Annotated in this window: 57 protein-coding genes, 3 tRNA genes and 1 other RNA gene (1 of these 61 cut by a window edge); 28 read left to right on the top strand and 33 right to left on the bottom strand. The window is 38.9% G+C overall.

The window, feature by feature from the left end; translation table 11 throughout:
- From HMPREF3263_RS07800 to cydC, 7 genes are all read left to right on the top strand, one after another.
- Positions 1-40: the 3' end of a uracil-DNA glycosylase family protein gene (locus HMPREF3263_RS07800; protein WP_049371557.1), read on the top strand. Its footprint begins 542 nt before the window's first position; the window shows 40 of its 582 coding nt (coding positions 543-582); its start codon lies off the left edge, out of view; its stop codon occupies positions 38-40.
- A 147-nt stretch (positions 41-187) separates the two neighbouring features.
- Complete coding sequence (locus tag HMPREF3263_RS07795) at positions 188-1,585, top strand: DASS family sodium-coupled anion symporter (protein ID WP_070853157.1); 1,398 nt, start codon at positions 188-190, stop codon at positions 1,583-1,585.
- Positions 1,586-1,724: 139 nt separating this feature from the next.
- Positions 1,725-3,035, top strand: coding sequence for a nucleobase:cation symporter-2 family protein (locus HMPREF3263_RS07790; RefSeq protein WP_070853156.1), 1,311 nt, complete (start codon positions 1,725-1,727; stop codon positions 3,033-3,035).
- 119 nt (positions 3,036-3,154) lie between these two features.
- Positions 3,155-4,012, top strand: a complete 858-nt coding sequence (locus tag HMPREF3263_RS07785; protein ID WP_070853155.1) for a co-chaperone YbbN — start codon at positions 3,155-3,157, stop codon at positions 4,010-4,012.
- A gap of 90 nt (positions 4,013-4,102) precedes the next feature.
- Complete coding sequence (gene trxB, locus HMPREF3263_RS07780; RefSeq protein WP_070853154.1) at positions 4,103-5,056, top strand: thioredoxin-disulfide reductase; 954 nt, start codon at positions 4,103-4,105, stop codon at positions 5,054-5,056.
- 145 nt (positions 5,057-5,201) lie between these two features.
- The gene (gene cydD, locus HMPREF3263_RS07775; RefSeq protein ID WP_070853153.1) at positions 5,202-6,962 is read left to right on the top strand and encodes a heme ABC transporter permease/ATP-binding protein CydD; all 1,761 of its coding nucleotides are present in this window, start codon (positions 5,202-5,204) and stop codon (positions 6,960-6,962) included.
- Entirely contained in the window at positions 6,962-8,692 is a 1,731-nt protein-coding gene (cydC, locus tag HMPREF3263_RS07770) for a heme ABC transporter ATP-binding protein/permease CydC (protein WP_005697700.1), read from the top strand. The genes cydD and cydC overlap by 1 nt, the downstream gene beginning before the upstream one ends.
- 26 nt (positions 8,693-8,718) lie before the next feature.
- On the opposite strand, the gene ffs is transcribed toward cydC, so the two are convergent.
- Positions 8,719-8,817, bottom strand: an RNA gene (ffs, locus tag HMPREF3263_RS07765) — signal recognition particle sRNA small type.
- A gap of 127 nt (positions 8,818-8,944) precedes the next feature.
- On the opposite strand from ffs, the gene nrdG reads away from it, so the two are divergent.
- On the top strand, positions 8,945-9,412 hold the full coding sequence (nrdG, locus tag HMPREF3263_RS07760) for an anaerobic ribonucleoside-triphosphate reductase-activating protein (RefSeq protein WP_005696501.1): 468 nt from the start codon (positions 8,945-8,947) through the stop codon (positions 9,410-9,412).
- On the opposite strand, the gene HMPREF3263_RS07755 is transcribed toward nrdG, so the two are convergent.
- The gene (locus HMPREF3263_RS07755) at positions 9,409-10,197 is read right to left on the bottom strand and encodes a TatD family hydrolase (protein ID WP_005697749.1); all 789 of its coding nucleotides are present in this window, start codon (positions 10,195-10,197) and stop codon (positions 9,409-9,411) included. The genes nrdG and HMPREF3263_RS07755 overlap by 4 nt on opposite strands.
- Positions 10,198-10,254: 57 nt before the next feature.
- Entirely contained in the window at positions 10,255-10,764 is a 510-nt protein-coding gene (locus HMPREF3263_RS07750; RefSeq protein WP_005699853.1) for a peptidylprolyl isomerase, read from the bottom strand.
- A 107-nt stretch (positions 10,765-10,871) separates the two neighbouring features.
- On the opposite strand from HMPREF3263_RS07750, the gene cysS reads away from it, so the two are divergent.
- Positions 10,872-12,251 carry a cysteine--tRNA ligase gene (cysS, locus tag HMPREF3263_RS07745; RefSeq protein WP_070853152.1) on the top strand — a complete coding sequence of 460 codons (1,380 nt, stop codon included), beginning with the start codon at positions 10,872-10,874 and terminating at the stop codon, positions 12,249-12,251.
- A gap of 62 nt (positions 12,252-12,313) precedes the next feature.
- Here the strand turns inward: cysS and HMPREF3263_RS07740 are convergent, their stop codons facing one another.
- Entirely contained in the window at positions 12,314-12,655 is a 342-nt protein-coding gene (locus HMPREF3263_RS07740; protein WP_049370109.1) for a hypothetical protein, read from the bottom strand.
- A 112-nt stretch (positions 12,656-12,767) separates the two neighbouring features.
- Between HMPREF3263_RS07740 and HMPREF3263_RS07735 the strand changes: the two genes are divergently transcribed.
- Together HMPREF3263_RS07735 and HMPREF3263_RS07730 are read left to right on the top strand one after the other, a co-directional pair.
- Positions 12,768-13,316, top strand: coding sequence for a sigma-70 family RNA polymerase sigma factor (locus HMPREF3263_RS07735; RefSeq protein WP_070853151.1), 549 nt, complete (start codon positions 12,768-12,770; stop codon positions 13,314-13,316).
- 11 nt (positions 13,317-13,327) lie between these two features.
- Positions 13,328-13,495: a zf-HC2 domain-containing protein gene (locus HMPREF3263_RS07730; protein WP_005696517.1), complete on the top strand. Its 168-nt coding sequence runs from the start codon at positions 13,328-13,330 to the stop codon at positions 13,493-13,495.
- A gap of 32 nt (positions 13,496-13,527) precedes the next feature.
- Here HMPREF3263_RS07730 and HMPREF3263_RS07725 read toward each other — a convergent pair whose 3' ends face one another.
- On the bottom strand, positions 13,528-14,088 hold the full coding sequence (locus tag HMPREF3263_RS07725) for a YtfJ family protein (RefSeq protein WP_070853150.1): 561 nt from the start codon (positions 14,086-14,088) through the stop codon (positions 13,528-13,530).
- A gap of 111 nt (positions 14,089-14,199) precedes the next feature.
- Here HMPREF3263_RS07725 and HMPREF3263_RS07720 point away from each other — a divergent pair, with 111 nt between their 5' ends.
- Entirely contained in the window at positions 14,200-14,526 is a 327-nt protein-coding gene (locus HMPREF3263_RS07720) for a zinc ribbon domain-containing protein YjdM (protein WP_070853149.1), read from the top strand.
- Between the two features lie 68 nt (positions 14,527-14,594).
- On the opposite strand, the gene pheA is transcribed toward HMPREF3263_RS07720, so the two are convergent.
- From pheA to HMPREF3263_RS07625, 19 genes are all read right to left on the bottom strand, one after another.
- Complete coding sequence (gene pheA, locus HMPREF3263_RS07715; RefSeq protein WP_070853148.1) at positions 14,595-15,752, bottom strand: prephenate dehydratase; 1,158 nt, start codon at positions 15,750-15,752, stop codon at positions 14,595-14,597.
- A gap of 8 nt (positions 15,753-15,760) precedes the next feature.
- Positions 15,761-17,401, bottom strand: coding sequence for a bifunctional UDP-sugar hydrolase/5'-nucleotidase UshA (gene ushA / locus HMPREF3263_RS07710; protein WP_005697704.1), 1,641 nt, complete (start codon positions 17,399-17,401; stop codon positions 15,761-15,763).
- A gap of 120 nt (positions 17,402-17,521) precedes the next feature.
- Positions 17,522-18,439, bottom strand: coding sequence for a UDP-3-O-acyl-N-acetylglucosamine deacetylase (lpxC, locus tag HMPREF3263_RS07705; protein WP_005697737.1), 918 nt, complete (start codon positions 18,437-18,439; stop codon positions 17,522-17,524).
- A gap of 41 nt (positions 18,440-18,480) precedes the next feature.
- Complete coding sequence (gene ftsZ / locus HMPREF3263_RS07700) at positions 18,481-19,788, bottom strand: cell division protein FtsZ (protein WP_005696524.1); 1,308 nt, start codon at positions 19,786-19,788, stop codon at positions 18,481-18,483.
- Between the two features lie 86 nt (positions 19,789-19,874).
- Entirely contained in the window at positions 19,875-21,149 is a 1,275-nt protein-coding gene (gene ftsA, locus HMPREF3263_RS07695) for a cell division protein FtsA (RefSeq protein ID WP_005697680.1), read from the bottom strand.
- A gap of 28 nt (positions 21,150-21,177) precedes the next feature.
- Entirely contained in the window at positions 21,178-21,963 is a 786-nt protein-coding gene (locus HMPREF3263_RS07690; protein WP_005699865.1) for a cell division protein FtsQ/DivIB, read from the bottom strand.
- Entirely contained in the window at positions 21,963-22,883 is a 921-nt protein-coding gene (locus HMPREF3263_RS07685; protein ID WP_005697694.1) for a D-alanine--D-alanine ligase, read from the bottom strand. The genes HMPREF3263_RS07690 and HMPREF3263_RS07685 overlap by 1 nt, the downstream gene beginning before the upstream one ends.
- A 58-nt stretch (positions 22,884-22,941) precedes the next feature.
- Positions 22,942-24,369: a UDP-N-acetylmuramate--L-alanine ligase gene (gene murC, locus HMPREF3263_RS07680; RefSeq protein ID WP_005697729.1), complete on the bottom strand. Its 1,428-nt coding sequence runs from the start codon at positions 24,367-24,369 to the stop codon at positions 22,942-22,944.
- A 73-nt stretch (positions 24,370-24,442) separates the two neighbouring features.
- Positions 24,443-25,495, bottom strand: coding sequence for an undecaprenyldiphospho-muramoylpentapeptide beta-N-acetylglucosaminyltransferase (murG, locus tag HMPREF3263_RS07675; protein WP_005697734.1), 1,053 nt, complete (start codon positions 25,493-25,495; stop codon positions 24,443-24,445).
- Positions 25,496-25,503: 8 nt separating this feature from the next.
- Positions 25,504-26,688 carry a putative lipid II flippase FtsW gene (gene ftsW / locus HMPREF3263_RS07670; protein WP_005697709.1) on the bottom strand — a complete coding sequence of 395 codons (1,185 nt, stop codon included), beginning with the start codon at positions 26,686-26,688 and terminating at the stop codon, positions 25,504-25,506.
- 14 nt (positions 26,689-26,702) lie between these two features.
- Positions 26,703-28,016 carry a UDP-N-acetylmuramoyl-L-alanine--D-glutamate ligase gene (murD, locus tag HMPREF3263_RS07665; RefSeq protein ID WP_005697695.1) on the bottom strand — a complete coding sequence of 438 codons (1,314 nt, stop codon included), beginning with the start codon at positions 28,014-28,016 and terminating at the stop codon, positions 26,703-26,705.
- Between the two features lie 62 nt (positions 28,017-28,078).
- Entirely contained in the window at positions 28,079-29,161 is a 1,083-nt protein-coding gene (mraY, locus tag HMPREF3263_RS07660) for a phospho-N-acetylmuramoyl-pentapeptide-transferase (RefSeq protein ID WP_005697715.1), read from the bottom strand.
- Positions 29,155-30,525: a UDP-N-acetylmuramoyl-tripeptide--D-alanyl-D-alanine ligase gene (murF, locus tag HMPREF3263_RS07655; protein WP_005697744.1), complete on the bottom strand. Its 1,371-nt coding sequence runs from the start codon at positions 30,523-30,525 to the stop codon at positions 29,155-29,157. The genes mraY and murF overlap by 7 nt, the downstream gene beginning before the upstream one ends.
- An 8-nt stretch (positions 30,526-30,533) precedes the next feature.
- Entirely contained in the window at positions 30,534-32,003 is a 1,470-nt protein-coding gene (gene murE / locus HMPREF3263_RS07650) for a UDP-N-acetylmuramoyl-L-alanyl-D-glutamate--2,6-diaminopimelate ligase (RefSeq protein WP_005697684.1), read from the bottom strand.
- 14 nt (positions 32,004-32,017) lie between these two features.
- A complete protein-coding gene (locus tag HMPREF3263_RS07645) occupies positions 32,018-33,838 on the bottom strand; it encodes a penicillin-binding transpeptidase domain-containing protein (protein ID WP_070853147.1) in 1,821 nt (606 codons plus the stop codon).
- A gap of 14 nt (positions 33,839-33,852) precedes the next feature.
- A complete protein-coding gene (gene ftsL, locus HMPREF3263_RS07640; protein ID WP_005696538.1) occupies positions 33,853-34,173 on the bottom strand; it encodes a cell division protein FtsL in 321 nt (106 codons plus the stop codon).
- A gap of 1 nt (position 34,174) precedes the next feature.
- Complete coding sequence (gene rsmH / locus HMPREF3263_RS07635; protein ID WP_070853146.1) at positions 34,175-35,143, bottom strand: 16S rRNA (cytosine(1402)-N(4))-methyltransferase RsmH; 969 nt, start codon at positions 35,141-35,143, stop codon at positions 34,175-34,177.
- Positions 35,144-35,228: 85 nt separating this feature from the next.
- Entirely contained in the window at positions 35,229-35,687 is a 459-nt protein-coding gene (gene mraZ / locus HMPREF3263_RS07630) for a division/cell wall cluster transcriptional repressor MraZ (RefSeq protein WP_005696540.1), read from the bottom strand.
- 208 nt (positions 35,688-35,895) lie between these two features.
- Complete coding sequence (locus HMPREF3263_RS07625) at positions 35,896-37,470, bottom strand: carbon starvation CstA family protein (protein WP_005697738.1); 1,575 nt, start codon at positions 37,468-37,470, stop codon at positions 35,896-35,898.
- 202 nt (positions 37,471-37,672) lie between these two features.
- Here HMPREF3263_RS07625 and HMPREF3263_RS07620 point away from each other — a divergent pair, with 202 nt between their 5' ends.
- Positions 37,673-37,906 carry a zinc-ribbon domain-containing protein gene (locus tag HMPREF3263_RS07620; protein WP_005697703.1) on the top strand — a complete coding sequence of 78 codons (234 nt, stop codon included), beginning with the start codon at positions 37,673-37,675 and terminating at the stop codon, positions 37,904-37,906.
- Positions 37,907-37,976: 70 nt separating this feature from the next.
- Here the strand turns inward: HMPREF3263_RS07620 and HMPREF3263_RS07615 are convergent, their stop codons facing one another.
- From HMPREF3263_RS07615 to lpcA, 6 genes are all read right to left on the bottom strand, one after another.
- The gene (locus tag HMPREF3263_RS07615; protein ID WP_005697728.1) at positions 37,977-38,672 is read right to left on the bottom strand and encodes an SIR2 family NAD-dependent protein deacylase; all 696 of its coding nucleotides are present in this window, start codon (positions 38,670-38,672) and stop codon (positions 37,977-37,979) included.
- Positions 38,673-38,788: 116 nt separating this feature from the next.
- Positions 38,789-39,472, bottom strand: a complete 684-nt coding sequence (gene artM, locus HMPREF3263_RS07610) for an arginine ABC transporter permease ArtM (protein ID WP_070853145.1) — start codon at positions 39,470-39,472, stop codon at positions 38,789-38,791.
- A complete protein-coding gene (gene artQ, locus HMPREF3263_RS07605) occupies positions 39,472-40,143 on the bottom strand; it encodes an arginine ABC transporter permease ArtQ (protein WP_005697690.1) in 672 nt (223 codons plus the stop codon). Before artQ ends, artM begins: the two co-directional genes overlap by 1 nt.
- Before the next feature lie 3 nt (positions 40,144-40,146).
- Positions 40,147-40,866 carry an arginine ABC transporter substrate-binding protein gene (locus tag HMPREF3263_RS07600; protein WP_070853144.1) on the bottom strand — a complete coding sequence of 240 codons (720 nt, stop codon included), beginning with the start codon at positions 40,864-40,866 and terminating at the stop codon, positions 40,147-40,149.
- A gap of 11 nt (positions 40,867-40,877) precedes the next feature.
- Positions 40,878-41,615 (bottom strand): arginine ABC transporter ATP-binding protein ArtP, encoded by a 738-nt coding sequence (artP, locus tag HMPREF3263_RS07595; protein WP_005696556.1) that lies wholly within the window; start codon positions 41,613-41,615, stop codon positions 40,878-40,880.
- Positions 41,616-41,765: 150 nt separating this feature from the next.
- Positions 41,766-42,350 (bottom strand): D-sedoheptulose 7-phosphate isomerase, encoded by a 585-nt coding sequence (lpcA, locus tag HMPREF3263_RS07590; RefSeq protein WP_005697721.1) that lies wholly within the window; start codon positions 42,348-42,350, stop codon positions 41,766-41,768.
- Between the two features lie 199 nt (positions 42,351-42,549).
- On the opposite strand from lpcA, the gene HMPREF3263_RS07585 reads away from it, so the two are divergent.
- On the top strand, positions 42,550-43,359 hold the full coding sequence (locus tag HMPREF3263_RS07585; RefSeq protein ID WP_070853143.1) for a DNA ligase: 810 nt from the start codon (positions 42,550-42,552) through the stop codon (positions 43,357-43,359).
- A gap of 54 nt (positions 43,360-43,413) precedes the next feature.
- On the opposite strand, the gene trxA is transcribed toward HMPREF3263_RS07585, so the two are convergent.
- Entirely contained in the window at positions 43,414-43,737 is a 324-nt protein-coding gene (gene trxA / locus HMPREF3263_RS07580; RefSeq protein ID WP_049364449.1) for a thioredoxin TrxA, read from the bottom strand.
- A gap of 117 nt (positions 43,738-43,854) precedes the next feature.
- Positions 43,855-44,964, bottom strand: a complete 1,110-nt coding sequence (locus HMPREF3263_RS07575; protein WP_070853142.1) for a methionine biosynthesis PLP-dependent protein — start codon at positions 44,962-44,964, stop codon at positions 43,855-43,857.
- 254 nt (positions 44,965-45,218) lie between these two features.
- Here HMPREF3263_RS07575 and HMPREF3263_RS07570 point away from each other — a divergent pair.
- The 13 genes from HMPREF3263_RS07570 (at position 45,219) to HMPREF3263_RS07510 (ending at position 54,093) form a co-directional block, all read left to right on the top strand.
- Positions 45,219-45,294, top strand: a tRNA-Gly gene (locus HMPREF3263_RS07570).
- Positions 45,295-45,301: 7 nt separating this feature from the next.
- Positions 45,302-45,375, top strand: a tRNA-Cys gene (locus HMPREF3263_RS07565).
- 28 nt (positions 45,376-45,403) lie between these two features.
- A tRNA-Leu gene (locus HMPREF3263_RS07560) sits at positions 45,404-45,490 on the top strand.
- A 75-nt stretch (positions 45,491-45,565) separates the two neighbouring features.
- A complete protein-coding gene (locus HMPREF3263_RS07555) occupies positions 45,566-46,402 on the top strand; it encodes a ParA family protein (protein ID WP_011271825.1) in 837 nt (278 codons plus the stop codon).
- A gap of 1 nt (position 46,403) precedes the next feature.
- Positions 46,404-47,759 carry a replicative DNA helicase gene (gene dnaB / locus HMPREF3263_RS07550; protein ID WP_011271826.1) on the top strand — a complete coding sequence of 452 codons (1,356 nt, stop codon included), beginning with the start codon at positions 46,404-46,406 and terminating at the stop codon, positions 47,757-47,759.
- Positions 47,752-49,452: a ParB family protein gene (locus HMPREF3263_RS07545; protein ID WP_011271827.1), complete on the top strand. Its 1,701-nt coding sequence runs from the start codon at positions 47,752-47,754 to the stop codon at positions 49,450-49,452. Before dnaB ends, HMPREF3263_RS07545 begins: the two co-directional genes overlap by 8 nt.
- Positions 49,452-50,003, top strand: a complete 552-nt coding sequence (locus HMPREF3263_RS07540) for a DUF2857 domain-containing protein (RefSeq protein WP_005653590.1) — start codon at positions 49,452-49,454, stop codon at positions 50,001-50,003. Before HMPREF3263_RS07545 ends, HMPREF3263_RS07540 begins: the two co-directional genes overlap by 1 nt.
- 149 nt (positions 50,004-50,152) lie before the next feature.
- Positions 50,153-51,376, top strand: coding sequence for an STY4528 family pathogenicity island replication protein (locus HMPREF3263_RS07535; protein ID WP_011271828.1), 1,224 nt, complete (start codon positions 50,153-50,155; stop codon positions 51,374-51,376).
- Between the two features lie 16 nt (positions 51,377-51,392).
- Positions 51,393-51,620: a hypothetical protein gene (locus HMPREF3263_RS10810; protein WP_044509389.1), complete on the top strand. Its 228-nt coding sequence runs from the start codon at positions 51,393-51,395 to the stop codon at positions 51,618-51,620.
- Positions 51,621-51,636: 16 nt separating this feature from the next.
- Positions 51,637-52,392 (top strand): PFL_4669 family integrating conjugative element protein, encoded by a 756-nt coding sequence (locus tag HMPREF3263_RS07525; protein WP_005667775.1) that lies wholly within the window; start codon positions 51,637-51,639, stop codon positions 52,390-52,392.
- A 14-nt stretch (positions 52,393-52,406) separates the two neighbouring features.
- Complete coding sequence (locus HMPREF3263_RS07520; protein WP_005653583.1) at positions 52,407-52,880, top strand: DUF3158 family protein; 474 nt, start codon at positions 52,407-52,409, stop codon at positions 52,878-52,880.
- A 245-nt stretch (positions 52,881-53,125) separates the two neighbouring features.
- Positions 53,126-53,548, top strand: a complete 423-nt coding sequence (locus HMPREF3263_RS07515) for a single-stranded DNA-binding protein (protein ID WP_005687556.1) — start codon at positions 53,126-53,128, stop codon at positions 53,546-53,548.
- A 26-nt stretch (positions 53,549-53,574) separates the two neighbouring features.
- Positions 53,575-54,093, top strand: a complete 519-nt coding sequence (locus HMPREF3263_RS07510; protein ID WP_005687559.1) for a membrane lipoprotein lipid attachment site-containing protein — start codon at positions 53,575-53,577, stop codon at positions 54,091-54,093.
- Positions 54,094-54,308: 215 nt separating this feature from the next.
- On the opposite strand, the gene HMPREF3263_RS07505 is transcribed toward HMPREF3263_RS07510, so the two are convergent.
- Complete coding sequence (locus HMPREF3263_RS07505) at positions 54,309-54,866, bottom strand: plasmid fertility inhibition factor family protein (protein WP_011271830.1); 558 nt, start codon at positions 54,864-54,866, stop codon at positions 54,309-54,311.
- A gap of 90 nt (positions 54,867-54,956) precedes the next feature.
- Between HMPREF3263_RS07505 and HMPREF3263_RS07500 the strand changes: the two genes are divergently transcribed.
- Positions 54,957-57,002: a DNA topoisomerase III gene (locus HMPREF3263_RS07500; RefSeq protein ID WP_014326561.1), complete on the top strand. Its 2,046-nt coding sequence runs from the start codon at positions 54,957-54,959 to the stop codon at positions 57,000-57,002.
- The last annotated feature ends 669 nt before the right edge of the window (positions 57,003-57,671 follow it).

The following is a 57,671-nucleotide window of genomic DNA, read 5'->3' as shown; positions in this document are numbered from 1 at the left end:
AACATTACAAAAGCAAGTGAAAGCGATTTTATCTCGTTAAACAAATATCTCATGCACAAAGTGCGGTCAAAAATATCTGATTTTAGCCGCACTTTGCTTTGATACTAATCAATTTTTAGTATGCATTATTTTCTGATTAATTACTCTTATGCTACAATCGGCGGCCATAAAAAATATAAGGAAAAATATGCAATCAATACCCGTCACCAATTCTCAACGAAAAGCCTGGAATAAACAGACTGTTATATTCCTCTTTGATGTTGCACTTTTTTTTATTTTACTGAATACACTTCCTTTTGAACCTGCGGCAAATAAAGGATTATCTTTACTCGCATTTGTAGCCATTTTATGGCTTACCGAAGCCGTCAGTGTAACAATCACTGCATTGTTCGTACCCATTTTATCTGTCTTATTAGGGTTAGCTAATAGTCGTGAAGCTCTCGTTGCCTTTGCGGATCCGACCATTTTCTTATTCTTTGGTGGTTTTGCCCTTGCTACTGCATTAAATGTGCAAAAAATTGACAAAATGATTTCGAATAAAATCATGCAATTAGCGAAAGGTCGTCTCTTTGTTGCGGTGCTTTACCTCTTCTTAGCAACGGCATTTTTATCCATGTGGATGAGTAATACCGCTACTGCGGCGATGATGATCCCGCTTTCAATGACCATTTTAAGTCAGTTAGACCGTAATAAAGATCATAATACTTATGTATTCGTGTTATTAGGGATTGCCTATAGTGCCACCATTGGAGGAATGGGAACACTCGTAGGAAGCCCACCTAATGCCATAGCCGCCTCTCAACTTCATTTAGGTTTTGCTGACTGGTTAATGTATGGCACGCCAGTGATGTTAATTTTATTCCCGCTTATTATTGGTTGGTTATATCTTGTATTTAAACCCAAATTAGGCCTTCATTTTGCTGCTGAATTTGAAAAAATTCACATGACCAAACAACGTGTTTTAACGTTGATTATTTTTATCACCGTAGCGATTCTTTGGATTTTTGGTGGGTACCTCAACCCAATTATTTCTCAATCATTGGGTTTACCAAAACCAATTGGCAGTTTTGACAGTATGGTTGCACTCTCCGCTGCGATTGTCATTTGTGTAACCGGGATCGCAAGTTGGAAAGAAGTACAAGAAAATACAGAATGGGGTGTACTGTTCCTTTTTGGTGGCGGTTTAACCTTAAGCTCAGTATTGACTCAATCTGGCGCAAGCAAAATCATGGCAGATGGTATTGTCTTCATCATTGAAGGCGGCCACTACTATGTGATGGCATTAATTGTTGCCGCCTTTATTGTCTGCTTGACTGAATTTACATCAAACACAGCAAGCGCTGCCTTACTCGTCCCAATCTTTATTTCTATCGCACAAGCCCTGAATATACCACCGCTTGGTTTTGCGATGATTATCGGTTTAGGTGCATCTTGTGCCTTTATGATGCCGGTCGGTACCCCGCCAAATGCGATTGTGTACTCAACAGGTTTTGTTAAACAATCAGAAATGATCCGCGTGGGTAAATTTATTGATTTAACCTGTATGGTCATTATTGCAACCATTGCTTATCTGTTCTGGATGTAGTCTTTAAATCAAACAAGTGCGGTTAAAAATAACGTAATTTTTATTAACCACACTTTTTTTATTTTCTTTACGCAAACGTTTGCGGCGAATAAAAATTAACGTATAATTCGCACAATTTTTTTCTACTTAAGGGAACCTAATGAATAACAATCTACTTTATACCGTGGAAGACAAACCACCTTTCGGATTAAGTTTACTCCTTGCGGCACAACATTTACTTGCCGCACTTGGGGGAATTATTGCCGTACCATTGGTCATTGGTAACGTCTTAAAATTACCTACTGAAGATACCATTACGCTAGTGAATGCTGCACTGCTAATTTCTGGTGTAGTGACCGTTATCCAATGTAAAGGCCTGGGTCCTGTTGGTATTCGTTTGCCAAGTGTGATGGGAACCAGTTTTACTTTTGTTGCTGCTGCACTTTCCATTGGTTTTAGCGAATATGGCATCGCCGGTATTTTAGGTTCTTCTCTCATTGGTTCCTTAGTGATGATTATCGGCAGTTTCTTCATGCCCTATATTCGCAAATTGTTCCCACCACTTGTAACAGGGACTGTTGTCATGATGATCGGCTTAAGCCTCATTCCAGTTGCTGTTGACTGGTTTGCTGGTGGTCAACGTGGTGATGCAAATTATGCGACGCCAGAAAATTTAATGATGGCGAGCTTTGTATTAGTCATCGTTGTTGCTCTCGTGCAATGGGGTAAAGGCATTTTCTCTGCAGCCGCGATCGTTATTGGCATGATGACAGGTTATCTTGTTTGTTTGGCGATGGGCTGGGTGAGCTTTGAAGGAGTAAAACAAGCGCAAACTTTTGCGATTCCACAACCACTACACTTTGGCTTAGCTTTCCCAATTTCAGGCATTATTGGCATGTCCATTGCGTACTTAGTCACAATCGTTGAATCAAGTGGTAACTTCTTAGCATTAGGTAATGCTACCAAAACCGAAATCACTGGCAAACATTTACGCGGTGGCGTTTTAGCCGATGGTTTAGGATCAGCCTTAGCTGCCATTATGTCCACCACGCCATTCTCTTCATTCTCACAAAACATTGGTGTCATTTCTCTAACTGGCGTAGCAAGCCGTCACGTGGTTGCACTAACCGGTGTGCTTCTAGCACTAGCTGGTTTATTCCCTGTATTCGGTGCACTAATTGTTTCAATTCCATTACCCGTATTAGGCGGTGCAGGCTTAATGATGTTTGCGATGATTATCGCTGCGGGTATCCAAATGTTGGATAAAGTCGCACGTAGCAAACGTAATGGTTTAATTATCGCGATTTCCATTGGCTGTGGCTTAGCGGTGACAACTCGTCCAGAATTGCTTGATAAATTACCGCACTTTTTCAAAGAAGTGCTCGGTTCAGGCATTACCGTAGGCTCATTACTTGCCTTAATTCTCAACCTCGTGCTTCCTGAAGATAAAGTGGAAGAAACAAAAGAATAAAAATAGATAGCGAATAAGGGCAGATTAACACTGCCCTTTTCTTTTCCTGTAAAACATTTCTAAAACTGACCGCACTTTGTTAAAATCAGGCATCATTTTCCATTTATGAAGGAATAAAAATGGCAGATTTACCTTTCTTCGTTGAACTCAACGAACAAAATCTTACCGAAACGTTGCAACGTTCGGTGGAAACCCCGCTTGTCATTAACTTTTATGCGCCAAGCCATAAAGAATCGGCAGATTTTACAAAAGTTCTACAACGTGTTGCAAAACAATACCAAGGACAATTTATCCTCGGCTTAGTGAATTGTGAAACAGAGCAAATGATTGCTGCACAATTTCGTATTCAAGCGTTACCAACGACCTATCTTTTCAAAGAAGCTCAAGCAATAGATGCGTTCCCGGGTGCATTAGATGAAGCCAGCTTATTGCAACGTTTGAGTGCGATTTTGCCAAAAGAAGAAGATTTAAAATTCCAAAAAGCCTTGGATTTTTTACAAGTGGAAGATTACGACTCTGCCCTTCCATTACTGAAAGAAGCCTGGGAGCTTTCAGATAAGAAAAACAGCGATGTGGCGTTACTTTATGCGGAAACCTATATTGCCATGAAGAAAACGGAACCTGCGGCAGATATTTTAGCGCAAATCCCTATTCAGGATCGTGACAGTCGTTGGCATGGCTTACAGGCACAGATCGAACTTTTAATTAAAGCGGCTGATACGCCAGAAATTCAGCAATTACAAGCGGATTATGCGAAAAATCCAGCGCCTGAAATTGCGTTGAAATTGGCAGTTCAGCTACATCAAGCCAATCGAAACGAAGAAGCATTGGATTTATTATTTAGCATTCTTAAACAAGATCTTTCTGCGGAAAATGGTGAAGTAAAACAACAGTTTTTATCTATTTTATCAGCCATTGGCAATGCAGATCCTATCACCAATAAATATCGCCGATTGCTGTATTCATTGCTTTACTAATACGATCAACTATTTTTTTATGCATGAAGGCTTTATAATGAACGAATTCCAAAAGCCTCATGCTTTATTTTATATAACAAAGGATTCTTTATGTCAGACGTTAAACACAGCAAATTATTAATTTTAGGTTCAGGCCCTGCAGGTTATACTGCCGCTATTTATGCCGCACGTGCAAACTTAAAACCTGTTTTAGTGACCGGTCTTCAACAAGGTGGCCAACTTACTACCACGGACGAAATTGAAAACTGGCCAGGTGATTTTGAAATGACCACTGGTCCAGGTTTAATGCAACGTATGTTGCAGCACGCTGAAAAATTTGAAACGGAAATCGTGTTTGATCATATCAACAAAGTCGATTTATCTTCTCGCCCGTTCAAACTTTATGGCGATATGCAAACCTTCACATGTGATGCATTAATCATCGCAACAGGCGCATCAGCACGTTATATCGGATTAGAATCTGAAACCGCTTATAAAGGCCGTGGCGTTTCAGCTTGCGCAACCTGTGATGGTTTCTTCTACCGTAATAAACCAGTTGCCGTTGTCGGTGGCGGAAATACCGCAGTTGAAGAAGCGCTTTATTTAGCTAATATTGCTTCTGAAGTGCACTTAATCCACCGTCGCGATAGTTTCCGTGCGGAAAAAATCTTAATCGATCGCTTATACAAAAAAGTCGAAGAAGGCAAAATCGTGCTTCATACTGACCGCACTTTGAATGAAGTGTTAGGCGATAATATGGGTGTAACTGGTGTTCGTTTAGAAAACGTGAAAACCGGCGAAAAAGAAGACGTGAAATTAGATGGTTTATTTATTGCCATCGGCCATGCGCCAAATACTGAAATTTTCCACGGTCAGCTTGAACTTAACAACGGTTATATCGTCGTTAAATCTGGTCTTGAAGGCAATGCAACAGCAACGTCTGTGGAAGGTGTATTTGCTGCGGGTGATGTGATGGATCACAACTATCGCCAAGCCATTACTTCAGCAGGTACAGGCTGTATGGCGGCATTAGATGCTGAACGTTATTTAGATGCACAAGAATAAATAAATTTCCTTGTTTATTTTCCCCTCTTTATCAAAGTGGGAGCAGGGGAGATTTTAAAGAATCAATTCTGTATCAATGAACTCGCCCTTCAAACTCCCTCTCAATAGAGAGGGAGAACTTTTTAAATACTAACTCTACAAATCTATGGACAAACTTCGCCAAAAATATTTACAAAAATGGCTTCGTGCGCAGCAACAACCTGTTAAAAAATTAATGCGCACCAATATTGCCCTTGCCACACTTTCTTCCTTAATTCTTGTGGCTCAAACCTATTTTCTTGCGACATTACTCGACAAGCTCATTATGCAACATGTCGATCGCGCTGAACTGGTTCCCTATTTTATTGTATTAATCATGACTTTTGCTTTACGTGCGGTCATTTTATGGCTACGCGAAAAAATTGGTTTTAAAGCAGGTCGATTACTACGCAATCATATGCGTCAAAAGATTTTAGATAAAATCCATCAAGTTGGTCCCGCAACCATCAATAATAAACCAGCCGGAAGCTGGGCAAGTATCATGCTTGAACAAGTGGAAAATCTGCATAACTTCTATGCGCGTTTCTTACCACAACAAAGTTTGTCTGCCATTGTACCAATGGTGATTTTAATTGCTGTATTCCCGCTCAACTGGGCGGCTGGACTGATTTTGATGGTCACTGCACCGCTTGTGCCAATTTTTATGATTCTGGTAGGGATTGTGGCAGCAGATAGTAGCCAAAAAAATATGGCTACCCTTTCTCGCTTAAGTGCTCAATTCTTGGATCGCTTACGTGGTTTAGAAACCTTGCGTCTTTTCAACCGCACTTCAGAACAAACTCAACATATTGAAAACACAACGGAAGACTTCCGTGAAACGACCATGACAGTACTTAAAATGGCGTTTCTCTCTTCTGCTGTGTTAGAGTTTTTCACCTCTATTTCCATTGCTTTAATGGCGGTGTATTTTGGTTTTAGCTATTTAGGTCAAGTCGAATTTGGTACTTATGGCACCACGCTGACCTTATTTACCGGCTTTTTCTGCTTAATTCTGGCACCAGAGTTTTATCAACCATTGCGTGATCTTGGGACTTACTACCACGATCGTGCAGCCGGTATTGGCGCTGCTGATGCCATTGTCGATTTCTTAGAGTCAGATTATTTAATTGCACATCAAAGCAATGAACAAATTCCAGCACAAAGTGCGGTCGAAATTCAGGCTGAAAATTTAGTGGCACTTTCTCCACAAGGTCAACCATTAACTAAGCCGCTTTCATTCCATATTCCGAAAGAAAGCCATATTGCCCTTGTCGGTCAAAGTGGTGCAGGAAAAACCTCTTTAATCAATGTATTACTGGGTTTCTTGCCTTATGAAGGTAGCTTAAAAATTAACGGTGTGGAACTGAATCAAAGCCGTTTAAGAGACTGGCGCAAACAAATTGCGTGGGTAGGTCAAAATCCATTACTGCTACAAGGCAGCATCAAAGAAAATCTACTTTTAGGCGATATTCAAGCAACTGATGAGCAAATTGAGCAAGCCTTGATTTCTGCTCAAGCGAAAGAGTTTACCGATAAATTAGGTTTGGATAGCGAAATTAAAGATGGTGGCATTGGTGTATCTGTAGGCCAAGCTCAACGCTTAGCGATCGCTCGCGCTTTACTACGCAAAGGCAATTTATTATTACTCGATGAGCCAACGGCTAGCCTTGATGCTCAGTCTGAAAATCTGGTACTTGCTGCCCTTGCAGAAATGAGCCATAACCAAACGACCTTAATGATCACACACCGTATTGAAGATCTAAAACAATGTGACAATATTTTTGTGATGCAAGAAGGTGAAATTGTTCAACAAGGGCATTTCAACCAATTAAAAGATCAAGGCTTCTTTGCCGAATTATTGACTCAACGAAAAGAGGATATTCAATAATGCGTGCTTTACTTCCCTTTTTACGTTTATTTAAATTCGCCAAGTTGCCTTTATTTTTAGGCTTGGTTTTAATGATCACGGGTCTAGCCTCCAGTATTGGCTTACTAACCACCTCTGGTTGGTTTTTAGCTGCAACGGCTATTGCGGGTCTTGGCACGTTGTTTAATTTCTTCTATCCATCTGCTTCTGTGCGTGGGCTTGCCATTAGCCGTACTCTTTTCCGCTATTTCGAAAAGTTGGTGACTCACGATGCAACTTTCCGCATTTTGGCTAAATTACGCGTACAAGTTTTTGAGAAGATTATTCCATTAAATCCTGCAGTGTTAAATCGCTACCGTAACAGCGATTTATTAAATCGCTTAGTGTCTGATGTAGATACCCTCGATAGCCTTTATCTTCGCTTAATTGCGCCATTTATTACGGCTATTTTTGTGATTCTAGCTATGTGTATTGGCCTAAGTTTCATCAATGCTCCTTTAGCCTTAGGTTTAGGCATTAGCCTGCTTTTATTGGTATTCGTTATTCCAACCGTTTTCTACCAACTGGGTAAAAAATTTGGTGATAAACTCGTGCATTCACGCGCACTTTATCGCACGCAATTCTTAGAATTTATTCAAGCTCAAGCGGAATTATTGCTCTTTAATGCCGAAGATAAATTGAAAGATAACATGGCTAAAACTGAAACCAATTGGCAAGCAGATCAACAAAAAGAGGCAAATTTAAGTGGATTTTCAACCGCACTTTCACTCTTTTTAAATGGTTTGATTATCGCCGCAATGTTGTGGTTTAGCTCACAAGCAGAATTTGGCAACGATGAATATCGCATGGCATTTATTGCGCTCTTCACTTTTGCCGCCCTTGCATCGTTTGAAATCTTAATGCCATTAGGCTCAGCATTCTTACATATCGGGCAAGTAATTGCGTCAGCTGAACGCGTAACTGACATTATTGAACAACGACCATTAGTGACCTTTAATGGCAAAGCGGAATTCGATCAAAACGCTACTATATTAATTGAAGCAAAAGATCTTTCCTTTACTTATCCTGAACGTCAAAATCGTGCTTTAGAAAACCTGAATTTAACCATTCAAAAAGGCAAAAAAATCGCGATTTTAGGTAAAACAGGTAGCGGGAAATCCACGCTATTACAGCTTTTAGTGCGTAATTATGATGCCAATCAAGGAGAATTATTCCTTGCTGGCAAGCCAATTGCTGATTATGCAGAAGACACATTATGCAGCCAATTCTGCTTTTTAACACAACGTGTTCATGTATTTAGCGATACGCTTCGTCAAAATCTGCAATTCGCAAGCGCGGTCAATATTTCAGATGAAAAAATGATCGAGGTGTTAAATCAGGTTGGTTTAGGCAAATTATTGGAACAAGAACAAGGCTTAGATATTTGGTTAGGTGATGGCGGCCGTCCACTATCTGGTGGAGAACAACGACGTTTAGGTTTGGCTCGTATTTTGCTTAATGATGCACCAATTTTATTATTAGATGAGCCAACTGAAGGTTTAGATCGTGAAACTGAGCGCCAAATTCTGCGTTTAATTCTTGCCCATGCTGCAAATAAAACCTTAATTATGGTGACTCACCGTTTAACAGCGATTGAGCAATTTGATGAACTTTGTGTGATTGATGAAGCGAAGCTAATTGAAAAAGGCACTTATGCAGAATTACTGCAATTAGAAAAAGGGTTCTTCAAACAACTAGTGGAGCGTGTGTAAAATAAGAAAGGATAAGTTGGGTGGAAATCTTCCCAGCTTATTCTCGGCACACAGAAATTCCGACTTTGGCTGCTTTCTTCCGAACCTGACCGAGTAAATCGGACACCGTTGCGAGAGACCGAGAAGATTTCCATTGATATCGCAATGCGATTAGGTGGGCTATTATGCAAGAATTGGCCCTGTATTGCAAAGGTTAATTTATCAATTCAGTAAATTCGACGAGAAAATCAACCGCACTTTTAAGGTAAAACCATGAACTATCTCCAATACTACCCTACCGATGTTGTAAATGGCGAAGGCACCCGTTGTACCCTTTTCGTTAGCGGTTGTACGCATGGTTGCCGTGGTTGCTACAACCAAAAGAGTTGGTCTTTTGATAATGGCGTATTATTTGATGAAGCGATGGAACAACAGATCATCAATGATTTAAAAGATACGCGCATTAAACGTCAAGGGCTCACACTTTCTGGTGGAGATCCGATGCATCCTCGTAATGTTGAAGCCTTACTTCCTTTTGTACAGCGTGTCAAAAAAGAATGTCCTGATAAGGATATTTGGGTGTGGACGGGATATAAACTGGATGAACTTGATGATTATCAACGTCAAATGTTGCCTTATATTGACGTGCTTATTGATGGGAAATTTATACAAGAACAGGCTGACCCAAGCTTGGTTTGGCGCGGTTCAGCCAATCAAGTGATTTACCGTTTTAAGGTTTAACCGAATAAGGTTAAGCTATTCTGCCAAGCCGTTTCTTTAATTACTTCAGCATTTTCACTTCTTAAATGACATAACGCCTCAAAGGTGTGAACAATTCGCTCCGGTCGATTAGGTTGCCCTTGAAAGCCAAACACTGGCATATCTGGTGTATCTGTTTCTAACACCAACGCCTCTAATGGCAACTTCGCAATCGCTTGGCGGGTTTTATTTGCACGTTCATAAGTAATGGTACCGCCTACGCCAATTTTATACCCTAAGTCCACAAATCGTTTAGCTTGATCATAACTTCCAGAAAAACCATGCACGACACCACATTTTGGTAAATTGGCTTGTTTTAAAAAACGGAATAATTGCTCATGGGATTTTCGGCTATGTAAATTGACCGACAGATTGTATTTCTTCGCTAGATAAAGTTGGCTTTCAAAAAAATGTTGTTGCTTTTGCCATAATTCATCGGTTAATAAATCGGGAATCGCACATTCTAAGCCAATTTCTGCTACGGCTGTACAATTTTGATTACGAACAGATAATGCCGCATCCAATATCTCTAAATCATGCTCTTGATGCTCTTTGATATAAAGAGGATGCAACCCAAGCCCACAATAAAGATGCTCAGGAAAAAGTGCGGTCATATTTTGGATTGTTTTAAAATCCGACTCTTTTACCGCCACAATCAAGATTTTCTGCACATCAGCTTGCTCAGCGTTATCCACGAGCTGAGCTAATGACTCACCAGTGTCATGATGAAGATAATCAAGGTGGGTATGAGTATCGAAGAAAGGCATCGCGTTATTTCACTTAAGAAAAAGGTGTGTAGATTACGCATCCACACACCGAATTAATTATTCGACAGAAACGGATGTAATCACAACATCTTCTGTTGGAACGTCTTGGTGGAAACCTTTATTACCGGTTTTTACTTTCTTGATTTTATCAACCACATCCATGCCTTCTACCACTTCACCGAATACGGCATAACCCCATTCTTGTACCACTTCGCGGCCAAACATCTCTTTTGAACGGTAGTTTAAGAAGTCATTATCTGCCACGTTAATGAAGAATTGTGCCGTTGCAGAATGTGGATCAGAGGTACGCGCCATAGCGATTGTGCCACGTTTATTGCTTAAACGATTGTTAGCTTCATTTTGGATCGGTGCGTTTGTTGCTTTTTCACGCATTCCGCTTTCCATACCACCGCCTTGAATCATAAATCCATCAATAACACGATGGAAAATTGTGTTATTATAGAAACCGTTTTTACAATAATTTAAGAAGTTTTCTGCGGTGATTGGCGCTTTATCAAAATCAAGTTTAATTTTAATATCGCCAAAATTTGTGTGTAATGTAACCATGTTGTTTTCCTCTTGAAAATTAAGGCATTCATTATTCCACAAATGGCAAGAAAGTGCCACAAGGAGCAGAAAAAGTGCAGTCGAATTCCAATCAGAAGAGAAAAAATATGTTAAAGATCTTTAATACTCTCACTCGTGAAAAAGAAGTGTTCAAACCTATCCATGAAGGAAAAGTGGGTATGTATGTGTGCGGCGTGACCGTTTACGATTTATGCCATATTGGCCACGGCCGTACCTTTGTGTGTTTTGATGTGATCGCTCGCTATTTACGCTCTTTAGGCTACGATTTAACTTATGTGCGTAATATCACGGATGTGGATGATAAAATCATTAAACGTGCATTAGAAAATAAAGAAACCTGCGATCAACTTGTAGATCGTATGGTGCAAGAAATGTATAAAGATTTTGATGCATTAAACGTATTACGCCCTGATTTCGAGCCTCGTGCGACACATCATATTCCTGAAATTATTGAGATTGTGGAAAAACTGATTGCGCGTGGTCATGCTTATGTCGCCGATAATGGCGATGTGATGTTTGATGTGGAAAGCTTTAAGGAATACGGTAAATTATCACGCCAAGATCTTGACCAATTACAAGCGGGTGCACGTATTGAAATTAATGAAATCAAGAAAAATCCAATGGATTTCGTGCTTTGGAAAATGTCAAAAGAAAACGAACCAAGCTGGCCGTCCCCATGGGGTGCAGGTCGTCCAGGTTGGCACATTGAATGTTCGGCAATGAACTGTAAACAACTTGGTGAGCATTTTGATATTCATGGTGGCGGTTCTGATTTAATGTTCCCACACCACGAAAATGAAATCGCCCAATCTTGCTGTGCTCATGGTGGCCAATATGTGAATTATTGGATCCATTCCGGCATGATCATGGTAGATAAAGAAAAAATGTCGAAATCCCTCGGCAACTTCTTTACCATTCGTGATGTATTAAACCACTACAATGCAGAAGCGGTGCGTTATTTCTTACTAACGGCACACTATCGCAGCCAACTCAATTATAGTGAAGAAAACTTGAATTTAGCACAAGGTGCATTAGAACGTTTGTACACCGCTTTACGTGGCACCGATCAAAGTGCGGTTGCTTTTGGCGGTGAAAATTTTGTGGAAGCCTTCCGTGAAGCCATGGACGATGATTTCAATACGCCAAACGCTCTTTCTGTCTTATTTGAAATGGCGCGTGAAATCAATAAATTGAAAACTGAAGAGGCAGAAAAAGCCAATGGTCTTGCTGCTCGTTTACGTGAATTAGCGGGTATCTTAGGTTTACTTCAACAAGATCCAGAAAAATTCTTACAAGCGGGCTCTGACGATGATGAAGTCGCAAAAATTGAAGCGCTTATCAAACAACGAAACGAAGCCCGTGCCGCTAAAGATTGGACTGCAGCAGATGCGGCACGTAATGAACTTACGGCAATGGGTATCGTGTTAGAAGATGGCGCCAACGGCACGACGTGGCGTAAACAATAATCTCACTTTGATACAAAAACTGCGGTCAAATTGACCGCAGTTTTTCTTTTAAGAAGAAAGCATTACATTTTCGGTTTTTCCATTGTTTTTGCTTTTTTCTTCATTTCTTTTGCTTTCATTTCTTTTGTTTTCATATCATCAGATTTCATTCCTTCTGATTTCATATTATCCATTTTCATGTCGTGAGATTTCATATCATGAGATTTCATCATCCCATCAGATGCCATTTTGTCATTTTGCATTGGCATAGCGTCTTTTGTCATCGGCATGGAATCTTTTGTCATCGGCATGGAATCTTTTGCCATCGACATTTCATTAGATTTCATATCGGTCGCATAAAGACTGGTTGCGAAGAAAAGTGCAGCAATAGCAGTAAAGGTTGTTTTTGAAGTAATATTTTTCATTTTGAATCTTCCTTAATTTGTGAATAATTAGCATTGGATGGAAAGGTTTCCCCTTTCATTATCATTAGACGAATGAGAAATCTATTTCTTACACTTTTTTCAAGGAAAAAATATGAAAACTGGAATTTCCAATAAAGACTTGGCTCAAATTAGAGAGCAAATGCTGAAATTTGCCACATTACAGGTGGGCGATTCTGTATTAGCTGAAGATTTGGTGCAAGAGAGTTTTTTAAGTGCATTTAACCATCTTGAGCAATTTAAACGACAAGCGGCATTTAAGACCTGGGTCTTTGCTATCTTAAAAAATAAAATCATTGATTTTCTTCGCCAGAAAGGCAAATTAGTGCTAGAAACCGAAATGGAAGATGAAGAACAAACCAATCATTTCTTTGATGAAGGTGGACACTGGAAAGCTGAACATTCCCCGCTTGATCTTGAACAGAGCGAAAGTGCGGTCTATTCCGAAGAGTTTTGGCTGATTTTTGAAACTTGTTTAACTTGCCTACCAGCCAAACAAGCCAAGATTTTTATGATGAGAGAGTTTTTAGAATTATCTTCCGAAGAAATTTGCCAAGAAAATCAACTAACCATAAGTAACTTGCACACGACACTCTATCGTGCCCGCTTACAACTTCAAAACTGCTTATCTCATAAACTTTAAGGAGTGACTTTATGAAATGTCGCCAAGCGACTCGCCTTATTTCAGATGCGCAAGAACGCCCATTAATGACTAAAGAAAAAATTGGGCTCAATTTGCATCTTGCCATTTGTACACATTGCCGTAAATTTCAACGAAATTGTGGCACATTGAGAAAATTAATGAAGGATTTCAAAGGATAAAAAGCGGAAGAGAACTTCCGCTTATTACTCTATTACTTCGCCATTAACGCTGTTGCACGTGAAATCACTTCTTTGACTTCATCATCCGTCAATTTACCTTCTTTCACAAATTGCACCTTGCCGGTTTTATCAAGCAAAATAATCACGCTATCTTTTTCACGTAATCCCCACGCATTTTTAACCGCACTTTTATCATCTAAAATAACTTGGCTATGGGCATTTTCTTTTTTACCTTTTTCTGCACTACTTTTTACAAACATGCCCGTCCCCACAACAGCATCATCAGCATTAATAATGGTCGTGGTTTGATATTTAGCTTGGTTAAAATGAGCCGCTTTGATGGCTTCGATCATAGCTTGATTTTTCTCTTTCGCTGCACTTCTGCCCGCAATATGTTGAATCACTCGAACTTTGCCTGGCAATGCCGTTGAGCTCCATGATTTATAAGACACATCATTTCCATTTAAAGTGATTTCACCTTTATCCGAAACCGTTACGTTCGCTAAAAGCTGATTAGGTTGAATATTGTGTGCGAATACATTGACTGAAATTAAACTTCCCATCACTGCACTCAAAAGCATAATTTTTTTCATAAATACCTCATAAATTCCGTGAAATTGCCCATTTTTTGGCGAATAGTCACTTTTTTGTTATACTCCGTGCGCATTATACTTTGCTTAAATCAGATAAAGAAGGAAAAAGAAATGGATCAAATGCCAGCTTGCCCAAAATGTAAAGGCGAATATGTTTATCATGATTCTGTAAATTTTGTTTGCCCTGATTGTGGCAATGAGTGGAATAGTAACGAAACAGTTGAAACCGATGAAGATCAACTAATTGTTAAAGACAGCAACGGTAATTTATTAGCCGATGGTGATGATGTGCTTGTAATTAAAGATTTAAAATTAAAAGGTTCATCTGAAGTGTTGAAGAAAGGCACTAAATTCAAAAACATCCGTCTAGTAAACGGTGATCACAACGTCGAATGTGGCAAAATCATGTTGAAATCAGAGTTCTTGAAAAAAGCCTAAGAATTCCTGATAAAAAGAGCGGTCGATTTTAACGTTGTTTCAAATCGACCGCTCTTTTTTTATTTTCGTTATACCTTCGCAGGCTTCACAATTTCACTTGGATAACAACCAAGCACTTTCAGATAATTACTAAATTGCTTAAGCTCTTCCAAGGCAATCTGGGTATCAGGATGATGAATATTTCCTTCAATTTCTAAATAGAACATTTCTTCCCAAGGTTTGCCATAAATAGGACGAGATTCAAGCTTCGTCATATTGATACCATGCTTTTTAAATACAAGTAAGGCATCCACTAAAGAACCTGCTTGTTGTGATGTTGTCATCAACAATAAAGTTTTAGTGTGGATTTGCGTTGAAACTTCACGAGCTTGTTTGGCTACCACAATAAAACGAGTAATATTATTCTCTTGGTTAGCAATATTATGTTTTAACACATGTAAGCCGTAAAGCTTGCCGCCATCTTCATTACCTAATGCCGCAATGTTCGGTTTATTCAAGCTTGCCACAAGCTGCATTGCATGAGAGCTACTTTCGCAGTACTCAATATGCACACGCTCAAGACTTTGAATAAATTGACTACACTGCTGGATCACCTGTGGATGGCTATAAAGTGTATCAATTTTGCTTAAATCATCTTGCTCATTCACTAAAACACAGTGCTTGATAGGATAAGCCAACTCGCCCACCAAAGATAAGGTGGTATGTTGAAGCAAATCATAAACTTCATTAATTGCACCTGACGTGGTGTTTTCTAAAGGAAGTACGCCATAATCAGCTTCCCCACTTTCAACCTTTTCAAAAATTTGAACAAAAGAATCGCAACTGATTTCAGCAAATTGTTGATGATAGCGAGCCGCATAATTACGCGCAGCCAAATTAGAGTAAGAACCACGCTTGCCTAAGAAAGCGATATGTAACGTTTCTTCTCGTTGCTCGTTGAGTTTTTTCTGCAGATACACTTGTTGTGTTAAGACAGAATCTTCAATAATTTTTTGGAATACTGACGTAATATACTGTGGTTCAAGCTGATAATTTTGACTTTCAGCAAATTGCACAAGCTCTTGTAAGAGTTGTTGCTCACGCTCTAAATCACGCAACGCTTTTTGCGTCACTTCTTTGCTTCTTACTACATCATATGCCAGGCGATGACGCTCTGAAAGCAGCTTTAACAAGCTGCGATCAATTTGCGTAATTTGCTGACGAATTTCTGATAAATCTAATGCCATTTCATTCCTTATTTAAAGGTTACTTCATTATGAGGGATGTATTTTTCAGCATTAATAGGTGAATTTTTCTCAAAAAATTCTTTTAAAACATCCGCATCAATAAAACCTGTGTTGACGAAAGTTGGATTTTTAGTCATAACCGGATAACCATCTCCACCTGCTGCATTATAGCTTGGTAAAGAGATACGGTAAGTTTTATTTAAATCCAATGGTTTACCTTGAATTTTCACATTTTCAACTTTCTTCTCGGCACGATTTACTGTCATGCTGATACCTGAGTATTGTGCGTAAGCACCAGAATCCACTTCTTTCAATGCGACTACATTTAAATAATCCAGTAATTCTTTACCGGTTAATTCAAAATAGCTGACAATATTACCAAATGGATGGATTTTTAAAATATCTTTATAAGTTACATCACCTTCTTGAATAGAATCACGAATACCACCTGAGTTCATGATACCAATGTCAGCTTTCGCTTTTTGGCGTTGTGCTTCTGCAATTAAGTGACCAAGGTTAGTTTGTTCAAAACGGATAATGGTACGATCACCTTCTAACTTACCTTTTAGTTTACCTACTTTTTGGCTTAATAACGCATCACCTTTATCTTGGTAAGTTTTTAAAAGTTTTTCCATTTCTGGATCTTGTGGAATCTCTTCGGCATAGTTCACATATTCTGTTTTACCGTCTTCTTTTTTCACCTTTTTCTTCAAGTTCACTGGAATTAATTGATAATTCACTAATTTTAATTCACCATTTTTGAACTCAAAGTCAGCACGACCAACATATTTACCCCATTCAAACGCTTGCATAATCCAAGTACCATTTTGGAAATCTGGTTTACATGGCTGAGTGGGTTGATAATCTTTAATCCACACGCCTTTATCATCTACACAAATCGGATCATGGCTGTGACCACCAATAATCATATCAAATGCGCCTTTATCTAAATTTCGTGCAAGACTTACATCACCCGGCGCATTTGAACCATGTTTCGCATCATAATAATAGCCCATATGCGTTAAAGCGATTTTTACATCTGGTTTAACTTTTTCATTTAGCTCTTTTAATGTGGCTTTTGCTACTGTTGTTGGATCTTCAAACTTCACATTGTGAAGATATTCTGGGTTACCTAATTTTGCAGTATCTTCTGTGGTTAAACCAACCACTGCAATTTTAAGATCTTGTTTATTTAAAATGGTATAAGGCTTAACTAAAGTTTTACCTGTTTTAGTATTAATCACATTCGCAGATAAGAATGGGAAGTTTGCCCATTTTTCTTGCATATCAAGAATTTGTAATGGATTATCAAACTCGTGGTTACCCAATACAGTTGCCTCATAACCCATTGCGTTCATTGCTTTAATATCAGGTTCTGCTGTTTGCATATCTGACTCAGGTACACCAGTATTAAAATCACCAGCATTTAATAAAATGAGTGAACCACCTTTTTGCTCTACTTCTGCTTTCACGCGATTAACAATTGTTTTGTGAGCAGGAAAGCCATATTCACCTTTTGCATTCGGCCAAAAATGTCCGTGCGTATCATTAGTGTGCAATATGGTAAATTGATAGGTTTTGTCCTGTTCATATGCCATTGCAGCAGAAGTTGCTAGCACAAGAGGGAGCACGGTAAATAATTTTTTCATATAAAAATACCTCTGTTTTTGACCGCTCTTTACCTTCGCAGAAAACAAAAATAATAGAGCAAGATGGGAAATAAAAAAGCTATACTCCCGGAAGAAGTATAGCTTTTTAACAAAACATTGTTAGATTAATACCTGCACAGGCGCAACATAACCTTGTGGAACTTGTTTCTTATCTTCAAAGGTAACAAATTCCCACGCTTCCTGATCAGCCAGTACTGCACGGAGCAACTTATTATTTAAACCGTGACCAGATTTATAAGCTTTGAAATCACCGATGATGTTATAGCCACACATATAAAGATCGCCAATCGCATCAAGCATCTTGTGACGAACTAATTCATCTCTGAAACGTAATCCGTCTTCATTTAAGATTCGGTAATCATCTAATACGATAGCATTATCTAAGCTACCACCCAACGCAAGACCTTGAGATTGAAGATATTCAATATCTTTCATGAAACCAAAGGTTCTTGCACGACTGATTTGATGTACGAATGCTTGTGCAGAGAAATCCATCACATAATTACGTACATTTTTACTAATCGCTGGATGATTAAAGTCAATAGTAAAATCTAAACGGAAACCATTATAAGGTTTAAATTCTGCCCATTTATCACCATCTTCTACTCGTACATTTTTCTTAATACGAATAAATTTCTTCGGAGCATTTTGTTCCTCAATACCAGCATCTAAAAGCAAGTAAATGAATGGGCTTGCACTACCGTCCATGATTGGAATTTCAGGTGCATCAACTTCAATAATAATATTATCGATACCTAAACCAGCCAACGCTGCGTTTAAGTGTTCTACGGTTGAAACACGCACACCTTGTTCATTCACAAGTGCAGTACAAAGCATTGTATCGCGCACTGAATCCGCATTCGCAGGGAAAGTCACCGGCGGATTAAGATCAGTACGGCAGTAAACTACACCAGTATTCGGCATAGCCGGACGCAACGTTAATGTTACTTTTTTACCGCTATGTAAGCCTACACCTGTGACTTTAATGCTTTGTTTTAATGTTCTTTGTTTAATCATCTCTCTTACCTTATTGCTTCACAACAAGATTACTTATAATCTTACTTCTCATCACGACCAAATGATGCCGGATTGAAGAAGTTAGGATTATTTCTTAACTGTTCTAAACGGCTTGGATCAAGCGGTTTATTTAAGTTACCATATTGTGGATTTTGTTCCTGTGCTGGTTCTGGTTGTGGATTATGTCTTAATGCATCTAAACCATGTAAACCAACTGGCGGTTGTGGCTGAATCGTTTCTTGCGCTACAGGTTGTTGAACTGGAGCTTGTTGTACTGCTGCTTGAGGACGAGCAATCACTACTGGCTCAGCTGCAACAACATCACCTAAACCTGTTGCAACGATCGTTACACGAATTTCATTGCTCATTTCAGGAACTAAACTGGTACCAACAACGATAGTAGCGTCTTCTGATGCAAAACTACCTACTGTGTCACCCACCACGTTAAATTCGTCAAAGCCGAGATCCATACCTGAGGTAATATTAACAAGGATACCCTTAGCGTTAGAAAGATCGACTTTCTCTAATAAATCATTTTTAATTGCAAGACGTGCTGCTTCTTCTGCACGACCCGCACCTGGTTCACTTTGAGCTGAACCGAAACCAATCATTGCTTGGCCCATTTCAGACATAACAGTTCTTACGTCTGCAAAGTCCACGTTGATTAAACCAGGAGACGTAATCATATCAGAGATGCCCATAACAGAGTTACGTAATACATCATTCGCAGCAGCAAAAGCATCAATTAACGTTGCATTTTTAGGGAGAACTTTTTGGATTTGTTGGTTAGGAATAATGATCATTGAATCCACATATTGTGAAAGATCTTTAATCCCTAATTCAGCAAATTGCATACGTTTTTTGCCTTCAAAGCTAAATGGCTTAGTAACAACAGCAACGGTTAAAATACCTAATTCTTTCGCGACTTTAGCGACGATTGGTGCGGCACCAGTGCCTGTACCACCGCCCATACCGGCTGCGATAAAGACCATATCTGCACCTTCAAGCATTTTACGGATTTCTTCTTGGTCATCTTCAGCCGCTTTACGACCCACATTTGGATTTGCACCCGCACCAAGACCTTTCGTTGTAGCCCCACCAATTTGTACAGTTTGTTGAACTTGGCTTTTGCGTAATGCTTGCGCATCGGTATTCACCGCATAAAATACGATTTTACCGTGTTCTTCGCTATCAATTGCACTTTCGCCCAAGAAATTACCATTGAATTCTTGTTGCACCATGTTAGCAACCATGTGGTTAACTGCGTTACCGCCGCCTCCACCGACACCGACAACCTTAATCAGTGCACCTGTTTGCTCTTCAAAATCACCATACTCTGGGTATAACATTTGCTGTTCTCCGTTACTGCTAATACTCTGCTAGCATATTAATAAAAGTTAAATCTTTCTTATTGTAAATGAAAAAGTCAAAATTATCAAAATTCTGATTTCACTTTATTGAAAATATTTTTAAGGCCTTTCCAGAATTTTTTGCCTAATGCTTCATCACCATAGTTACTATCCACCGGATCATTATCACTATTTTGATGATGATATTGTAGTAATCCCACGACGGTTGAATATTGCGGACGGTTTACATAATCTGTTAACCCCGTGATATTTAGTGGACTACCAATACGTACCTGGCAACCAAATACACTTGATGCACAATCTTTTAAGTCTTCAATCTGTGCACCACCACCGGTAATAACTACACCCGCAATTAATTCAAATTTAATATGTTTGGTTTCTAAATCTGCTTTAAGCTTATCTAATTCGTCCTTAACAACGCCTAATAGTTCAATATATCTTGCTGAAGTGATTAAAGATAAATCACTTTTTGTTAAAGCACGTGGTGCTCGACCACCAATACTTGCCACTTCAATTTTTTTATCACCATGTAAACGTGCCGGATATAATGCACTTGCATAGTTCACTTTAATGCGTTCTGCTTCTGCACGAGAAACGGTACATGCATGGGCAATATCATTGGTTACAATGTTCCCTGCGTAAGGAATAACTTTACTGAAACGCAATGAGCCATTGGTATAAACCATCATATTCATGGTGCCTGCACCGAAATCAACCAAGCAAACACCAAGATCCTTTTCATCTTCAGTTAAAACAGAATGTGTTGCTGCAAAGCCGGAAAACACAACTTTATCAACTTGTAATCCACAACGCTCAACTGCTTTTTTCAAGTTATTTTGCCAGTCTTGGTGACACGCAATTAAGTGTACGTTTGCTTTTAAACGAACACCTTGTAAACCTAATGGATTTTTAATATTAACTTGTTTATCTACGGCATATTCTTGTGGAATGATGTGTAATAAAGAAAGCCCCTCAGGTAATTTCACTGAGCTTGCTGTATGCAAAGCATCATCGATTTCATCTTGAGTCACTTCATTTTCAGAAATAGCAACAAAGCCGCTCTCATTCAAGCTTTGAATATGTTCACCTGTAATCGCAAGAGTCACGCTCATAATTTGGCAATCGGCCATTGATTCAGCTGCCTCAATAGCACGTTGGATAGAATTAACAACGGCATCTAAATCAGTAATACTGCCACGATCAATCCCTTTTGATGGACAACTACCTACGCCAAGTACATTTACTACACCATCAGGAAGAACTTCCCCAACGACAGCAACAACTTTTGATGTACCAACTTCAAGACCTACAATTACTTTCGGTTCCAACTCTTTTGCCATTTTCTTATTACACCCAATGAATTATTTTTTATTTCTCTATCAATCCAACCGCTGCTGATGCAGATGCATAGCGCAAATCTACATAATCAATTCGTTTACCTTCAGGCACTTCAATTTGTGGATAAATCGTTACAAATCGATCTAATTTTGGTTTCCAATCTCCGCGCCCAAGTTTCAATACTATATCATTATCTAGCGTAACTTGCCACGCACCACGATCATCAATTGTCACGCCTTTAACCAGCAAATTTTTCGCCTTAAAATCAGCAAAAATTTGATTCCAAGCCTCTAATACCTTCAAGCTTTGATAATCCGGCCCCCCTAAATAAGGCAAAGCTTTTTCTTTTAACTTATCCATCGGCAATTGGAAAACGGTTCCCTCTTTTGTGACGAACTCTGTTTTGTTCCAAATGGCAACTGGCTGATATTCTGATAACCAAATACTTAAACGATTTGGCCAAATTTTGCGAACTACCGCACCTTTTACCCAAGGAATAGTTTCAAGCTGTTCTTGAATTTGCTTAACGTCTTGTCCCCAAAAGCCCTTGAGAGAGCCCATTTTAAGCAATACGTCTTGCACATCCGGATAAGTGGTAAATTCATTTTGGCCCACTAATGCATAGGCAGTAATTTTTCTATCACCGTCTAAGCTTTCAAGCCAACTTTGCCAGTTTGAATAAACGAAATACCCTAGCCCCGCACAAAGTAACACCAAAGCAAGTTTAATCTGCAACATAAAACGGAATTTACCTTCTCCGTTAGATGAGCGACCAAATTGCGTTGGCGGTGTATTTTTGCGCTTAATTACATTCATTACGCACTCAACTCCAAAATTTTCACGACGAGTTGTTCAAATGAAATACCGACTGTTGACGCAGATTTAGGGAATAAACTGTGACTTGTCATGCCAGGATTTGTGTTTACTTCGACTAAACGGAAATTACCTTGTGCATCAGTCATCACATCAATGCGGCTCCAGCCACGACACCCTACGACGTCATAAGCACGTTTAACTAATTTCGCTAATTCTTGCTCACGTTCAGCTGAAAGACCCGCTGGGCAAAAATATTGAGTGTTATCTGAAATATATTTCGCATCGTAATCATAAAACTCACCTTCTGGCACAATGCGAACAGCCGGCAATACTTCGCCACCTAAAACAGGCACAGTTAATTCATCGCCAGCTAACCATTCTTCAATCAAAATGGTGTTATCAAATTTAAGTGCATAATCGACCGCACTTTTTAATTCTTCGACTGCTTTTACTTTTGTTAAACCGACACTTGACCCCTCAAGAGACGGCTTAACCATTAAAGGTAAACCTAATTTTTCGACCACGGCTTGTGGGTTTAGTTCGTGAGCGTTTTCTTTGGTCACAATCTCCATATCGGCAACAGGTAAACCAAAAGCTTTCCACAACATTTTGGTACGCATTTTATCCATGGTTAACGCTGAAGCCATCACACCACAACCTGTGTAAGGTAAGCCAATTTGCTCTAATAAACCTTGCATGGTGCCATCTTCACCACCACGACCATGTAAAATGTTAAAAACGCGATCAAAACCATCTGCTTTTAAATTCGCGACATTATATTCTTTAGGATCGATACCCTGTGCATTATAACCTTGGCTTACTAGGGCGTTTAACACTGCTGCACCAGAATTAAGAGACACTTCACGTTCAGCCGATGTGCCGCCTAACAACACAGCAATTTTTTCTCGTTTTAAATTCATTGTTTTATCCTGTTTTCTTTTTATTTTTCATTAAAAGTGCGGTTATTTTTCGATGTATTTATGCTTTCCAACGTTCTGCTAAACCACGAGAAATTTTGCTTACACTTCCCGCGCCTTGGGCAAGAATTAAATCGCCATCTTGAATAATTTGATCTAACACATCACCGAGTTGTTCCGTATCAGAAACTAAAATAGGATCGACTTTTCCTAAATTACGAATAGAACGACAAAGTGCTTTACTATCCGCACCAACGATTGGTGTTTCGCCTGCCGCATACACATCTAACATAATCAAAGCATCCACTTGGGATAAGACTTGCACGAAATCATCAAATAAATCGCGAGTACGTGAATAACGGTGAGGTTGGAAAATCATCACAACACGTTTATCTCCCCAGCCTTCACGTGCCGCTTTGATGGTCACGCCAACTTCTGTTGGGTGATGACCATAATCATCCACTAAGCGTACTTTACCATTTGGACGAATAAACTCGCCTAATTGGTCGAAACGTCTGCCTGCCCCTTGGAAGTCTGCAAGCGCTTCTAAAATCGCTTCATTGCCAATGCCTTCTTCTTTTGCTACTGCAAGTGCTGCGGTTGCATTTAACGCATTGTGTTTACCGGGTACATTCAATAATACATTGATACGTTCACCATTCGGACAAACTACGGTGTAATGACCTTGGAAACCCGTTTGTTCATAATCTTCGATACGATAGTCGGCATGTTCACTAAAACCATACGTTAATACTTGGCGTCCTACTTGAGGAACAAGCTCCATCAACACCGCATCATCGGCACACATCACCGCTAAGCCATAGAACGGCAAGTTATGTAAAAATTTTACATAGGTGGCTTTCATTTTCTCAAAGTCACCTTCATAGGTATCCATATGATCCGGTTCAATATTGGTCACCACAGAAACCATCGGCTGTAAGTGTAAGAAAGAGGCATCACTTTCATCTGCTTCAGCGATTAAATAACGGCTTGCACCTAAATGCGCATTTTTACCGGCTGATTTAACTAAACCACCATTAACAAAAGTTGGATCCAGTTTCGCTTGAGTATAAATCATCGAAATCATGGCGGTCGTTGTGGTTTTACCGTGAGTACCTGCTACTGCAATACCATGACGGAAACGCATAATTTCAGCTAACATTTGTGCTCGCTGAATCACTGGAATACGATTTTGTTTTGCGGCGATTAATTCTGGGTTATCTTCATGAATCGCGCTTGATACTACGACAACGCTCGCCCCTTGCACATTTTCCGCTTGGTGACCAATGAAAATTTTGGCGCCAGCTTGAGCAAGACGCTGAGTCACGACACCATCTGCAATATCGGAACCAGAGATATCATAACCTTCATTTAATAAAATTTCGGCAATCCCACTCATACCGGCACCACCGATACCAATGAAATGAATTTGTTGAACCCGACGCATCTCAGGGATAATTTTTCTAATTTCGTCCGAAATATGTTTCATATTATTTCACCTTTATTTTTAACCGCACTTTTAGGTCAAGGGTTTATTTACTATCCCTCACCTTTCTCTGTTCTTATTTCGCGTTCTCTACAATGACATCAGCTACGCGTTTAGCCGCCAATGGCGCTGACATTTCTTTTGCTTTAATCGCCATCGCTAACAAGGTTTCACGATCTGTTTTTTCTAAGAAATCGACTAACACATCCGCATTTAATTCATTTTGCTGAACGATTTTTGCTGCACCGACATCGGCAAGGTATTTCGCATTTAAATATTGTTGTTGATCTTTATGCTGAAATGGCACGAAAATCGCTGGCGCACCTACTGCAGCTAATTCACACACTGTTAAAGCACCAGAACGACAAATCACCACATCTGCCCATGCGTAAGCTTCTGCCATATCATCAATAAATTCTGTAATTTTGACCGAATCGGCATGTTCACCATAAAGTGCGGTCACACTTTCAACAGAACCTTTACCGACTTGATGACGAACCTCTAATTTATCGGCTAAACGAGCAACCACTTGTGGGATAGTCTGATTGAGTACGCGAGCCCCTTGGCTTCCACCCACGACAAGCACTCTCAATTTTCCACTTCTTTCTGAAAAACGCACTTGTGGTGATGGCATTTCAAATAAATCTTGGCGAACTGGGTTTCCTACAACTTCGGCATCTTTGAATGCTGTTGGGAAAGCTTGTAAAACTCGGGTTGCGATTTTTGCCAACCATTCATTGGTTAAGCCTGCTACGGCATTTTGTTCATGTAAAATAACCGGCACGCCACAAAGTTTTGCCGCGATACCACCTGGACCAGATACATAACCGCCCATACCTAATACCGCATTAGGTTTATATTCTTGAATAATTTTACGAGCTTGCAATACCGCTCTTAAAATAGCAAAAGGCGCGCCAAGTAATGCTTTAATACCTTTACCACGCAACCCTGAAATTTGAATAAAACGAATCGGAATACCATACTTGGGTACAAGCTGTGCTTCCATTCGATCTTTGGTGCCTAACCAGCAAATTTTCCAACCTTCTTTTTGTAAGGTTTGAGCAACAGCGATGGCTGGGAAAACATGTCCACCAGTACCACCCGCCATAACTAATAACTTTTTACTCATAAATATCCCTAATCATCTCTCAAACGCGCTTGACCACCACGTTGTAATCTATTTTCATGGTCAATACGTAATAAAATTCCCACGGTTGCCGACATAATAATGATACTTGAACCACCGTAACTCACTAATGGAAACGTTAAACCTTTTGTTGGTAACATCCCTAAGGCCATGCCTAGATTGACGAAACCTTGGAAGAAAATCCAGAAACTAATACCTAAAGCAAAAAAGCCACGGAAACGTTGTTCTAACATGAGTGATTCACGTCCGATTTTCATTGCGCGAAAAATCAATAAACCCAAGAGGATCACAACAACCAAAATACCAATAAAACCGAATTCTTCGCCAATAATCGCCATGATAAAGTCAGTATGTGCTTCAGGAAGATAATCAAGTTTTTGAATGGAGTTACCGAGTCCTTCCCCACTAATTTCACCACGACCAAAGGCCATCAAAGAATTAGTTAACTGGAATCCTGTTCCATAAGGATCTTTAAACGGCTCTAAGAAACCCGTAAAACGTTTTAAACGATAAGAGGCCGAAAGAACCAACCAAACAAAGAGAAGTATGCCTGTACCAATTAGCAAAATAAATTGCCAAAAATTTGCACCGACAATAAAAAGCATGCCAAAAGTGATCACAAATAGTACTACTGTACTCCCTAAGTCAGGTTGGGCTAGTAAAAATACACCTAATACGCCCATCACAATGAAAGGCTTAGCTGCACTGAATTTTTTACCTCGAACTTCATCATAACGACGCGTAAAATAACTTGCGAGGAAACAGGTTAAGGCTAACTTAGCAAATTCCGCTGGCTGGAAATTTAAAATACCTAAAGAAATCCAACGTTTAGCACCATTAACAGAAGTCCCAATACCGAGAACCAGTATTAATAAAACAATGGCTAATAAGAAAATTTTGGCGTGCCACTTTTCCCATTGAGAAGAAGAAATTTGGAGAGTCAAATAGCAGGTTGCAAAAGAAAGCAAAACATAAACGGCATCACGTTTTGCAAAATAGAATGTATCATTAAATACGCGTGCACTGTAAGGCATCGAGGCAGAAGTTACCGCCACTAAACCAATCAGCAATAGCACAACAAAAAGCCAAAACAATGCGCGATCGTAAAGTAATCCCTGAGGAGTTACTCTCGCCCATTGCTCATAATTTTGTTTAATTTTATTGATAAATTCCATTACTACCCTAATTTTTAAGCTAATTTTGCTAGACGAGTAAACTCTTCGCCACGTTTTTCAAAAGAGGAAAACTGATCCAAACTTGCACAAGCGGGAGATAATAACACCATATCGCCTGATTTTAAACGTGGACGTAAAAATGAAATCGCTTGTTCCATGGTTTCAAACAAATGACTTTGACTTGAAAGTGCCGCAAGTTGTTTTCCATCTCGACCAAAACAATACGTTGAAATATGAGGTTGGTTGATTAAATCGGCTAGTTCAGAAAAATCTGCACCTTTACCATCGCCACCTAATAAAAGGTGTAACGTTCCCTCAACATATAACCCAGCCAATGCCGCAACCGTGCTGCCCACATTAGTCGCTTTAGAATCATTAATCCAACGAACGCCATTCGCCTGATAGGCTAATTGGAAACGATGATCTAGCCCTTTAAATTGACGAAGTGTGGTACGAATTGCCTCTAAATTTATGCCTACTGCTTGCGCTAACGCTGTCGCAGCTAAAATATTCATGTAATTATGACGACCAACTAAGGTTGCTTCATCACAAGGTAAAATGACTTCCTCTTTCGCCATTAAGTACTGTTTACCGTTTTCGGTTTTCAACCAGTAATCCGCTTGATTTTCAGCAAAAGACACTACCTTCTTAGCCTGATTTTCACCTTCGCCAAAAGTGAGTTTATCTTCTAAATTCACTACTGCTGTTTCCGCCTTGTGGTAAATACGTAATTTTGCTTGGCGATAATCTTCTAAATCAACATAGCGATCCATGTGATCTTCAGTCACATTAAGCACAGTCGCTGCAGCCGCTTTCAAACTGTAAGTGGTTTCAAGTTGGAAACTGGAAAGTTCTAATACATAAAGATCGCAATCTTCATTTAATAATGACAACGCAGGAATGCCAATGTTTCCCCCCATTCCCACTTTTATTCCCGCTGATTTTGCCATTTCATAAACTAATGTTGTCACGGTGCTTTTACCGTTAGAGCCTGTAATCCCGACAATTGGCTTGGTGGCAGCTCGACAGAATAATTCGATATCCCCAATCACTTCCACACCTGCTGAAAGTGCGGTCTGAATTTCAGGTGTTTTTACCGCAAGTCCCGGGCTAATGACAATAATATCGCTTTCAAGTAACCATTGTTGATTTAGACTACCCGTGTGTAAGGGGACATTTTTAGGTAATTTATCCGCACCTGCTGGATGTTGACGTGTATCAATTACACGAATATTCGCTTGTTGAGATTGAAGATATTCAACGCAAGAAAGGCCTGTTTTTCCAAGGCCTATGATGGTAATAGTTTTATTTTGATATAAAGTTGTCATGTTGTTTTTCTTCTCTCGTATTCTGGGATCACGCAGGGTGCCACAAGTGCACCCTACAAAAATTATCTTAGTTTGAGTGTTACAAGCCCCATCAACACCAACATTAAGGAGATAATCCAAAACCGAATAATCACTCTTGGTTCTGGCCAACCTTTTAATTCAAAGTGGTGATGAATAGGCGCCATTCTAAAAATACGTTGTTTTCTTAATTTGTAAGACCCCACTTGTAAAATCACAGACAAGGCTTCAACAACAAATACACCGCCCATAATCACTAATAAGAATTCTTGGCGAACAAGGATGGCAACAACACCGAGTGCGCCACCAAGTGCAAGAGAGCCTACATCGCCCATAAAGACTTGTGCAGGATAAGTATTAAACCATAAGAAACCTAAGCCAGCCCCTACGATTGCAGTACAGAACACCACCACTTCAGAACTATATTTGATGTAAGGAATATGTAAGTATTCTGCAAAATTAACGTTACCGGTCGCCCATGCAATCAAAGCAAATGCACCTGCGACTAACGCTGTTGGCATGATGGCAAGCCCATCTAAACCGTCAGTTAAGTTTACCGCATTACCTGTGCCCACAATAACAAAGTAAGACAACACAATATAGAATAGACCCAATTGCGGCATGATATCCTTGAAGAATGGAATCACTAAACGGGTTGCATCTGTATCATGGCCTAACCAATATAACCAAATGATTGCCACTAATGCCACAACAGACATCCAGAAATATTTCCAACGCGCAATTAAACCATCGGTATTTTTTCGTGTAATTTTGCGGAAATCATCCACAAAGCCAATTGCACCGTAGCCAAACAGCACAAATAAGCAAATCCAAACATAAGGATTCGTTAAGTTAGCCCACAATAATGTACTCACACCGATGGAGAATAAAATCATCACACCGCCCATGGTTGGCGTGCCTTTTTTAGCAAAGTGACTTTCAGGACCGTCATTACGCACTTCTTGCCCAAATTTTAAAATTTGAAGGCGTTTGATCACTTTCGGACCAATCCATAAAGAAATGAAAAGTGCAGTTAATAATGCCAAAATCGCACGTACGGTAATATAGGAAATGGCATTGAATGCCGTTTCATAGCGAACTAAATATTCAGTAAGCCAAACTAACATAAGCTATCCTTTAATGAATAAATCGTCTCTTCCATTTTCATTGAGCGCGAACCTTTCGCTAATACGACGACTTTTTGGTTTTCTTGTAATTTCTGTTTAATAATATCTAACGCATAAGCTGTCAATTCAGCTTTATCTGTAAAATGTTTTCCCAAAACAGCCTCTGATATGACCGCACTTTCCGTTCCGTAAGAAAGCACTAAATCTAATTTAGCTTGTTTTGCGTGCTCGCCCACTTGTTGATGACATTTTAGGCTATCCTCGCCTAATTCTTTCATATCACCCACCAGTAAAATGCGGAAAGCATCGTAACTTTTTAAAACATCAATTGCCGCTTGTAAAGAATCCACATTTGCATTGTAAGTATCATCTAATAGCAACAGATTTTCATTCACTTGAATTGGGAATAAGCGTCCTTTTACTTGGGAGCGATGTTCAAGTCCTGCTTTTACATCAGCCAGACTCGCGCCCACATTCATAGCAAGTGCGGTCGCCGCCAACGCATTTTTTACATTATGCTCACCTAAATAAGGCAAATCAATTTCAATACGACCTTTTGGTGAAACTAGCGTAAACGTTGAGCCATTAGGTGAATGTTTGACATTTTCAGCTTTGTAATCGCCACCATTAAAATATTGAATAGCATGTGAACCAATTTCTTTTTGCCACAATTCAATATAATTATGTTCACTGTTAACAATCGCCACACCATTTGGGGTCAAACCACGATAGATTTCACCTTTCGCACGAGCTACGCCTTCAATGGAGCCAAAACCCTCTAAATGTGCAGCCGCAACATTATTCACTAATGCGGCTTCAGGCTGTGCAAGATGCGTTGTGTAATCAATTTCACCTAGATGATTGGCACCTAACTCAATAACAGCAAATTTATGTTGCTCTGTTAAGCGTAATAATGTGAGTGGTACGCCAATATCGTTGTTGAAATTACCATTGGTAAACAGCACTGCATCTGCATTACCTGCAGTTTGTTGCAGAATCGACGCTGTCATCTCTTTCACCGTCGTTTTACCCGATGAACCTGTCATCGCCACGGTTCGAGGATTAATTTTTTCACGCAACCATTTTGCTAATTGACCAAGGGCTAAGCGCGTATCTGCAACAACTAATTGTGGTGTTGCAATTTCGGTATTGGGGTATTGTACAACTAAGGCTGTCGCACCTTGCTCAACGGCTTGCTCTAAATATTGATGTGCATCAAAATGCTCACCTTTTAACGCAAAGAAAAGCGAGTTGGATAAAGCTTTACGTGTATCAGTATTAATATTTTCAACAACAACTTGCCCATCTCCAATAAGACTAGCATTGAAAATTTGGGCAAGCTGCTGAGTTGTTAGTTTAATCATTCTGTTTTTTATTTTTTCGTTAAATAGGCTTCAGCCACTTCTTGATCGGAGAAATGAAGTGTTTTATCCCCAATGATCTGATAGTTTTCATGGCCTTTACCGGCAATCACGATCACGTCATCTTCAACGGCGTTCTCAATGGTAAATTTAATGGCCTCTTCACGATCTGGAATTACACCAACATCTTCCATTCGGCTAAAACCAGTGAGAATATCCGCTTCAATTTTATTTGGATCTTCTGTGCGTGGATTATCTTGAGTCACAATGACTAAATCAGCAAATTGCTCTGCCGCTTTTGCCATGAGTGGACGTTTACCTGCATCACGATCACCGCCACAACCAAAGATACACCAAAGGTTACCTTTGCAATGTTCACGGGCTGCATTTAAGGCTTTTTCTAATGCATCCGGAGTATGCGCATAATCAACGATAACGGTTGGTTTTCCTGCTTTTTTAATTAATTCCATTCTTCCATTTACTCCCTTTAACTGTGAAACTGTACGGATAAGATCATCGAAAGAATAACCTAAAGCCAATAAAACAGCCGTGGCTAACAACAGATTACTCACGTTAAAAGCACCAATTAATGGGCTATGTAATGTGCCATTCCCCCAACTTGATACAACATCAATCACAGCACCTTCATGAGTAAAACGAATTTGCGTAGCATAAAGCCATTGTTTAGATATTGGATGGAAATCTGGGTGGCAGCTGACTGCGATACCATTTGGTAATTCATTTAACCATGCGGCCCCAATTGGATCGTCAGCATTAAGAATTTGTACTTCAGGTGCTAAATCAACGAAAAAACGTTTTTTAGCTTCCGCATATTTTTCCATTGTTTCGTGATAATCCAAATGATCGCGACTTAAATTGGTAAAAATAGCGGCTTTAAATTTGAGTGCTTCAACACGATGTTGAACTAAACCATGTGAAGACACTTCGATAGAAGCAAAATCTGCGCCTTTCTCTACAAAATCAGCCAGACTTTCTTGAACTTCCACAGCTGAACCTGTGGTATTTTTAGCTTCTTTGACTTGACCTAATAAACCATTGCCAATAGTGCCCATGACAGCTGCTTTATGACCTAACAGCGTAGCCCATTGAGCTAATAATTGAGAAACGGTGGTTTTACCGTTTGTTCCCGTGACTCCGACTAAAGTCAATTTTTCGGAAGGATTGCCATAAAATTGACCTGTCAATGCCGAAAGCTGAGCAGATAAATGATAGTAGCAAATCACTGGCACATTATTTTGCCATTGGATGCTCAAATGCTCGTTTTCTAAATCTGTTTCTAAAATAACCGCACTTGCACCAGAAGAAATGGCTTGAGGCACAAATTGACTCGCATCAAAACGATGTCCCTTTACTGCCACAAACAAATCACCTTGGGTCACTTTGCGGCTATCTAACACCATCGCCTTCACATTAATGTCTGAAAGCACTGGAAGATCAAAAAGTGCGGTCAATTTTTTCATTGTTTTGCCTTTTCTTAATTCATTTTTTCAAATTTTTGATCGCTTAAGCGAACAGTGCGTCTTGCTGTTTTTTCTGTTGGTTCTGCATCTGGTGCAATACCATTAGCACGCAAGGTATAGCCCATAATGCTAGAGAATACGGGGGCAGATACCGCACCACCATAGTACTGTCCTGCTTTCGGATCGTTAATCAAAATAACTAATGCATAACGTGGATCGCTAATTGGTGCGATACCCGCTGTAAATGCCACATATTTATTGACATAGTGGCCATTTTCAATTTTACGCGCAGTACCTGTTTTCACACCAACACGATAACCTTCAACCATCGCACGTTTATTTTTAATTGCCACTTTCTCTAACATGCCCACTACATCTTTCGTAATTTTTTCAGAGAATACACGTTGCCCAATGACTGGTGGATCGACTTTCGTGATAGAAAGCGGACGATAAATTCCGAAGCTACCTAAAGTGGCATAGGCGCGCGCAATTTGTAATGGTGTTGAAGTAATCCCATAACCATAGGCGACTGTAGCTCGCTCAATATCCGCCCAACGTTTACGGTTTGCATTTAATACGCCACGTTGCTCACCGATTAAGCCTAACTCTGTATCTTTACCCAAGCCTGCATTTTGGTACGTTTCCATCAATGCTGAAGGTGGCATACGTAACGCAAGACGACTTACACCACGGTTACTGGAGTTAATCAAAATTTCATCTAAGGTTTGTTGTGGACGAGGTGCCACGTCGACAATTTCTTTACCACTTACGGTAAATGAACCTGTATTAATTACCTCATCACGTCTCACTGCGCCACGTTGAAGTGCGGTCAACACAACGAAAGGTTTTACGGTTGAACCAGGTTCAAATGTGTCAGTAATGGCACGGTTACGTTTTAACTCGTCTTTTACATTAGCCAAATTATTTGGGTTATAAGAAGGTGCGGTTGCCATGGCTAATACTTCACCTGTACGCACATCTACCAATACCGCAGTACCTGACTCTGCGTTGTTCTCAGTTACCGCTTTTTTGATTTCACGATACACCATGGATTGTAACTTTTCATCAATACTTAGGGTGACATCTTGTGCATCGTATTTTTTCTCATCCGCAATATGCTCAACCACATTACCACGTTTATCTTTACGAACAACGCGAGCACCATCTTTCCCTACTAACATTGAGTTGAAGCTCGCCTCAACGCCTTCAATTCCTTTACCATCAATATTGGTAAAGCCGATTAATTGGGCTGCCTCTTCTACACGAGGATAAAAACGACGTGGTTCAGTCTCTAATGAAATACCTTTAATTTTGAGATCACGGATATAATTTGCCTTGCTCGCTTCTACTTGACGTGCTAAATACAAGAAGCCTGATTTGGCATTTTTCTCAATTTTTTTCACCAACTCTGCTGGGGTCATATTTAATTCGTTAGCAAGAGCTTTGATACGTTCTTTATCATCTAATGCATTTTCTTTTAGCATTAAACGCGGTTCTGCCACAATTGCACTCATCGGCACACTCACCGATAACAATTGGCCGTTACGATCTAAAATTGAACCACGAACAGAAAGGACGTCATCTTTACGTAATGAGCGTTTGTCCGCTTCACCAGAAAGGATTTCAGAATTAACTGATTGCACATAAGCAGCACGAGCCACTAATGCGCCTAAGCCTAAGAAAATAAAACTTGTCGCGATGAGATAACGACCACGAAGAAAGCATTTCTCAAATACCATCTTCGGTTTGTTTGGTTTTACTGACGCAGGTTGAGCCAATTTTCTAATTGTTTTCTTTGGCTTTCCTGGTTTCTTAGAGGAATTAAATCTAACCATTTTATCTAAAATCCCTATTCAAAAATAACCACTTCTTGTTCACTTTGAACACGTTGCATTTTTAATGTACCGATTGCAATGGATTCAACTCTTGTATTATCACTTTCGGTTGCTTCTTGTAATTGCAAATTGCGATATTCGTTTTCAAGGGCTTGGTGTTGTAATACCAACTGCCCGTTTTCAGAAATCAGGCCTCGTGTTTGATGGGTCATCCAAATTGTGCCCATTGCAGAAGCTAAAATTAATAAAAGTAGAACGACAATTAATTTATTAGAAGAAAAAATATCTTCAACGAGAATATGTTGTAAAGGATAACGTTCGCTATTTTCTAACATCTTATTTCACCCTTTCCGCTATACGTAACACCGCACTTCTTGAACGTGGATTCGCTGAAATTTCTACCTCACTTGGCTGAATCGCCTTACCAATGATTTTTAATTTTTGATTACGTTGGATTTGATCTTCTCGTAATGGTAAACCTCTCGGGATATCCTCACCTTTACTCTGTTTACGCATGAAATGTTTTACCATTCTATCCTCAAGTGAATGGAAACTGATAATCGATAAACGCCCTTCTGATGCCAACATATCTAATGCAGAATTTAATACACTTTCTAATTCATCTAATTCCGCATTAATATAAATTCGAATGGCTTGGAAACTACGAGTCGCCGGATGCTTATGTTTATCTTTAAACGGCACGGCTTGAGCAATTAATTCAGCAAGCTGAGAAGTACGACTTAAACATTCTGTGCCATTTTTAACCGCACTTTTATTAAATTCTACGATGGCAGTGGCAATTCGTTTTGCAAAACGCTCTTCACCAAAGGTTTTTAACACCCAAGTTAAATCATCAACAGATACTTGCTTTAGCCACTCTGCCGCGGATAAACCTTGTGTGGTATCCATGCGCATATCTAACGGGCCATCTTTCATAAAACTGAAACCACGGTCTGCTTCATCAAGCTGTGGAGATGACACCCCTAAATCCAGCAAAATACCGTCAATTCTACCAACTAAATCGAGTTTTTGACAGATATCTGGAATGTGTGAAAAGCTATTATGTTCGATATGAAAACGAGGGTCTTGAATTTTTTCAGCTTCAGCAATCGCACGTGGATCACGATCAACGGCAATTAAACGACCATTTTCAGAAAGTTGGGAAAGAATAAGACGAGAATGACCACCACGACCAAAGGTACCATCAATATAAATTCCGTTTTCTTTCAACGCCAAACCATTCACCGCTTCGTGAAGCAAAACCGTGATATGTTCAGGTGCAGAAAAGGAATTTTGCGTAGTCATAAGTAAAAAGTAAACGTTAAATCAAAATCGATAAAGAAAAGATAGAGCGGTGCGAGCACCGCTTATCCTGCTAGTGCTGCTGTTCTTATAATGACAGCATTTTTAGTTCTTCAGAAGCACCGAATTCAGCACTTGAGCCAATTTCGATATCTTCATCAATTTGTGCGTACCATTCAGTATCGCTCCAAATTTCAAATTTGTTCAACTGCCCTACCAACATTAAACCTTTTTCTAATTTTGCGTGTTGACGTAATGGACCACTCAACAAGATACGACCTTGCGCATCCATTTCACATTCTGTGGCATAACCGAGCATAACACGTTGTAAACGGCGTTGATTTGGGTCAAAGTTAGAAAGTGAAAGTAGTTTTTGTTCGATTTTTTCCCATTCATCTAAAGGATACAGTAATAAACAAGGCTGACGAATATCAACGGTACAAACCATTTGACCTTGGTTCTTTTCCATGATTTCAGCACGATAACGCGTAGGAATCGCTACACGACCCTTCGCATCTAAATTTACCGCTGCTGCACCACGAAACATTTCTCAACCTTCAAACATTTATTTTTAGAAAAATTTAGTAGAATTCTCCACAAAATTCCACTTTTCACCACTTTGAGTAAGTTTATCGGTTGTGGCCCTAACTTGCAAGCAATTAAAACGTAAAGATTGGTAAATATTGCCAAAAAAATAAACAAAAAACCGTTTAAGGTTTCCCTCAAACGGTTTTTCAATTTTTAACTCGATTTAATTAGTTATTTACATACGCTTCTTCGTCACGAGCACCTAATGGTTTAAGCTGTGTGAAAAATAATACCAAGCAAAGAACAGTTAACCCTAAGCCGATATAAACAGATAGTTGATAGTCTAAACCGAAACCGATTTTGTTGTATGCAAGGTAAGTGAAACATACCGTACTGATAAATGCCGCAGGGATTGTACATACCCAGTGGAATTTATTATAGCGATATAAGTACGCTGCTGCAGTCCATAACATAACCATCGCAGTGGTTTGGTTCGCCCAAGTGAAGTAACGCCATAAGATAGAGAAATCCACTTTTGATACGATATAACCAACCACGAATAATGGCACAGCAATAATTAAACGTTTAGCTAAGGTTTTTTGTTCTAAATGGAAGAATTCTGCAATAACAAGACGTGCCGCACGGAACGCTGTATCGCCTGATGTAATAGGAAGAACAACTACACCTAACACTGCAAAAATACCACCGATAAACCCTAAGAAGTGAATAGAAGAATCATAAACCACTTTAGAAGGAGAACCTGCTTTAATCGCTTCTAATAAAGTTGGTAATGAATCGTAGAAACTTAAGCCAACCGCACACCATACTAATGCAATCACACCTTCACCGATCATCGCACCGTAGAAAATGAAGCGAGCTTCTTTTTCGTTTTCAGTACAACGTGCCATTAACGGGCTTTGTGTTGCGTGGAAACCAGATAATGCACCGCAAGAGATTGTTAAGAACAAGAGTGGCCATAATGGTAAATCAGCACGGGTTTCAAAGTTTTGGAAGAATTTCTCAAAAGACATTCCATCTACTGAGCGATAGAAAGAAATTGGATCAGCAGAATTAAGATCCGCTGTCACTAAACCATATACCATACCTACAGACATGAAGAGTAATAATGCTCCGAAGAATGGGTAGATACGACCAATGATTTTATCTACTGGCAGTAATGTTGCAAGAATGTAGTAAATGAAGATGATAGCAGTCCAAACACTGATAACTGTCGCTTTATCCATGCCCCAAACAGTAATACCACCCGCTTCAACTGCATGGTGAATCTCTTCTGCATTGCTAATAGAAATACTACCTGCTGATGCGCCTAAAACATCCATTGTAATGGTACCCATTAATTGAGCTGGACTTGCAACGAATACCACACCCACTAATAATAAAAGTACAACAGCTAAGATATTAATAAATGCTTTAACCGGACGACCTAAGTATTTACCTGCGAGGTTAGGCATAGATGCACCGCCATTACGCACACTTAACATTCCACAGAAATAATCGTGTACCGCACCAGCAAAGATACAACCCACTACAATCCAAAGCATTGCAACTGGCCCGTATAACGCACCAAGAATCGGACCAAAGATTGGACCTGTACCTGCAATGTTTAATAATTGAATTAACCAAATCTTAGTTTTAGACATTGGCATATAGTCAACGCCATCATTCATTGTATAAGCTGGCGTTTTACGGTTTGGATTGATCACAAAAATGCGCTCAATTACACGACTATAAAAGAAATAACCTGCAAGCAATAACGCCACGCAGAAGAAAAACCACAACATAAAAAATACTCCTCAGGAATAAATGAATACCGAAATGTAGTCATATACTAGACTTCGTCGGCGGTATTCTAAGTGAAAATCATCAAAATCAAAATTTTAATTTTTACATTGTTTCAATTTTGTGATCCATGTCACGTTTATCATTCCGTTTTTTTCACTTACAATAGGCATATAAATTAAAATAATTAATAAAGGATCGTTAATGGCTCTTACTCGCTGCCCTGAATGTCGTAAAAAAATCAGCGAATCTGCTCAATTTTGTCCCAATTGTAGTTTTTCTTTTAAAGAAGAAGATCTTGAGATTTACAAACAAAAACTCGAACAACGACGCCAACAAAATGCCGAAATTAATCGAAAAAGCACTAAACTTCACCTTATTTGGTTGGCTATTTTTACTATCGTTATCTTATTGGCAAGTTGGCTGACAGGAGAATAAAAAGTGCGGTCAAAAAACAATGAGAATTTTGACCGCACTTTATCTTTATTGCTTATATCTTATATACAGATTAATCTTTTATTTTATCTAACAATACGCTCACCACCTTCGGTATGCCCATCCCCGCTTTTTCTTTTATTGCGATGACGTGCTTACGAACAAATCCTGTATTGGGATTTGGATCGATCAAGTAAATTGGCGCTTTGCTTGGCGCTTCATTAACTAAGCCATTCGCAGGATACACTTGCAAAGAAGTACCAATCACTAACACGACATCCGCTTGCGCTACAATATCAATTGCTCGCTCTAACATCGGCACCATTTCACCGAAAAAAACAATATATGGACGCATTGGATGCCCATTTGGATCTTTATCTTCCAATTTCTGATCGCCAAAACAATCTACGATATAACTTTCATCAAAGCTACTGCGAGCTTTATTTAGTTCACCATGTAAGTGTAAAACATTTGAGCTTCCTGCGCGCTCATGTAAATCATCCACATTTTGCGTGATAATTCTCACATCATAGGCTTTTTCTAATTCAACTAGTGCGAGATGCGCAGCGTTTGGCTTAGCTGCTGCGGCATTTTTGCGGCGCTGATTATAGAAATTGAGCACTTTCGCACGGTTCTTTTGCAAAGCTTCTGGCGTACAAACTTCCTCTACTTTATGCCCGGCCCATAAACCATCTTCCGCTCTAAATGTGGGAATACCACTTTCGGCACTAATTCCTGCGCCTGTTAATACGACACAAATAGGTTTCATAATATCCTCCTCAGCACTTTATATTATAAGCCTGAACAACAAATTTACTTCAAATTTATAATAAAAAATCGGGCAATTTTTAAACTGCCCGATTTGTTTCTATTTTTGACCGCACTTTATGCTTTTGCGGTATTAATACGCTCAAATGCTAACACTTTATTTTCTAACTGACGGAGTAATAAAGTGGCAATGCCGGTAATAATGAGGTAAATACCACCTGCAATACCATAGATAGTTAGCGCATCATATTCTGTGCCGTAAAGTTGGCGTGCATATCCCATAATATCCATGATCGTAATGGTCGAAGCCAACGCTGTACCTTTAAATACCAAGATAATTTCATTGGTATAAGACGGGAGTGCACGTTTTAACGCATAAGGAATTAAGATTTTTAACGTCTGCAGACGACTTAAACCTAATGCTGCACAGCTCTCCCATTGACCTTTAGAGATCGCTTTTACTGCGCCATGGAATAACTGGGTTGAATAAGCGGCACTATTCAAAGCCAAAGCTAACGTTGCACAGAACCATGCATTGGAGAATAATCCCCATAATGGGCTGTCCACCAACCATTGGAATTGTCCTGGCCCCGCATAAATTAAGAAAAACTGCACTAAAAGTGGGGTGCCTGTAAATAAAACGAGGAATAAATTGACCGCACTTTTCACCAATTTATTGCCAATAGAAAGCAAGAAGGTTAAGCCCAATGCAAGGAAAAAGGCAATAAACAATGCAACAACTGTAAGCAACAGGCTAGTCGGAATACCTTGAGCAATGACTGCTAAATACTCTTGAAACATTATTCGACTCCCCGTTCAAATCGAGTGAAACGTAATTCTAATTTGCGAATACCTGCTTGGCTGATCAACGTAATCACCAAATAAATTAACGCAGCAATGCCATACCAAGTGAAAGGCTCATGAGTGTTCGTATTGATGTATCCTGCTTGACGCATTAAATCATCGACACCGATTAATGACACCAACGCCGTATCTTTTAATAACACGAGCCATTGATTGCTTAAGCCCGGTAAAGCGTGTCGCCATACTTGTGGCATAATCAAATGAATGAAGGTATAAGGACGGCTTAATCCTAACGCGGCACCTGATTCCCACTGTCCTTTGGGAATAGCTTGGATCGCACCACGTAAGGTTTGTGAAGCATAAGAGGCAAAAATCAAAGACAATGCAAATACACCACAACCAAAGGCACTGAATTCAATATACTCACCTGTCAGCATTTCTACTATTTGGGTTGAGCCAAAATAAATCAGTAGAACCACCAAGATTTCCGGTAAACCACGCAATAAAGCAATCACAATAGAAGCTGGCTTTGCAATAAATACATATTTATTCGCTTCTAAGGCGGTAAAAATAATACTGAGTAATAAACCGACAATTAACGAGCAAATAGCAAGCCCTAAGGTCATTAGGGCTGCATGTCCAATTAATGTAAGATAATCATAAAACATAGATTATTTAGTCATCCATTTATCATAGATTTTTTGGTATTCACCGTTTGCTTTCACCGCTTCTAAACCTTTATTTAAGCTTTCTAGCAATTCTTTGCTTGATTTATTCACGGCGATACCTAAACCATTACCGAAATATTTTTTGTTAGTCACTTTCTCACCAACAAATTGAATTTCAGGCTCTTTAGAAATCATATCAGACAATACGGCGGTATCACCGAAGATGATATCAATACGGCCATTTTTTAAGTCTAAGATCGCATCTTGTAAGCTTGCATAAGATTTTGCATTATATTGCTTAGTTTCTGCTGCAGTATATTGTTGGAAAGTTGTTCCGTTTTGAACCCCAATAGTTTTTGCTGAAGCCAAATCTGCTTTGCCTTTTAAAGCAACATAACTTGCTGTGCTGTCATAATACGCATTAGAAAATGAAACTTGTTTTGCTCGCGCTTCAGTAATATCCATTGCAGAAATCGCTGCATCAAAACGTTTTGCTTTCAAGCTTGGAATTAATGCATCAAAAGATTGGCTTTTGAAATGACAAGTCGCTTGGATTTCTTTACAAATTGCATTCGCTACATCCACATCAAAACCGATGATTTCGCCTTTTTCATTCGTTGTTTCAAATGGCGGGTAGCTCGGTTCCATCGCGAAAGTGATTTCTTGTGCATTCGCAGCAAAAGCTGAGCCCATTAACATTGCGGTTAAAAGTAATTTTTTCATGTTGTATTTCCTTATTCTGAGTGTGAAAGATATTGTTTAAATTGTTCGGTTTTTGGATTATCAAAGCAATCTGCACTGCCCATTTCAATAATCTTACCTTGTTCCATATAAACGACCTTTGTCGCCACCTTTTGTGCCACATTCACTTCATGGGTCACAATCACCTGAGTAATACCCGTTTGTTGAAGTTCTTTAATGATATCAACAACTTGAGCTGTAATCTCTGGATCCAGTGCAGCCGTTGGCTCATCAAACAACAACACTTGCGGTTTCATCATTAATGCTCGAGCAATGGCAACACGTTGTTGCTGACCGCCAGATAAGTGAAGCGGGAAACGATCGGCATGCTCTTCCAAACGTAAACGTTTTAAAAGTTCTAATGCATCTTTTTTCGCTTCTTCCTCGCTAATGCCTAACACTTTTTTCGGCGCTTCAATTAGGTTTTCAATCACTGTTAAATGTGGCCAAAGATTGTATTGCTGAAATACCATGCCCACATCTTGACGAAGTTGACGAATGGCTTTCGGATTATTATTCGCCTGAGACAAATCAAAATGGTTATTCGCAATATGTAATTCACCAGAAGTTGGCACTTCTAATAAATTTAATGTACGGATTAACGTACTTTTCCCTGCCCCACTTGGTCCGAGTAACACCACAGTATCGCCTTCTTGTGCATCAAGATTGATATCAAACAATGCCTGTGATGAACCATAAAAGAAATTCAAATTTTTAACACTAATCGCCATTTTAAGTTTACTGCTATCCTTGATTGATTCGTAAGATTGAATAAATATTACTTTTTAGTGATTATTTATGCAAGCGTTTTTTTATAAAAAATCCCAAAAAACTTTTTGGGATCTTTAAATCATTGAATTTTAAACCGCACTTATCGCGAATTAGGCCTCTTTCGCCATCTCAAATTCGACTAGCATCATTAAAATATGAATTACTTTGATGTGGATTTCTTGAATACGATCTGCATAACCAAAGTGTGGCACACGAATTTCAACATCCGCTAAACCTGCCATTTTACCGCCATCTTTACCTGTCATCGCAATCACTTTCATACCTTTTGCTTTTGCCGCTTCAATTGCATTTAAGATATTTTTAGAATTGCCTGATGTCGATAATCCAAATAAAACATCGCCTTCTTTACCCACCGCTTCAACAAAGCGAGAGAATACATATTCATAACCAAAGTCATTACTTACACAGCTTAAATGACTCACATCTGAAATCGCAATCGCAGGATAACCTGGGCGGTTTTCACGATAACGACCAGTGAGTTCTTCGGCAAAATGCATAGCATCACAGTGAGAACCACCATTACCGCAAGATAATACTTTACCGCCATTTTTAAAGCTTTCTGCTAATAATTTAGCTGCTTTTTCAATAAGTTTGATGTTGTCATCATCTGAAACAAACTTGTTTAATACGTCTTGAGCTTCCATAAGCTCTGCTTTAATTTGATCAAAATACATTTTATTCTCCTTAAAAATTAAAATTCGAAATAGCGTTGGCATTGTATAGCGTTCATTTCAAATAATCTAGCGCTCTTTCTTATCTCTCTATTTTCCAGCCTACTTCTCATTCTTTTGCGATACTAATCACAGATTCAATTAAAAACACTTTAAAAAATGACCGCACTTTTTAAACTCAAACAATTTAAAAGGAGAGATTATGCGAGTAGTTTATTTATTACTTTGTATGTTATTCAGTCAAATAACTTGGGCGAACGATAGTGATTTAATGCTATTAGGTACCTATGAAAACCAAGATATCCAGGGTTGGGTGATGTCTGAAAAATTAGATGGAGTACGAGGTTATTGGGATGGCAAAACGTTATTAAGTCGTCAAGGATTACCCTTGCCTGCTCCAGCATACTTTACGGCTCAATTTCCGCCTTTTGCCATTGATGGTGAACTATTTAGTCAACGTAATCAATTTGAAGAAATTGCTTCTATCACGAAATCTTTTAAAGGTGATAATTGGGCAAAATTAACACTTTATGTTTTTGATGTGCCTAATGCATCAGGCAACCTTTTTGAACGTCTCAAAACCTTAGAAGATTATTTGAAAGATCACCCTACGCCTTATATCAAGATTATTCCGCAAATTCCAATTCGAGATAAAACACATTTATTCGAGTATTTACATGAAATTGAAAGGAAAAAAGGTGAAGGAAGTGTGTTACGTAATCCTCATGCGCCTTATGAAAGAAAACGCAGTACACAAATTTTGAAGCTTAAAACCGCTTATGATGAAGAATGTATGGTGGTTGAGCATCATAAAGGAAAAGGACAATTTGAAAATATACTCGGTTCACTCACCTGTGAAAATCATCGTGGAAAATTCAAAATCGGTTCAGGATTTAATCTGAGTGAGCGTGAAAATCCACCACCTATTGGCAGCACGATTACCTACAAATATCGTGGATTAACCAACTCCGGAAAACCTCGTTTTGCCACTTATTGGAGAGAGAAAAAATAAGAACGGCCAAAAACTTCAAAATTTTTGACCGCTCTTTTATATTTAATAACTCAATTATAGGTGTTGATTAATAAACGCCGCTAATTGATTTTTTGGTAACGCACCGACTTGTGTTGCAACAAGTTGGCCATTTTTGAAAAGTAGTAAAGTTGGGATACTACGTACACCAAATTGACCTGCCACTAATTGGTTGTCATCTACGTTGATTTTAACGATTTTTGCTTTACCTGCAAATTCAGGTGCAATTTCATCTAAAATTGGCGCAATCATTTTGCAAGGGCCACACCAAGGTGCCCAAAAATCCACTAATACAGGGATATCAGATTGCACAACCGCAGTTTCGAAATCTGCATCAGTAATATGTAATACTTCGCTCATTTTTATTTCCTTATCTAATAAGATGTTGAGTAATTAACACCTAACATTAATTGATGCCGTGCATAATAGCATAAGGTATATAGAATTGCACAGATTAGTTCGATTGGTAAAAACTAACTATTTAAGCTGTGCAAATGCCTGTAATAAATCGGCCTTGATGTCTTCCACATCTTCTAAACCAACAGAAAAACGCAACAATGTGTTTGTAATACCACGGGCGACACGTTCTGCTTCAGGAATATCCATGTGAGTTTGGGTCGCAGGATAGGTAATAAAACTTTCTGTACCGCCTAAGCTTTCCGCAAAGGTAATCAACTTGATTGATTTTAAGAACGTATTCACCCAATTTTCATCTTTCAAACGGAAAGACAGCATACCGCCTTTGTTTGGATATAACACACTATCAATTTGTGGTTGTTCGCGTAAAAATTCCGCAATCGCCTTCGCATTGTCTTGATGGCGTTTCATACGTAATGAAAGGGTTTTCATTCCACGCACGGTTAACCAAGAATCGAATGGCGAAAGTACGGCACCTGCACCATTTTGAATATAGGCGATACGATCACAAAGTTCTTGTCCTTTTGCAATAATCAAGCCCACCAAGCTATCATTATGACCCGCAATATATTTTGTGCCACTGTGGATTACAATATCCGCGCCTAAATCTAATGGACGAGATAGTACAGGGGTTAAGAAGGTATTATCCACAATCATTAATAAATTGTGTTTTTTCGCTAATTTTGCAATTTCTGCCACATCACATTCTTCCATTAATGGATTTGATGGAGTTTCAATAAAAATTGCTTTTGTATTTGCTGTAATAGCCGATTCAATTTCAGCTAAAGAAGCGGTATTCACATAAACGGGTTTTACGCTGTTGTTATTTTTATAGGCAAAATCCAATAAACGATAGGTTCCACCATATACATCACTTGATAAAATCCATTCATCTGGGCCTTTGAATAGATTCATTAACACTTGAATTGCCGCCATGCCGGAGGAAAAGGCAAAACCACGATCACCATTTTCTAATTTGGCTACGGTATCTTCCAAAACACTACGCGTTGGGTTTTTCGTGCGGGTATAATCAAACCCCGTGCTTTCGCCAATCCCATGATGGCCATAAGCCGTTGAAAGATAAATTGGCGTTGAAACCGCACCAGTGCGCTCATCACTGCGATTCCCCGCCTGGGCTAATAATGTATCGATAGAATATTGTTGTGTCATAATTTACCTCTAAATATGCAAAAATTTGACCGCACTTTTCTTGATTTAATGGCGAACAAAACGTTCCAATTTTGTCATAAAGCCACTCACGATAAAAGTAGAAATTGAAAACTCTGTAAAAATTACATTCTTGTGCTAAATTTTGCTGTAATTTCAACCGAAACGAAGATTTTTTCAACATTTGAATTTTTTTTTCATATCTTCGATTGACAGAATTTCAAATTCCCGTAAAATGCACCGCACTAACAGCGTATGCGGGAATAGCTCAGTTGGTAGAGCACGACCTTGCCAAGGTCGGGGTCGCGAGTTCGAGCCTCGTTTCCCGCTCCAAACTAACGGCGTGTTAGCAAAGCGGTTATGCACTGGATTGCAAATCCATGTAGCTCGGTTCGACTCCGGGACACGCCTCCATAACCACGCAGTTAGTTAATCACTCGATGCCCGAGTGGTGGAATCGGTAGACACAAGGGATTTAAAATCCCTCGCCTTTCGAGGCGTGCCAGTTCAAGTCTGGCTTCGGGCACCATCTAATTCCAAACCAATAATCAGTACCTAGTCCAATACTTAACTTTAATTTTTAATTATCGTTAGGTGAGGAATTATGGACTTCTCTTCTGTTTCTAAAAAACCTTATATTATTACTGTCGCTTGTACTAAAGGCGGTTCTGCAAAAAGTACAAATGCTGCCAATATTGGGGCGTTCTGCGCTGACCACGGTTTAAGAACTCTTCTTATTGATACTGATACTCAACCAACCTTAAGCTCTTATTATGCTTTAACTGAAGAAGCTCCCGGTGGTATTTATGAGTTTTTAACCCGTCGTGATATTGAACCTTCCCATATCATTTCAAAAACATCCATTCCTAATTTGGATTTAATTCAATCAAATGACCCATCAAACAATGTAAGTCAAACTCTACGTAATGCCCCTGATGGTGCAATTCGATTTAGTCACTTAATTAAAAACATTGATAATTATGATGTTATTGTGGTTGATACTCGAGGTACTAGAGACATTACTGTCGATATGTCTGTCTTAGCAGCTGACATCCTATTCTGCCCTATTCTTCCACACATTCTTTCTGCGAAAGAATTTATCCGTGGAACTATCGGAATGTATCAAGATTTAGAAACCTTTGAATCATTTGGCTTCAAATTACCACCTCTCAAAGCTATCGCAAATTGCGTTGATAATACTAATGACGTGAAATTTGTACTCAATCAATTGCATGTCCTATTTGAAACCAATTTTGATGAAAGCAAAACCTTCCTTGATTTTTCAATCCCTGCGCATGTGGCATATAGAGAAGCTGCAACTTATTCATTGCCAGTTTATCGCCATAGCCAAGCTGAATATCCTGTTATCAAAGAACTGTGTTGCTTGTTACTCCCTCAATTTAAAACACTTTTTGATAAACCAATGAAAAAGGAAGGCTAATATGACTGATAAACTTATTGCTTCTATTGAAGCGGAAAGTGCGGTCATTGGTGCTCTCATTATTGATAATGACAAATTTGATGAGATCGCAACTTTACTGCGCTCTGATGATTTTTATGTCTCAGCTCATAAAGTATTGTTTGAAGGTGTTAGCCATCTATTAACACAAGGAAAACCCGCTGATATTTTAACTTTGGAGCAGTATTTCAAAGATAAAAAACTGATTGATCAGATAGGGGGATTAGCATACTTAGCTGACATTATTCACAATACCCCTTCTGCATCTAATATCACTGCGTATGCTGAGATTATTTCTCGTTATAGCAAACAACGTCGTTTTTTGACTCTGGGCCAGTTTATTGTAACTGAAATGCAATCTTCAAAAGATGAGATTGAATTAACTTCTTTTGAGGAAAGTGTTGATAAGCAATATACCAATATTGTCATCGAACAAGAGACGGATGGTGTTGCTGATCTTAATGCAAGTTTCGAGCGAATCCTTTCTCGCATGGAAACGTCCTCTATTAATGCCGATCCAGTTAGTGGAACACCAACAGGCATTATTGAATTAGATAGAGCAACAACAGGCGGTCAACCAGGAGAACTTATCATTATTGCAGCTCGTCCAGCAATGGGTAAAACAACCTTTGCACAAACGATTGCCGCAAGTACGTTAGATAAATTTCCTGACAGCCCTATCCAATTTTACAGTCAAGAAATGCCAGCTGATCAACTATTAGAACGTTTTATGGCAATGCGCTCTCGCGTCAGCTTGCAATCTATTCGTCAAGCGACTGAGCTTGAAGAGGAAGAATGGACTCGCCTTGCTAATGCAATGGGGACAATTAAAAAAGACTGGAAAGATCGTTTGTTAATTGATGATGAAGCTTCTTTAACACCTCATCGTTTACGCGCCAAAGTACGTAAAAACACTCGTCTATACGGCAAACCTAAAGCGATTTTCATTGATTATATCCAACTAATGAGAACTGGAAATAAAACTGAAAATCGCAATTTAGAACTTGCCGAAATATCCAATGATTTAAAGAAATTAGCCAAAGAAACTGGATGCCCAATTTATGCATTATCTCAACTAAACCGAGGTTTAGAAAATCGAGCTAATAAGCGTCCAATCAATGCCGACTTACGTGACTCCGGCTCTCTTGAACAAGATGCTGATGTCATCATTCATCTTTATAGAGATGAAATCTATAACCCTGACACAGAAGATAAAGGCATTGCGGAAATCATCATTGGTAAACAGCGTAATGGCCCGTTAGCCACAGTAAAAACACTGTTTCAAGGTCAATACAGCATTTTTGAGAATTTAACGACACAGGATAGATATTATGAATAATCCATTTATTGCTAAAAATAAAAAACAACAAAGTCAATTAGACGCGATTGCGAAAGGATTAAATGTTCAACCTATTAATAATCAGTCTGCTGCTTATCAAACAACAACAGCAACACATTATCCTGCGCAATCTAAATACATTACCGTTACGTTAGATAAATTACGCCCTTATGAACACAACCCTCGTAAGACACGTAATCCTAACTTTGAAATGATTAAAGAGTCAATTCGTCGTCGTGGTCTTGATCATAAACCAAATATCACTCAACGACCTGGCGAACCTTTTTATATCATCGCTGACGGTGGGAATACTCGTATTCAAGCATTAAAAGAACTGTTTACAGAGACTCAAGATCAACGTTTTTGGTCTATTGAATGCTTATATAAACCCTGGAAAGGTGAAAGTGCTGATAGTGTAGAAGCGGAATTAGATTTGCTTATTGGTCATTTAATTGAAAATGATACACGTGCAGATTTAACCTTTATTGAGAAAGCGTTGGGAATTCAGCAAGCGAAAGAATACTACGAGAAAAAGTTAGGAAAATCCCTTTCTGCTCGCGAGCTTTCAAGTGAGTTAGAAAAAGATGGGTATATCATTCAATTTTCAATGATTGCGAAGATGGGACGTTGCATTGAGTATCTTTATCCTTATATCCCGGATGTACTTTTTAACGGTTTAGGTAATGCGCCAATTGATAAATTGCTTGCGATTCGTAATAACGCCTTAGCCATTTGGCAAAATTATCAATTTGAATTGGAAGTGTCCTTTGATGAAATTTGGGGACACAGCCTAGCTCGTTGTAATGATGACCAACCGTTTCATATCAAAGTATTCCAAGACCATCTCATTGATGAAATGTCATCCATGTTAGGTGATCGTGTAAGTTATGAAGTCCTTTACCTTGAAATTGATCTCGATGAGCAAAAATTCAAGAAAATGGCGCAAAAACAACACGAAATACAACAAAGCGTACAAGAAAGCATCCAAGATGTTCAAGCGTTTAATACGCCACAGCCACAAGAAACCGCATTAGACACATTATCTCAACCTAGCGTAGTCAATACTCCAAAAATGACTACCCCTGAAAAAAAATCAATACCTGCGCCAGTATTAAAGCAAGCAAGTGTTGAAATTTCTCCTTCATTTGAGAATGAAGCAGATGATAAAACAGAGGATGAAGAGTTTGATGAAACTAATGCTAGTTCAGATGGCCTTTCTTTTGATTTTGCTAAAAATTTAACTCAACAATTTGGTATTACTCCAGGCATGAGCATTCAGGAGCAACGCCAACAACGTGCAGAAGAAAATGGATTAGGCTTTGCTTGCGTAGGCCGTCAACCAGTTGATGATATTTGGAAAATTTATCCTGGTCGTCAGCATAAAGTAGAAGCTTATTCACTAGCACTCGACATTGCGGAAAGTGTTGGATTAACTGACTACATTGAACATGTAGTAAAAGAGCCTGTTGATTACACTTACCGCGTAAAACCATTAGATAAAGATGTGAGCGGTGTAGCACAGATGTGTTATGACTTCTTAAATTTATTACAAACAGATGTGCACCCACAGACATCTTTCACCTTATTACCGGAATATTTACTCAATACTCAAGAAATTGATGATACCACGCTAGTTAAATTATTCCGTTTAATTCGCCTCGTTCGCTATATTCGTTCAGAAGGAGATGCATAATGAGCATGTTCAGCAATTTAAACCAAGTGGTATTGAATGAGATTTTGGTTAATTTACAAGAAGGCAATATCAATGTTTGCCGGAACTATGGTTTCTCAAAACAAGAATTGCAAGAAATTGAAAAACTCAGCACAGAGGAAGTTTATGAACTGGCTAACACCAAAGCTCCCTTTGCCAAAGTTGAAATTAATCACGATGCATTTTGGCGATTAGTGGCTCGAGTACGCATGTCGTCACAAGAACGTCGCCTTATTGATCGCGCATTAATGTTAGGTGCATCCATCCAAATGCTCAATTCCTACTTCGGCTTAACCACTTCAAAAGTATCTGCTCGTCGTAGCCTACTTGGAAAACAAGAACCAATGGGACGTAAGCCAGCTGCAACCGAAGAGGAAGAAAAATTAATTTGGGACTTATGGCAAGAGCATAAAGGTGATGTTCAAACAATTGAATCAACAGAAGGACTAGAGCTGTTAATTTTAATTGCGGAAGAAACCGGTATTAATTTAACTGAAATTTGGAAACTTGTTAGCCGCTGGAATGCAGCTTAAAAAACATAACGCCCAACCTAGTGCGTTACGTTAAGTTGGGCGTTATTCATATCGTTAGTAAGGAACTTGGGAAAGTTCATTGGCTATTGTAAAGATGTTTAAGCACATTGCAACAATAAAAATGAAATATTCTCAGAGAGAATTAAATTATGGAAACAAAATTACAAGAGCATGGGTTGCTCTTTTTTGGCAACCAGCATGAAACAGTTCCAACCCGTTTGCTATTTGATCCTTATTTAACATCAAGAGCAAAATTGGCATGGCAACTTATAAAATACAAAGCAAGAGAATTTCAATCAGGCATGTTCCCATCATACGAAGTGCTTGCAAAATTACTTTCAGATAAACCTTATGATGAAGCAGAACTCTCGCGTAAGCTAGTTAGCCAAACGTTGTTATTACTTAGATTAACTCGTTGGCTAACACTTTGTGAAACTGTACGTAATGAGCAAGGTCAAGTATTGGGTAATTTTTACATCCTTCATGATGAACCTATGCCAATCATTGATACGATTCAATTAAACCATGATTACATCGCACTCCTTGAAAAATCCATTCAGCATCGAGATAACTTTGTGCGAGGTGTAGCAAACCATATTGTAGAAAACCTGCTCTCAGATAATACTCAGTGGCATTATATTTCTCACATTGACTGGATGCGAGCTCGCCTTCAAGACTATCAAAAACGTCCAAAAATGGATATTTCAGAGCAAGAAGAATCAACATTTATTCAAGAAAACTTACTAAGTTCCAATAAGGAACTCAGTGAAAAAACAGGGGAACTCAGTAAAAATCACCTTAGTTCCAAAATGGAACTCAGTAAAATCAAGCAGAGTTCCAAAAAGGAACTCAGTACCCAAAATGATGATAAGTCATTGATTTCAGGCTTAGTTCCAAAAGGGAACTCAGGTTTTTCACAGTACAGTACAGGTACTAGTATTTATATAAATACGTACTGTACTGGTAATGCGGATGAAATTGACTGGCCGACTAATATTCAGTTTTCATCATTGGAAAAAACAGCAATTATGCAAGCAATGCGTGGACTTGATTTAGGAATCTGTAAAGCGATTTTATTTGAGCTAGAACAGCGTGTGGCAAAAGGTGAAGTGAAAAAACCACAAGGCTATGTAGTGACATTAATCCAACGTGCACACCGTGGTGAATTTAAACCATATTTGTATGAACAATTTTTGGCTACACAAGCGCAATCATTATCATCAAAAAATCGGTTATCACAACATGATGAAACTAGCTTAGTTAATAATGTGAAAGCCGATAGCACAATAAAACCAATGCGAGTGCAATCTGAAGAAGAGCGAAAAGCGAGAGCTGATCGCATTCGACAATTTAAGGCTTCAATTTGCAATTGAATAAGCTGTATAAAAAGTGAATAGTGTAGAAGGGTTCTACAAAGTACAAAATTTAACCACTGTAAAGGGACTTTACAAAGTACAAATTTTAACCAGTGTGCGGGGACTGCACAGTGAACAAAAATTAACCACTGTGCTAGGGTTGCACAGTGAACAAAAATTAACCACTGTGCTAGGGTTGCACAGTGAACAAAAATTAACCACTGTCCAGGGGCTGGACAAAGTACAAATTTTAACCAAATGATAAAAGGTGACATAACATGACAACAACATACAACCAACAGCTTGGGCCGTTACGCAGTGAGATTACATTTACGCTTCATACTCAGTATGCAACACGTCTTTGGAATGGTCGTGACTTAGTTAAAAATGAAGCCGGGGAAGTCGTTACATCATCAATTCTCAGTATTCCTAATGCTCTATCTCTATTGAGTCAAATTCAGCAAGCTGCCGAACAAGATGATCCTTATGCTGATGATTATCTTCTTCGTTTTGAACAAAAAGTATTAGGGTTTCGTAAAGAAATGCAAGATATGACCTGGAGAATGGTTAATCTCTACAGTGAGAAAATTCCTGAAAACTTTCAAATTGAGCGTTGTGCCAATATTGCTCCGATTCAATACCCTATTTTTGTGAATACTCAGCTGGGTTATCAATTATTGTATCTTTTGGCTGACTTTGATTCGTTAGCTCGTACAGTGATGACCGCTTCACATATTGCATTACTTACAAAAGATGATGCGTATGATTGGTTAGAATCCGGAGCTAAATTAATTCGTCGTGCATTTGGTGTGCTTGAGAATTACAGAAATTCCGGTATTACACGCCAAGATGCGCTTGAAAATAACGCTCGCTATCAAGCTGCTGTAAAACGTATGAAATATACCTTAACGCCTGACGTGCTTTCCGGTACAACACGTGCAACATTTGCTCCAACAATTAAAAAATCATCACTTGCTGAATCAGATGATAATGGCTCTGTTGAAGTCCAAATTACAGCAAATAAAACTGAATAATGGAGATTGGGATTATGGATAACGTGCTCATTCCTTCTGATATGTATAAACAATTAGGACGCACAACCCCACTTAATGACTCGCTGAAACAGTTATTCAGTGAGTTAGACTCAGTGCAACAGTATGAATTACTAGCTGAATCCCTTGCTACAGTCCGTGAAGCTTTAATGTTGCAGCAGAATGAAATGTTGCAGAACGTTCGTAAAAGTGAACTTAGTGTATTACCTATTCACATGATCCGAGATAAAGCTTCATCATCCGGTGGGACGTTTTTACGCTGGCGCAGTTTTCAAGCCTCTAAGACTGGTGATGCTGTGTTAAATCCGGTATTTAATAATCCTCAGTTATCTTCAGACTTACGACAAAAACTTGTCTCAGCTGAGAAAGAACGCATTTTGATTAATCTGCAGGTCTCCGTACTAAATTTTATGATGAGACAGGTATCAAGTGCGGTAGATAAAATTAAAGAGATAGAAGATCATTTATAACATTCACATTTGTGAACGTTGGATCTTCTAGTTTGTAATCGGCTAATTTATATAGTTTGTGATCGGCTCACTAAAAGGCCTTTTAAAGGTAAGGGGACAAGCCCCTTACCTTAACGAAAAAAAGCCTTTGCCTTTCGTGGTTGTGTTAAAAAATCTCTGTGTTTTTTACTGAATTTACCCTTAAGGATTAGATGTAAAAAATGCACAATCTTGACAGTTAATTTTGTGATTTAGGAGAAATCAATATGGCTGGAATTAATAAAGTAATTATCGTGGGACATTTAGGTAATGATCCTGAAATGCGAAGCATGCCGAATGGTGAAGCAGTTGCAAATATCAGTGTAGCAACTAGCGAAGCTTGGACGGATAAAAACACCGGTGAACGTCGTGAAGTGACTGAATGGCATCGAATCGTTTTTTATCGCAAATTAGCTGAAATTTGCGGCCAATATCTCAAGAAAGGAGCGCAAGTTTATATTGAAGGACGCTTGCGTACTCGTAAATGGCAAGATCAAAACGGGCAAGATCGTTATACCACGGAAATCCAAGGTGATGTAATGCAAATGTTAGGTACTCGCCCTCAAAGTGCAGATGGTGCAAATAATTCTCAGCCAATGCCACAACAAGATGCATCGGCAAATGCTTTTGATGATTCAATACCATTCTGAACTCAATATAATTAAGGTTAATCGTGATGAAAAAAATAATTTTTGTTTTATCTGCCGTCGCTGCTTTAAGTGGTTGTGCTGAATTAAACTCATTGAATGATGCGGTTGGTAATGTTGCAGGTCAACTCAGCAGTGTTCTTGGCGGGGGGAATAGTTCCTCTAGTTCTTCCGGTGTGGCTTACACTCAAAGTTCTCGTTCTCATCGCTATAACGTAGAGGATTCAATTACATCATCTAAAAATATTGACTCTCTTTACGTAAAAATTAAACGTAATTTAAAATTCAAAACACGGGAGGAAGCATTAAGTGGATTATCCGGGTATGAGCGTCAACGTTACGAATCGCTTTTAGATGAAGAAGGACATGCTCATGAAGCGACTCCTGGGGTCTATTATCACATGGCAAATAGCTATGTTGGCGGTCGAAAAATTGACATAACGCTTGCAAAAGAGGATGGCAAGGTTAGAATTTCCTGGATTGCATCCTCAAATGAATCTGATTTTGCTCAATTTGTTAAATCAGAAGTGATAAAAGCAATTAAATAATACGACAACATAAACATAGTGTAGGTAATCAATACCTCATTCTCCTTTGCCCCAACCTTAGTGGGGCTTTTTTTATTTCAGGTGTTTTTAAATTTCGATACCGATAATAATGATTATTTTGTATGATAGATAACGAAACAAATTTGTTTTTTGAGATCCATCCAAACTTTTCCTTTTCCTCATATTGTTTAATATCTCAAACGTTTACCCCTTGGCTACAAGGGGTATTTTTCTCCTGTAATTGCAAAAAATAAATTAAGTGGCTCAAAATGAAGTGAAGATAATGGGCTTGCATACTTTGACAGAATTTTAGCTTTCTCTTTATGGTTTCTAACCAAAATAGGAAACTCCTTTACACCATTTGCAAGCAACCAAAGCGTTCTTGTCATACCATCATTAAGACTACAGCTTATTTCTCCATCTTTAATATGAACATTTACATCTGCAAGTGGAACTGGAGAATCCATACTTTTAGCAAATCCGTTTTCAGCATGATGAAACTTATAATCTTTTCTCCATGTTGACTCATCGCCCGCACATGTATTTTTATCTACCTCATACGGTGATCGCTGCCATAAAGAAAGAAACTTTTGAGCATCTACGATGACAATCATGTTCTCTTGATTAGCCATATTTTCAATATGCTGTGGATAACGCATATACACGACTTTCTGCTCTCTCGTTTTCATTCTAAAAATAATATATCTATCTCGACCTGAATATCTAAGCGTATCAACCATCACTCCAATTGATGAAGGGGTCAGTTTTATCATGATTTACTCCTCAGTTTAAAAAGAATTCCTAATTGTGGTTTATCTTATTACATCGAAAATATCTCTCAAATATCAATGAGAGAAAACATCATGAAATTATTTTTATGTGAAAAACCATCACAAGGCAATGATATTGCAAAAGTATTAGGTGCGACAAAGCGTGGTGAGGGTTGTTTATCAACACCTGACGGTCAGCTTACAGTTACCTGGGGAATTGGTCATCTAGTAGAGCAATTTAATCCTGAAGAATATGATCCTGCCTTTAAAAAGTGGGCATTTGAGACCTTGCCAATTATCCCGGGTAAATGGGGGCTTTCACCTAAAAAAGAAACAAAAAAACAGTTCAATGTCGTCATGAAACTTATCAAACAAGCTAAACTTGTTGTCATTGCAACCGATATTGATAGAGAGGGCGAAACTATAGCAAGAGAATTGCTGGATTTGGCAGGATTTCGAGGGCAAATAAAACGCCTTTGGTTGTCTGCACTAGATGATACCAGTATTCGCAAAGCCTTGGGCGCACTTAAAAATAATGAGGAGACACTACCTCTTTACTATGCGGGACTTGCACGTAGTCGAGCTGATTGGCTTATTGGTATGAATTTCTCTCGTCTCTATACCTTATTAGCGCAACAACAAGGGTATCAAGGGAAACCTTTAAGTGTTGGTCGGGTACAAACTCCAACATTAAGCTTGGTTGTTAATCGTGACCGTGAGATAAAAAACTTCATTCCTAAGCAACATTTTGCTTTGCAAGTAATGCTTTCTGATGGAAATCAGCATTTTGCTACGCAATATGTTATTCCGGAGCAATATTGTGATCCTGATGGACTTTGTTTGTCTGCCCAAGTTATACAAGCAGCAAATCAGCAAATTCGCCAATTTGGCCAAGCGAAAGTGGAATCAGTTGAAACTAAACGTGAAAGACAAAATGCCCCACTTTGCTTTGCATTAAGTGACTTACAATCAGAAGCTAACCGCCTTTATGGACTGGGTGCGCAAAGAGTATTGGATATAGCTCAATCACTTTATGAGACTCACAAAGCGACAACCTATCCTAGAACAGATTGTGGTTATTTACCGGAGTCTCAGTTTGCAGAAGCGCCTCAAATTATCCAATGTTTGTTGCAATCCGATAATCGATTACACCCCCTTGCAGGTATGTTAAACCTTAATCAAAAATCACGAGTTTGGAATGATAAAAAAATTACTGCTCACCATGGCATTATTCCGACTATGATTAAAGCTGATATTAGCAAAATGTCTGATGAAGAATTAAAGCTCTATGATCTCATACGTCGTCGTTATTTAGCTCAATTCTTACCTGTTTCTGAAACAGATAAGACACAAATTATTTTGAAGTGCGGTCAACATATATTAAGTGCACGTGGGAATGTGCTTATTGCTCCAGGTTGGAAAATTCTATTTGGCAAATCACTTGATGAAGATGATGACGCACCTCAAGCCTTGCCGACGTTAAAGCAAGGACAAATCTGTCAGATTTCTGATTCAGAAATAAAAACCTTACAAACATCACCACCTAATCACTTCACGGAAGGTACATTGCTCACCGCAATGAAAAATGCAGCTCGCTTTGTAACTGATGAGCGTTTAAAACAACGCTTACGAGAAACTGAAGGGCTTGGAACAGAAGCTACTCGGGCGGGAACGATTCAAGGTTTGATTGATAAAGGTTTCTTGAAAAAGAAAGGTAAATCACTATTAGCGACAGATGAAGCAATGACGCTAATTGATAATTTACCTCAGATGTTAAAAGATCCGGGTTTAACCGCACTTTGGGAGCAAGCGCTCAATCAAATTGCTGAAAGAACGCTTTCGCTAGAAGTGTTTATGCAAAAACAAGAAGTCTTTGTGCGGCATTTGATGGCTGATTGCCTTAAAAAGGGAATGAGTTTGGGGAATATTGAAATTCGTAAATGCCCTAAGTGCGGTGCACCAATGATTAAAAGAAATGGTAAAAATGGGGCTTTTTTTGGGTGTTCTGCTTATCCAAATTGCCAACATATTGAAAATATTGATAGCAAGAAGAATACTAAAAGTACAAAAAATTTAAAGAAAAAGTCGAGTAAAAGTGTGAGTGAGCAAATTTCATCTTTACGAAGCTTATTGAACTAGGATTTAAGCGCCTGTGAATGGCGAGCCCTCAAAAATAGTGCTATACTAAAGCCTTCGTAAGACCGTTCGTGAATTGTCGGTTATCAATTCACACTAGCCAAAAATGATTCCAGCACGCTGAAAGGAATTTCTCACATTGATTAACGCTCCTTGTGAGGTGTGCCACCTAGTTAATCAGAGTAATGATGGAGTAACGCCCCAATTTACTCTCGACTTTTCAAATCGCTGGCCATTGCGGATTTTTAAAGTGTATTGCAAAGTGCATTTTGAAAATTCGCAATGGCTTGCTACTTTTTCCTTACCGGAGCCCACCGGTGAAACAATGGGTGCCCTTTGTGTCAATTTGATGCCACAGATATAACCGATTGATGGCCACAAAGTAATCGGATAAGGCGAGCCGTAAAAATCCGTATATGGTAACGAACGTATCAGTATTTTTATGAATCAAATTAGTTTGGCCTACTTAATTTTTATTTAATCAATCTATAGTCAAAACTATAAGGTCATTCAGGAAACTGGGTGACCTTTTCTTTTGACTAAAATATCTCCAAATAGAATTTTTAATTTTTTATACATTTAAGGTTTGCTTTAGATTTTAATAACAACAGTTTTTAAGGTGCTGTGAAAACAGCCTTTAAGAAGTTGCACGATTCTTGAGAAGCAACGCCT

Origin of the sequence: Haemophilus sp. HMSC61B11 (assembly GCF_001838615.1) — a bacterium.
GTDB lineage: Bacteria > Pseudomonadota > Gammaproteobacteria > Enterobacterales > Pasteurellaceae > Haemophilus_D > Haemophilus_D parainfluenzae_AD.
Note: the sequence above shows the minus strand (reverse complement) of the source record. Positions and strands in the feature narration are given on the sequence as shown.

What these genes read in the sequence shown, in the direction of transcription:
- HMPREF3263_RS07795 (WP_070853157.1), top strand. Translation starts at nt 188, where the DNA reads ATGCAATCAATACCCGTCACCAATTCTCAACGAAAAGCCTGGAATAAA.
- HMPREF3263_RS07790 (WP_070853156.1), top strand. Translation starts at nt 1,725, where the DNA reads ATGAATAACAATCTACTTTATACCGTGGAAGACAAACCACCTTTCGGA.
- HMPREF3263_RS07785 (WP_070853155.1), top strand. Translation starts at nt 3,155, where the DNA reads ATGGCAGATTTACCTTTCTTCGTTGAACTCAACGAACAAAATCTTACC.
- trxB (WP_070853154.1), top strand. Translation starts at nt 4,103, where the DNA reads ATGTCAGACGTTAAACACAGCAAATTATTAATTTTAGGTTCAGGCCCT.
- cydD (WP_070853153.1), top strand. Translation starts at nt 5,202, where the DNA reads ATGGACAAACTTCGCCAAAAATATTTACAAAAATGGCTTCGTGCGCAG.
- cydC (WP_005697700.1), top strand. Translation starts at nt 6,962, where the DNA reads ATGCGTGCTTTACTTCCCTTTTTACGTTTATTTAAATTCGCCAAGTTG.
- nrdG (WP_005696501.1), top strand. Translation starts at nt 8,945, where the DNA reads ATGAACTATCTCCAATACTACCCTACCGATGTTGTAAATGGCGAAGGC.
- HMPREF3263_RS07755 (WP_005697749.1), bottom strand. Translation starts at nt 10,197, where the DNA reads ATGCCTTTCTTCGATACTCATACCCACCTTGATTATCTTCATCATGAC.
- HMPREF3263_RS07750 (WP_005699853.1), bottom strand. Translation starts at nt 10,764, where the DNA reads ATGGTTACATTACACACAAATTTTGGCGATATTAAAATTAAACTTGAT.
- cysS (WP_070853152.1), top strand. Translation starts at nt 10,872, where the DNA reads ATGTTAAAGATCTTTAATACTCTCACTCGTGAAAAAGAAGTGTTCAAA.
- HMPREF3263_RS07740 (WP_049370109.1), bottom strand. Translation starts at nt 12,655, where the DNA reads ATGAAAAATATTACTTCAAAAACAACCTTTACTGCTATTGCTGCACTT.
- HMPREF3263_RS07735 (WP_070853151.1), top strand. Translation starts at nt 12,768, where the DNA reads ATGAAAACTGGAATTTCCAATAAAGACTTGGCTCAAATTAGAGAGCAA.
- HMPREF3263_RS07730 (WP_005696517.1), top strand. Translation starts at nt 13,328, where the DNA reads ATGAAATGTCGCCAAGCGACTCGCCTTATTTCAGATGCGCAAGAACGC.
- HMPREF3263_RS07725 (WP_070853150.1), bottom strand. Translation starts at nt 14,088, where the DNA reads ATGAAAAAAATTATGCTTTTGAGTGCAGTGATGGGAAGTTTAATTTCA.
- HMPREF3263_RS07720 (WP_070853149.1), top strand. Translation starts at nt 14,200, where the DNA reads ATGGATCAAATGCCAGCTTGCCCAAAATGTAAAGGCGAATATGTTTAT.
- pheA (WP_070853148.1), bottom strand. Translation starts at nt 15,752, where the DNA reads ATGGCATTAGATTTATCAGAAATTCGTCAGCAAATTACGCAAATTGAT.
- ushA (WP_005697704.1), bottom strand. Translation starts at nt 17,401, where the DNA reads ATGAAAAAATTATTTACCGTGCTCCCTCTTGTGCTAGCAACTTCTGCT.
- lpxC (WP_005697737.1), bottom strand. Translation starts at nt 18,439, where the DNA reads ATGATTAAACAAAGAACATTAAAACAAAGCATTAAAGTCACAGGTGTA.
- ftsZ (WP_005696524.1), bottom strand. Translation starts at nt 19,788, where the DNA reads ATGTTATACCCAGAGTATGGTGATTTTGAAGAGCAAACAGGTGCACTG.
- ftsA (WP_005697680.1), bottom strand. Translation starts at nt 21,149, where the DNA reads ATGGCAAAAGAGTTGGAACCGAAAGTAATTGTAGGTCTTGAAGTTGGT.
- HMPREF3263_RS07690 (WP_005699865.1), bottom strand. Translation starts at nt 21,963, where the DNA reads ATGAATGTAATTAAGCGCAAAAATACACCGCCAACGCAATTTGGTCGC.
- HMPREF3263_RS07685 (WP_005697694.1), bottom strand. Translation starts at nt 22,883, where the DNA reads ATGAATTTAAAACGAGAAAAAATTGCTGTGTTGTTAGGCGGCACATCG.
- murC (WP_005697729.1), bottom strand. Translation starts at nt 24,369, where the DNA reads ATGAAACATATTTCGGACGAAATTAGAAAAATTATCCCTGAGATGCGT.
- murG (WP_005697734.1), bottom strand. Translation starts at nt 25,495, where the DNA reads ATGAGTAAAAAGTTATTAGTTATGGCGGGTGGTACTGGTGGACATGTT.
- ftsW (WP_005697709.1), bottom strand. Translation starts at nt 26,688, where the DNA reads ATGGAATTTATCAATAAAATTAAACAAAATTATGAGCAATGGGCGAGA.
- murD (WP_005697695.1), bottom strand. Translation starts at nt 28,016, where the DNA reads ATGACAACTTTATATCAAAATAAAACTATTACCATCATAGGCCTTGGA.
- mraY (WP_005697715.1), bottom strand. Translation starts at nt 29,161, where the DNA reads ATGTTAGTTTGGCTTACTGAATATTTAGTTCGCTATGAAACGGCATTC.
- murF (WP_005697744.1), bottom strand. Translation starts at nt 30,525, where the DNA reads ATGATTAAACTAACAACTCAGCAGCTTGCCCAAATTTTCAATGCTAGT.
- murE (WP_005697684.1), bottom strand. Translation starts at nt 32,003, where the DNA reads ATGAAAAAATTGACCGCACTTTTTGATCTTCCAGTGCTTTCAGACATT.
- HMPREF3263_RS07645 (WP_070853147.1), bottom strand. Translation starts at nt 33,838, where the DNA reads ATGGTTAGATTTAATTCCTCTAAGAAACCAGGAAAGCCAAAGAAAACA.
- ftsL (WP_005696538.1), bottom strand. Translation starts at nt 34,173, where the DNA reads ATGTTAGAAAATAGCGAACGTTATCCTTTACAACATATTCTCGTTGAA.
- rsmH (WP_070853146.1), bottom strand. Translation starts at nt 35,143, where the DNA reads ATGACTACGCAAAATTCCTTTTCTGCACCTGAACATATCACGGTTTTG.
- mraZ (WP_005696540.1), bottom strand. Translation starts at nt 35,687, where the DNA reads ATGTTTCGTGGTGCAGCAGCGGTAAATTTAGATGCGAAGGGTCGTGTA.
- HMPREF3263_RS07625 (WP_005697738.1), bottom strand. Translation starts at nt 37,470, where the DNA reads ATGTTGTGGTTTTTCTTCTGCGTGGCGTTATTGCTTGCAGGTTATTTC.
- HMPREF3263_RS07620 (WP_005697703.1), top strand. Translation starts at nt 37,673, where the DNA reads ATGGCTCTTACTCGCTGCCCTGAATGTCGTAAAAAAATCAGCGAATCT.
- HMPREF3263_RS07615 (WP_005697728.1), bottom strand. Translation starts at nt 38,672, where the DNA reads ATGAAACCTATTTGTGTCGTATTAACAGGCGCAGGAATTAGTGCCGAA.
- artM (WP_070853145.1), bottom strand. Translation starts at nt 39,472, where the DNA reads ATGTTTCAAGAGTATTTAGCAGTCATTGCTCAAGGTATTCCGACTAGC.
- artQ (WP_005697690.1), bottom strand. Translation starts at nt 40,143, where the DNA reads ATGTTTTATGATTATCTTACATTAATTGGACATGCAGCCCTAATGACC.
- HMPREF3263_RS07600 (WP_070853144.1), bottom strand. Translation starts at nt 40,866, where the DNA reads ATGAAAAAATTACTTTTAACCGCAATGTTAATGGGCTCAGCTTTTGCT.
- artP (WP_005696556.1), bottom strand. Translation starts at nt 41,615, where the DNA reads ATGGCGATTAGTGTTAAAAATTTGAATTTCTTTTATGGTTCATCACAG.
- lpcA (WP_005697721.1), bottom strand. Translation starts at nt 42,350, where the DNA reads ATGTATTTTGATCAAATTAAAGCAGAGCTTATGGAAGCTCAAGACGTA.
- HMPREF3263_RS07585 (WP_070853143.1), top strand. Translation starts at nt 42,550, where the DNA reads ATGCGAGTAGTTTATTTATTACTTTGTATGTTATTCAGTCAAATAACT.
- trxA (WP_049364449.1), bottom strand. Translation starts at nt 43,737, where the DNA reads ATGAGCGAAGTATTACATATTACTGATGCAGATTTCGAAACTGCGGTT.
- HMPREF3263_RS07575 (WP_070853142.1), bottom strand. Translation starts at nt 44,964, where the DNA reads ATGACACAACAATATTCTATCGATACATTATTAGCCCAGGCGGGGAAT.
- HMPREF3263_RS07555 (WP_011271825.1), top strand. Translation starts at nt 45,566, where the DNA reads ATGGACTTCTCTTCTGTTTCTAAAAAACCTTATATTATTACTGTCGCT.
- dnaB (WP_011271826.1), top strand. Translation starts at nt 46,404, where the DNA reads ATGACTGATAAACTTATTGCTTCTATTGAAGCGGAAAGTGCGGTCATT.
- HMPREF3263_RS07545 (WP_011271827.1), top strand. Translation starts at nt 47,752, where the DNA reads ATGAATAATCCATTTATTGCTAAAAATAAAAAACAACAAAGTCAATTA.
- HMPREF3263_RS07540 (WP_005653590.1), top strand. Translation starts at nt 49,452, where the DNA reads ATGAGCATGTTCAGCAATTTAAACCAAGTGGTATTGAATGAGATTTTG.
- HMPREF3263_RS07535 (WP_011271828.1), top strand. Translation starts at nt 50,153, where the DNA reads ATGGAAACAAAATTACAAGAGCATGGGTTGCTCTTTTTTGGCAACCAG.
- HMPREF3263_RS07525 (WP_005667775.1), top strand. Translation starts at nt 51,637, where the DNA reads ATGACAACAACATACAACCAACAGCTTGGGCCGTTACGCAGTGAGATT.
- HMPREF3263_RS07520 (WP_005653583.1), top strand. Translation starts at nt 52,407, where the DNA reads ATGGATAACGTGCTCATTCCTTCTGATATGTATAAACAATTAGGACGC.
- HMPREF3263_RS07515 (WP_005687556.1), top strand. Translation starts at nt 53,126, where the DNA reads ATGGCTGGAATTAATAAAGTAATTATCGTGGGACATTTAGGTAATGAT.
- HMPREF3263_RS07510 (WP_005687559.1), top strand. Translation starts at nt 53,575, where the DNA reads ATGAAAAAAATAATTTTTGTTTTATCTGCCGTCGCTGCTTTAAGTGGT.
- HMPREF3263_RS07505 (WP_011271830.1), bottom strand. Translation starts at nt 54,866, where the DNA reads ATGATAAAACTGACCCCTTCATCAATTGGAGTGATGGTTGATACGCTT.
- HMPREF3263_RS07500 (WP_014326561.1), top strand. Translation starts at nt 54,957, where the DNA reads ATGAAATTATTTTTATGTGAAAAACCATCACAAGGCAATGATATTGCA.